49 protein-coding genes, 2 pseudogenes and 1 riboswitch (1 of these 52 running past the window's edge) are annotated in these 57,671 nt (G+C 40.6%); of the genes and pseudogenes, 39 read left to right on the top strand and 12 right to left on the bottom strand.

The features are described 5' to 3' along the window. Together CU633_RS10185 and CU633_RS10180 are read right to left on the bottom strand one after the other, a co-directional pair. On the bottom strand, positions 1-419 hold the 5' portion of the coding sequence (locus CU633_RS10185) for a thioredoxin family protein (RefSeq protein WP_101660054.1). It extends 49 nt beyond the left edge of the window; 419 of the gene's 468 nt are visible here — the first part of the coding sequence; it begins with the start codon at positions 417-419; the stop codon falls past the left edge of the window. Next, positions 416-856, bottom strand: coding sequence for a disulfide oxidoreductase (locus tag CU633_RS10180; RefSeq protein ID WP_101660052.1), 441 nt, complete (start codon positions 854-856; stop codon positions 416-418). The genes CU633_RS10185 and CU633_RS10180 overlap by 4 nt, the downstream gene beginning before the upstream one ends. Positions 857-1,218: 362 nt before the next feature. Between CU633_RS10180 and CU633_RS10175 the strand changes: the two genes are divergently transcribed. After that, entirely contained in the window at positions 1,219-2,757 is a 1,539-nt protein-coding gene (locus tag CU633_RS10175; RefSeq protein ID WP_101660043.1) for a bifunctional GNAT family N-acetyltransferase/carbon-nitrogen hydrolase family protein, read from the top strand. A gap of 163 nt (positions 2,758-2,920) precedes the next feature. Next, the gene (locus CU633_RS10170; protein ID WP_101660042.1) at positions 2,921-4,648 is read left to right on the top strand and encodes a phospho-sugar mutase; all 1,728 of its coding nucleotides are present in this window, start codon (positions 2,921-2,923) and stop codon (positions 4,646-4,648) included. Between the two features lie 243 nt (positions 4,649-4,891). Here CU633_RS10170 and CU633_RS10165 read toward each other — a convergent pair whose 3' ends face one another. Further along, on the bottom strand, positions 4,892-5,146 hold the full coding sequence (locus tag CU633_RS10165; protein ID WP_101660041.1) for a YhdB family protein: 255 nt from the start codon (positions 5,144-5,146) through the stop codon (positions 4,892-4,894). Between the two features lie 205 nt (positions 5,147-5,351). Here CU633_RS10165 and CU633_RS10160 point away from each other — a divergent pair, with 205 nt between their 5' ends. The 5 genes from CU633_RS10160 (at position 5,352) to CU633_RS10140 (ending at position 10,567) form a co-directional block, all read left to right on the top strand. After that, on the top strand, positions 5,352-5,669 hold the full coding sequence (locus CU633_RS10160) for a DUF3889 domain-containing protein (RefSeq protein WP_101660040.1): 318 nt from the start codon (positions 5,352-5,354) through the stop codon (positions 5,667-5,669). 129 nt (positions 5,670-5,798) lie between these two features. Beyond that, entirely contained in the window at positions 5,799-7,211 is a 1,413-nt protein-coding gene (locus tag CU633_RS10155; RefSeq protein WP_101660063.1) for a SpoVR family protein, read from the top strand. 147 nt (positions 7,212-7,358) lie between these two features. Continuing rightward, the gene (locus CU633_RS10150) at positions 7,359-8,216 is read left to right on the top strand and encodes a YihY/virulence factor BrkB family protein (RefSeq protein ID WP_101660039.1); all 858 of its coding nucleotides are present in this window, start codon (positions 7,359-7,361) and stop codon (positions 8,214-8,216) included. A 253-nt stretch (positions 8,217-8,469) separates the two neighbouring features. Further along, on the top strand, positions 8,470-9,171 hold the full coding sequence (locus CU633_RS10145) for a response regulator transcription factor (RefSeq protein WP_101660038.1): 702 nt from the start codon (positions 8,470-8,472) through the stop codon (positions 9,169-9,171). Further along, positions 9,161-10,567, top strand: coding sequence for a sensor histidine kinase (locus CU633_RS10140; RefSeq protein ID WP_101660037.1), 1,407 nt, complete (start codon positions 9,161-9,163; stop codon positions 10,565-10,567). The genes CU633_RS10145 and CU633_RS10140 overlap by 11 nt, the downstream gene beginning before the upstream one ends. A 64-nt stretch (positions 10,568-10,631) precedes the next feature. Here the strand turns inward: CU633_RS10140 and CU633_RS10135 are convergent, their stop codons facing one another. The 4 genes from CU633_RS10135 to CU633_RS10120 all read right to left on the bottom strand — a co-directional run bounded on the left by CU633_RS10135 (position 10,632) and on the right by CU633_RS10120 (position 14,664). Further along, the gene (locus CU633_RS10135; RefSeq protein ID WP_101660036.1) at positions 10,632-11,999 is read right to left on the bottom strand and encodes a hemolysin family protein; all 1,368 of its coding nucleotides are present in this window, start codon (positions 11,997-11,999) and stop codon (positions 10,632-10,634) included. Between the two features lie 61 nt (positions 12,000-12,060). After that, positions 12,061-12,471 carry a MerR family transcriptional regulator gene (locus CU633_RS10130; protein ID WP_101660035.1) on the bottom strand — a complete coding sequence of 137 codons (411 nt, stop codon included), beginning with the start codon at positions 12,469-12,471 and terminating at the stop codon, positions 12,061-12,063. 344 nt (positions 12,472-12,815) lie between these two features. Continuing rightward, entirely contained in the window at positions 12,816-13,364 is a 549-nt protein-coding gene (locus CU633_RS10125) for a GNAT family N-acetyltransferase (RefSeq protein WP_101660033.1), read from the bottom strand. A gap of 181 nt (positions 13,365-13,545) precedes the next feature. After that, positions 13,546-14,664: a histidine kinase N-terminal domain-containing protein gene (locus CU633_RS10120; RefSeq protein WP_101660031.1), complete on the bottom strand. Its 1,119-nt coding sequence runs from the start codon at positions 14,662-14,664 to the stop codon at positions 13,546-13,548. A gap of 218 nt (positions 14,665-14,882) precedes the next feature. After that, a riboswitch (TPP riboswitch) is annotated at positions 14,883-14,988 on the top strand. 110 nt (positions 14,989-15,098) lie between these two features. Between CU633_RS10120 and thiT the strand changes: the two genes are divergently transcribed. From thiT to CU633_RS10100, 4 genes are all read left to right on the top strand, one after another. Further along, the gene (thiT, locus tag CU633_RS10115) at positions 15,099-15,674 is read left to right on the top strand and encodes an energy-coupled thiamine transporter ThiT (RefSeq protein WP_101660029.1); all 576 of its coding nucleotides are present in this window, start codon (positions 15,099-15,101) and stop codon (positions 15,672-15,674) included. Between the two features lie 149 nt (positions 15,675-15,823). Then, entirely contained in the window at positions 15,824-16,285 is a 462-nt protein-coding gene (locus CU633_RS10110; RefSeq protein WP_101660027.1) for a helix-turn-helix transcriptional regulator, read from the top strand. 26 nt (positions 16,286-16,311) lie between these two features. Further along, positions 16,312-16,680 carry a hypothetical protein gene (locus CU633_RS10105; protein WP_101660025.1) on the top strand — a complete coding sequence of 123 codons (369 nt, stop codon included), beginning with the start codon at positions 16,312-16,314 and terminating at the stop codon, positions 16,678-16,680. Between the two features lie 170 nt (positions 16,681-16,850). After that, positions 16,851-18,905, top strand: coding sequence for a transglycosylase domain-containing protein (locus CU633_RS10100; RefSeq protein WP_101660023.1), 2,055 nt, complete (start codon positions 16,851-16,853; stop codon positions 18,903-18,905). A 176-nt stretch (positions 18,906-19,081) separates the two neighbouring features. On the opposite strand, the gene CU633_RS10095 is transcribed toward CU633_RS10100, so the two are convergent. Continuing rightward, positions 19,082-19,405, bottom strand: coding sequence for an HPr family phosphocarrier protein (locus CU633_RS10095; RefSeq protein WP_101660021.1), 324 nt, complete (start codon positions 19,403-19,405; stop codon positions 19,082-19,084). Positions 19,406-19,669: 264 nt separating this feature from the next. Between CU633_RS10095 and iadA the strand changes: the two genes are divergently transcribed. The 7 genes and pseudogenes from iadA to CU633_RS10065 all read left to right on the top strand — a co-directional run bounded on the left by iadA (position 19,670) and on the right by CU633_RS10065 (position 27,983). Further along, positions 19,670-20,854, top strand: coding sequence for a beta-aspartyl-peptidase (iadA, locus tag CU633_RS10090; RefSeq protein ID WP_101660009.1), 1,185 nt, complete (start codon positions 19,670-19,672; stop codon positions 20,852-20,854). Between the two features lie 221 nt (positions 20,855-21,075). Next, positions 21,076-21,180 (top strand): transposase, encoded by a 105-nt coding sequence (locus CU633_RS23625; protein WP_374703361.1) that lies wholly within the window; start codon positions 21,076-21,078, stop codon positions 21,178-21,180. Between the two features lie 62 nt (positions 21,181-21,242). Next, positions 21,243-21,497: pseudogene (tnpA, locus tag CU633_RS23620) on the top strand (IS200/IS605 family transposase). After that, a complete protein-coding gene (locus CU633_RS10080) occupies positions 21,494-22,582 on the top strand; it encodes an RNA-guided endonuclease InsQ/TnpB family protein (RefSeq protein ID WP_101660007.1) in 1,089 nt (362 codons plus the stop codon). The pseudogene tnpA and the gene CU633_RS10080 overlap by 4 nt, the downstream one beginning before the upstream one ends. A 137-nt stretch (positions 22,583-22,719) precedes the next feature. Beyond that, positions 22,720-23,757: an HD-GYP domain-containing protein gene (locus CU633_RS10075; RefSeq protein ID WP_101660061.1), complete on the top strand. Its 1,038-nt coding sequence runs from the start codon at positions 22,720-22,722 to the stop codon at positions 23,755-23,757. Positions 23,758-24,213: 456 nt separating this feature from the next. Next, positions 24,214-25,971 (top strand): ABC transporter ATP-binding protein, encoded by a 1,758-nt coding sequence (locus CU633_RS10070; protein ID WP_101660004.1) that lies wholly within the window; start codon positions 24,214-24,216, stop codon positions 25,969-25,971. Beyond that, complete coding sequence (locus CU633_RS10065; protein ID WP_101660002.1) at positions 25,968-27,983, top strand: ABC transporter ATP-binding protein; 2,016 nt, start codon at positions 25,968-25,970, stop codon at positions 27,981-27,983. The genes CU633_RS10070 and CU633_RS10065 overlap by 4 nt, the downstream gene beginning before the upstream one ends. 729 nt (positions 27,984-28,712) lie before the next feature. Here CU633_RS10065 and CU633_RS23615 read toward each other — a convergent pair. Continuing rightward, positions 28,713-29,120: a hypothetical protein gene (locus CU633_RS23615; RefSeq protein ID WP_101659998.1), complete on the bottom strand. Its 408-nt coding sequence runs from the start codon at positions 29,118-29,120 to the stop codon at positions 28,713-28,715. After that, a complete protein-coding gene (locus CU633_RS10050; protein WP_101659997.1) occupies positions 29,117-29,602 on the bottom strand; it encodes a helix-turn-helix domain-containing protein in 486 nt (161 codons plus the stop codon). The genes CU633_RS23615 and CU633_RS10050 overlap by 4 nt, the downstream gene beginning before the upstream one ends. A gap of 571 nt (positions 29,603-30,173) precedes the next feature. Here CU633_RS10050 and CU633_RS10045 point away from each other — a divergent pair. The 5 genes from CU633_RS10045 to fumC all read left to right on the top strand — a co-directional run bounded on the left by CU633_RS10045 (position 30,174) and on the right by fumC (position 34,826). Further along, positions 30,174-30,371, top strand: a complete 198-nt coding sequence (locus CU633_RS10045) for an SDR family oxidoreductase (protein ID WP_101659996.1) — start codon at positions 30,174-30,176, stop codon at positions 30,369-30,371. A gap of 16 nt (positions 30,372-30,387) precedes the next feature. Next, positions 30,388-31,809 carry an ATP-grasp domain-containing protein gene (locus tag CU633_RS10040; RefSeq protein ID WP_101659994.1) on the top strand — a complete coding sequence of 474 codons (1,422 nt, stop codon included), beginning with the start codon at positions 30,388-30,390 and terminating at the stop codon, positions 31,807-31,809. Continuing rightward, positions 31,806-32,981 (top strand): MFS transporter, encoded by a 1,176-nt coding sequence (locus tag CU633_RS10035; protein WP_101659992.1) that lies wholly within the window; start codon positions 31,806-31,808, stop codon positions 32,979-32,981. Before CU633_RS10040 ends, CU633_RS10035 begins: the two co-directional genes overlap by 4 nt. A 24-nt stretch (positions 32,982-33,005) precedes the next feature. Beyond that, positions 33,006-33,287, top strand: a complete 282-nt coding sequence (locus CU633_RS10030) for an aminotransferase class I/II-fold pyridoxal phosphate-dependent enzyme (RefSeq protein ID WP_101659990.1) — start codon at positions 33,006-33,008, stop codon at positions 33,285-33,287. A 165-nt stretch (positions 33,288-33,452) separates the two neighbouring features. Continuing rightward, a complete protein-coding gene (gene fumC, locus CU633_RS10025; protein WP_101659988.1) occupies positions 33,453-34,826 on the top strand; it encodes a class II fumarate hydratase in 1,374 nt (457 codons plus the stop codon). Positions 34,827-34,881: 55 nt separating this feature from the next. Here fumC and CU633_RS10020 read toward each other — a convergent pair whose 3' ends face one another. Beyond that, the gene (locus CU633_RS10020) at positions 34,882-35,088 is read right to left on the bottom strand and encodes an alpha/beta-type small acid-soluble spore protein (RefSeq protein ID WP_101659986.1); all 207 of its coding nucleotides are present in this window, start codon (positions 35,086-35,088) and stop codon (positions 34,882-34,884) included. Between the two features lie 247 nt (positions 35,089-35,335). Here CU633_RS10020 and CU633_RS10015 point away from each other — a divergent pair, with 247 nt between their 5' ends. The 11 genes and pseudogenes from CU633_RS10015 to CU633_RS09960 all read left to right on the top strand — a co-directional run bounded on the left by CU633_RS10015 (position 35,336) and on the right by CU633_RS09960 (position 52,695). Beyond that, positions 35,336-35,578, top strand: a complete 243-nt coding sequence (locus CU633_RS10015; protein WP_101659984.1) for a hypothetical protein — start codon at positions 35,336-35,338, stop codon at positions 35,576-35,578. A gap of 257 nt (positions 35,579-35,835) precedes the next feature. Continuing rightward, positions 35,836-43,932 carry a DNRLRE domain-containing protein gene (locus CU633_RS10010; protein ID WP_101659982.1) on the top strand — a complete coding sequence of 2,699 codons (8,097 nt, stop codon included), beginning with the start codon at positions 35,836-35,838 and terminating at the stop codon, positions 43,930-43,932. A 25-nt stretch (positions 43,933-43,957) separates the two neighbouring features. Beyond that, on the top strand, positions 43,958-44,197 hold the full coding sequence (locus tag CU633_RS10005) for a 3'-5' exonuclease (protein ID WP_101659980.1): 240 nt from the start codon (positions 43,958-43,960) through the stop codon (positions 44,195-44,197). A 564-nt stretch (positions 44,198-44,761) separates the two neighbouring features. Then, complete coding sequence (locus tag CU633_RS10000) at positions 44,762-45,538, top strand: recombinase family protein (RefSeq protein WP_101659979.1); 777 nt, start codon at positions 44,762-44,764, stop codon at positions 45,536-45,538. A 147-nt stretch (positions 45,539-45,685) separates the two neighbouring features. Beyond that, positions 45,686-46,921 (top strand): annotated as a pseudogene (locus tag CU633_RS09995) (IS110 family transposase). Between the two features lie 341 nt (positions 46,922-47,262). After that, positions 47,263-47,880 (top strand): hypothetical protein, encoded by a 618-nt coding sequence (locus CU633_RS09985; protein WP_101659975.1) that lies wholly within the window; start codon positions 47,263-47,265, stop codon positions 47,878-47,880. 552 nt (positions 47,881-48,432) lie between these two features. Next, positions 48,433-48,720: an immunity 53 family protein gene (locus tag CU633_RS09980; RefSeq protein WP_101659973.1), complete on the top strand. Its 288-nt coding sequence runs from the start codon at positions 48,433-48,435 to the stop codon at positions 48,718-48,720. A 739-nt stretch (positions 48,721-49,459) separates the two neighbouring features. Beyond that, positions 49,460-49,792, top strand: a complete 333-nt coding sequence (locus CU633_RS09975; protein WP_101659970.1) for a DUF7668 domain-containing protein — start codon at positions 49,460-49,462, stop codon at positions 49,790-49,792. A gap of 346 nt (positions 49,793-50,138) precedes the next feature. After that, positions 50,139-50,645, top strand: a complete 507-nt coding sequence (locus CU633_RS09970; protein ID WP_101659968.1) for a HEAT repeat domain-containing protein — start codon at positions 50,139-50,141, stop codon at positions 50,643-50,645. A gap of 869 nt (positions 50,646-51,514) precedes the next feature. Continuing rightward, on the top strand, positions 51,515-51,970 hold the full coding sequence (locus CU633_RS09965; RefSeq protein ID WP_101659967.1) for a hypothetical protein: 456 nt from the start codon (positions 51,515-51,517) through the stop codon (positions 51,968-51,970). Positions 51,971-52,137: 167 nt separating this feature from the next. Beyond that, positions 52,138-52,695, top strand: coding sequence for a hypothetical protein (locus CU633_RS09960; RefSeq protein ID WP_101659965.1), 558 nt, complete (start codon positions 52,138-52,140; stop codon positions 52,693-52,695). Positions 52,696-52,712: 17 nt separating this feature from the next. Here CU633_RS09960 and CU633_RS09955 read toward each other — a convergent pair. Next, positions 52,713-53,778, bottom strand: a protein-coding gene (locus tag CU633_RS09955) for an IS630 family transposase (RefSeq protein WP_101659963.1) whose coding sequence is annotated in 2 segments (ribosomal slippage) — positions 52,713-53,264 and positions 53,266-53,778 — 1,065 coding nt in all. Because the reading frame shifts where the segments join, the coding sequence is not laid out codon by codon here. A 1,205-nt stretch (positions 53,779-54,983) separates the two neighbouring features. On the opposite strand from CU633_RS09955, the gene CU633_RS09940 reads away from it, so the two are divergent. The 5 genes from CU633_RS09940 to CU633_RS09920 are packed head-to-tail and all read left to right on the top strand — an operon-like array spanning position 54,984 to position 57,613. Further along, complete coding sequence (locus CU633_RS09940; RefSeq protein ID WP_101659957.1) at positions 54,984-55,358, top strand: hypothetical protein; 375 nt, start codon at positions 54,984-54,986, stop codon at positions 55,356-55,358. Then, positions 55,316-55,702, top strand: coding sequence for a hypothetical protein (locus CU633_RS09935; protein ID WP_101659955.1), 387 nt, complete (start codon positions 55,316-55,318; stop codon positions 55,700-55,702). Before CU633_RS09940 ends, CU633_RS09935 begins: the two co-directional genes overlap by 43 nt. Positions 55,703-55,740: 38 nt before the next feature. Beyond that, the gene (locus CU633_RS09930) at positions 55,741-56,301 is read left to right on the top strand and encodes a hypothetical protein (RefSeq protein WP_101659953.1); all 561 of its coding nucleotides are present in this window, start codon (positions 55,741-55,743) and stop codon (positions 56,299-56,301) included. A gap of 57 nt (positions 56,302-56,358) precedes the next feature. Continuing rightward, on the top strand, positions 56,359-57,360 hold the full coding sequence (locus CU633_RS09925; protein ID WP_180954920.1) for an RHS repeat-associated core domain-containing protein: 1,002 nt from the start codon (positions 56,359-56,361) through the stop codon (positions 57,358-57,360). A 4-nt stretch (positions 57,361-57,364) separates the two neighbouring features. Further along, positions 57,365-57,613 (top strand): DNA-binding protein, encoded by a 249-nt coding sequence (locus CU633_RS09920; protein WP_101659949.1) that lies wholly within the window; start codon positions 57,365-57,367, stop codon positions 57,611-57,613. Positions 57,614-57,671: the final 58 nt, after the last annotated feature.

Below are 57,671 nucleotides of genomic sequence, written 5' to 3'. Positions count from 1 at the left end.
AAACCGGTGATTCTGGCCGTTTCTTCCCCGTCCTTGTATTGGACGATTGTAGGTGTCTCAGTAATATTATAATCGTTCCAGCCATCCTCAAATTCAAGCAGATTATACTGGACTAAGTCGATGCCCATTTCTTCTGCTAAAGGTGTAACAATCGGAGTTGTTCTTTTGCAGTGGGGGCACGTCGGGCTGTAGAAATAGACAGTGACATCTTCTTTGTTTGCAAGCTTGTCCTCAAGCTCTTCCGGCAATATTACATTCTGGTAATTAGGATCATCAAGCTGGCTGACCGTCTCCGGATGCAGCGAGCTTTTTCCATACGGATTGTCTTCGGCTTTCTCATTTTGCTGCATATAAGTTAAAAACCCAATCGCTCCGAAAAGCGCAATGATTATCACTAAAAATATAACTACTTTTTTCACTTATGCTGCCTCCTGTTCTGCTTCCAAATCAATAAGCTTAACACAAAAATAATCGTGAACGCGGTTAAAGCCAAAAAAGGAATCGTAATGAATCCAAGCCAATTTATATACTGTCCGGTACAAGGTATCCGGCCGCATGAGACAGCACTGTCTGTCATAAACGGAATTTTTTGGATTGAATAGTGGTAGAGCGAAATACAGGCACCCACACCTGACATAACCATGGAATATAGAGCGATTTTATAATCTTTTTTTACAACGGCAATGCCTAAAATAATCGTGAGCGGGTACATAAGAATTCTTTGGTACCAGCATAAAACGCATGGTTCATACTGACGAATCTCTGAAAAATAAAGGCTCCCGAACATCGCAATCACCGAAGCGGCCCAGGAAATAAATAAATATGTTTCTCGGTAATCCTGTTTATTTTCCTCCATATGATCTCCCCAATAAAGAATGTCATAAAAAATTATAAGTTTTCCTAAAATCATTGTAAAACAGTTTCGCTCGAAACGGTGCGTTTAAATTTTACATTTTTGAAAAAATGAGGCTTATCATGTATGAGTATTAAAATTGGATGTCTGCCAAATGGGAAAGCTAACAACAAAAATCCTCAACAAACTTACCGGAATATAATCAATGGTTTCCAAATCTTAAAAAAGGGTAAAAATCTTTTTTAGTTAAAATACACTTAATGCTGCAAACGTTTATCCGCGAAACTGGAACATATATCCGTGAAATGGTCCTAAAGTGTTAACGGGGTGCCTTCGCTTGCTAAAATAAAGGAGTTGTTCAATGGATGTCCAAGCTTGATTTATCTAAATTCGAAAAGAAGATGGTCATAAGAAATACGCAGCATAAAGATATTGAAGAAATAATCGCGTTGCAGGCTGTTTGTTTTCCTGGCATGGAGCCGTGGAAGAAGGAGCATTTGGAAAGTCATTTGGAGATTTTTCCTGAAGGCCAATTTGTTGCTGAGTATGACGGGGAAATCATCGGCTCTTGTTCAAGTTTAATTATCAATTTTGATGAATATGACCGCCGGCACACATGGGATAATGTGACCGACAACGGTTACATTACGAACCATAACCCGGACGGCTATAATCTTTATGGGATTGAGGTGATGGTTCATCCAGGCTATCGGCGGATGAAGATAGGACAGCGCTTGTATGAAGCGCGCAAGGAGCTGGCAAGGCAGCTCAACTTGAAAAGCATTATTATTGGCGGGCGGATTCCCAACTATCACAAATATGCGGAGGAAATGTCGCCGCGCGAATATGTGAAGGAAGTATCGCTTCATAAAATATACGATCCCGTATTATCGTTTCAGCTTTTAAATGGTTTTACCTTAATGCGGATCAACCCCAACTACTTAAACGATGATGTTCAATCAAATAAATATGCGACATTAATGGAGTGGAATAATGTCGATTACCGGCCGACAACGAAGCGCTTTTATAAAACAAGCTATCCGGTCAGGATTTGTGTCGTTCAATATATGATGAGGCAGATTAAATCTTTTGACGATTTTGCAAACCAGGTCGAGTATTTTACTGCTGTTGCTTCTGATGCGGGCTCCGATTTTGCCGTATTTCCGGAACTATTCACCACCCAGCTGATGTCCTTTCTCGACGAAAAGTCTCCAAGCATGGCGGTGAGGCGCTTAACAGAATTTACGGAACAGTATATCGAACTGTTTACCGATCTAGCTGTCCGCTATAATATCAATATTATCGGCGGCTCGCATTTTGTGAAGGAGGACGACGAACAAATTTATAATATTGCGTATTTGTTCCGGCGTGATGGAACGATTGAAAAACAATACAAGCTCCATATTACTCCGAATGAACTAAAATGGTGGGGAATCAGCGCCGGGGATGAGGTGAAGGTTTTTGAGACCGACTGCGGCAGAATTGCGATTCAAATATGCTACGATATTGAGTTCCCTGAGCTCGCACGCATTGCCACCGAAAAAGGAGCTAAAATTATCTTTACGCCGTTCTGCACGGACGACCGGCAAGGTTATTTAAGAGTTCGTTACTGTGCACAAGCGCGTGCCGTTGAAAATCAAATTTACACTGTGATTTCAGGGACAGTCGGAAATTTACCGCAAACGGCGAATATGGATATCCAATATGCACAATCGGGAATTTTCGCGCCATCCGATTTTGAATTTGCCAGAGACGGGATTGTTGGTGAAACAAATCCGAATATAGAAATGGTGCTTATCGGCGATGTCGACCTGGAAATTTTGCGAAGGCAGCGACAGGATGGAACGGTTCACCAATTAAAAGACAGGCGCCATGATATTTACAAAATCCAATATAAAAAATAAACTATAATAGGGAGAGAGTTCGGGCCGTCCGAAATGGTACGGCGTGAACTTTTCCTTTTCGGCTAATCGGAAAGAGAATTGTCATAATTAGGCGTTTGTTTTTTGCAGGATTCCCTGCGTAAACAGCGAACAATTAAAGAGGCATATGAAGAGGAGGACCTATATGAACTGGAAACAAAAAGCAGCACGATGGCTTGATTTTGCCGGGCTGGACAGCAGTTTAAGTGAACAACTGGACAATATGGATGAAAAAGATCTTGAGGATGCTTTTTATAAGGATCTTGAGTTTGGTACAGGCGGTATGCGCGGTGAACTTGGAGCCGGAACAAACCGGATGAACATTTATACAGTCAGAAAGGCTTCAGCCGGGCTGGCGGCTTACATAGAAACAAAGGGACTTGAAGCGAAAAGACGCGGGGTGGCGATTGCCTATGATTCGCGCCACAAATCACGCGAGTTTGCAATGGAGTCGGCTAAAACGCTTGCGTCACGTGGGATTCAGACTTATGTATTTAATGAACTGAGACCAACACCGGAGCTATCGTTTGCGGTCCGCTTTTTGAACGCATTCTCAGGAATTGTCATAACGGCAAGCCATAACCCGCCTGAATATAACGGCTATAAAGTGTATGGTCCCGACGGCGGCCAGCTGCCCCCGGAAAGTGCGGATGAAGTGATCGCGAAAGTAAATGAAATTGAGGATGAGCTGCGGATCGAGGTTGACAGTGAGCAAACCTTGCTCGAAAGCGGCCTTATTAAAATGATTGGCGACGAAGTGGACCAGGCATATTTAAACAACCTGATCACCATTTCAGAAAACCGGAACATCGCAACGGAAATTGATGTAAGCGTTGTATTTACACCGCTGCACGGTACAGCGAATAAACCGGTCCGGGCTGCCTTAAAGGCATTGGATTATAAATTGGTTCATGTGGTAGAAGAACAGGAATTGCCCGATCCGGAATTTTCGACCGTCAAAAGTCCAAATCCGGAAGAGCATGCCGCGTTTGAACTTGCGATCAGGGACGGACATAAAGTTAACGCTGATTTGCTGATTGCAACAGACCCCGACGCAGATCGCCTCGGAATCGCAGTGAAGGATGAACAGGGTGAGTATATCGGTTTAACGGGCAACCAGACTGGTGCGCTGCTGCTTGACTATATCCTCTCGCAGAAAAAAGCGAAGGGGACGCTTCCGGAAAATGGAGTGGTCCTGAAGACGATCGTTACATCGGAGCTTGGCCGGAAAATTGCCGCTTCATTCGGCCTTGATACGATCGATGTACTGACAGGCTTTAAATTTATCGCTGAAAAAATTAAAGAGTATGAAAACAGCTGTGAATACAAATTTTTATTTGGTTATGAGGAAAGCTACGGTTATTTAATTGGCGATTTCGCCCGCGACAAGGATGCGGTCCAGGCGGCGGTTATGGCAGCCGAGGTTTGCGCCTTTTACAAAAAGCAAGGTATGTCCGTTTATGAGGCGCTAAACGCTTTATATGAAAAATACGGTTTTTATCGGGAAGGGCTGCGCTCTTTAACGTTAAAGGGTAAAGACGGTGCCGAAAAAATCAATCAAACTTTAGCTTCTTTCCGCGCCAATCCGCCTGAACGATTCGGTCATGTCAAGGTGGCTGCGATGGAAGATTATTTAACAGGAGTTCGCAAAGAGGCAGGCTCCGAAGAAAAGATTGATTTGCCAAGCTCGAATGTTCTGAAGTACTTGCTTGAGGATGGTTCCTGGGTGTGCCTGCGCCCATCCGGAACGGAGCCGAAGATTAAATTTTATTTTGGGGTGAACGGGAGTAGCCTCGCTGAAAGCAAAGAAAAGCTCGCTGTGCTCGAAAAAGATTTTATGCAGCGGGTTGAACAAATTATGGATTCACTTTAATTCATTAGAGTGAATTTCATAAAGCAATTCTTTAATTGAAAAACGAACAGTGTTTAAAATTAAGATAGTATTACTCGTTTCCTGCAGAATATTCCTATTTTTATTTAGACAATTTCATTCGTTTTTCGGTCTAGCTTATTACATTGTGAAATTTACTCCATTAGATTAAAAAATAAAATTTTAGGGAATGATAACACGGCCGCAGGTAACGGCCGTGTTGTTTTATTGGTGGATATTCTCCTGTTACGATAGGTTGTACATCGGTGTTTTGCTGACGTCTTTTTCGGCTGTCCCATTGGCATGGTCGATGTAACGAAGTAATGCATAGAGCGTGTTCTCAATGACCGTATAATCCCGCTCGAAATTGTAGGCATGCAGGAAGTGTTCAATTTTTTTTGACAAAAAATGATCCTCTGTCCGGACCATTAATATTAACAAGTTATCCCATTCGGATCGGTGTGTGTAATACAACGCTCTGTCATAGTCGACTTTATTCATTTTAAGCTCCTCCTCTTTTCAGGAGTTGAAATTAGTTTGCGGAGAAAGCAGGTTTTTTTTCGCTGTAAATGTTGGAGTGCCTTCTATGGCTGGCTGACTTTATTTGGGTGAATAATGGCGCTGACATTGCGGCAAAAAAAGATGTGTATAACTACATAAAAATTCTGCAGCGTGAAATGATAAGAAAAAAACAGTGGAGGTACAAATGAAAAAGTCTCTGTTAATTGCGATGTTTACATGTCTGCTGTATGCTGCAGTCCCATTTCATACAGCTGCGCAGCAACAACCCGATTATGAAAAATATGGGAGAATTGCCACTGCTGTGGTCAAAGAAGATTATCCGGGTGCAGAACTAAAGGATTACCAATATCTTGGCCGCAAGCGGATTTCAGCTTCTGATGTCTCAGATTCGTTTCGTTTTCAAGTAACCGAGCAAGGGAAGCCAAAAAATGTTGTGGTAAATGTCTCCCATAATCTTCAAAATAAAAAATTGTTAAATTTAAGCGTTCAAGAAGAAAGATAATTTTTCGGGCCCGTAAGATAAAGGGCCCTATTTTTATCCGCCTCTACTATAAATTCTTGCTTTACACTACATCATTCCCTTCGCCCCTTCATACATTGTGGTAAGGACGAAAAGGGGGAGTGACCGATGATGAAAGCAGATGATCAAAAGGCACTCGAGTATGCGATTGACGAAATAACGGAGATTGCAAAAGGGTTTGGCCTTGATTTTTATCCGATGCGTTATGAAATTTGCCCTTCAGAAATTATTTATACATTTGGCGCCTACGGAATGCCGACGCGATTTTCCCATTGGAGCTTCGGCAAGCAATTTTATAAAATGAAGGTTCACTATGATCTCGGCTTGTCAAAAATTTATGAGCTTGTCATCAATTCGAACCCATGCTATGCATTTCTGCTTGATTCCAATTCGTTGATCCAGAACAAATTGATTGTCGCCCATGTTCTCGCACACTGTGATTTTTTCAAAAATAATTTGCGCTTCCAGAATACGAAACGGGATATGGTCGAAAGCATGGCGGCGACCGCGGAGCGGATTCGACGATACGAAATTGCACATGGAAAGCAGGAAGTGGAAAAGTTTCTTGATGCGGTTCTCGCGATCGAAGAGCATATTGACCCATCACTAATGCGGCCGAAGCTTAACTGGACGATCGAAGAGGAGGAGGAGGAAGAAGAGAAGGCAGCCGCATCCCCATACGATGATCTGTGGAACCTTGATGAAAAAAACAAGCTGAAGCCCGAGAAAAAGAAGCAAAAAAAGAAAATACCGCCCCGGCCGGAAAAGGATATGCTGTTGTTTATCGAATCATACAGCCGCGAGCTTGCTGATTGGCAGCGCGATATTTTAACGATGATGCGTGAAGAAATGCTTTATTTCTGGCCGCAGCTTGAGACGAAAATCATGAACGAAGGCTGGGCTTCATACTGGCACCAGCGAATCCTGCGCGAAATGGATTTGACAAGCGGAGAGTCGATCGAGTTTGCGAAGCTGAACGCAGGTGTCGTCCAGCCATCAAGAACGAGCATCAATCCTTATTACCTCGGCTTAAAAATTTTTGAGGATATTGAGGAGCGATACAACAATCCGACAGACGAGATGAAGGAACGCGGAGTAAAACCTGGATCAGGCCGGGAAAAAATGTTTGAGGTCCGCGAGATTGAATCGGACATTTCATTCCTGAGGAATTATTTAACGAAGGATCTCGTGATGCGGGAGGATATGTATTTGTTCCAAAAGCAGGGGAAGGATTACAAAATTGTTGATAAATCATGGGAACAAGTGCGCGACCAGCTTGTCAATATGCGGGTCAATGGCGGATTTCCGTATCTGACAGTCAATGATGGCGATTATTTAAAAAATGGCGAGCTTTACGTAAAACACTGGTATGAGGGAATTGAGCTTGACGTTAAATATCTCGAAAAAGTTCTCCCGTACGTTTATCAGCTCTGGGGGAGAAGCGTACACCTTGAAACGGTCGTCGAGGGAAAATCGATGCTGTTTACTTATGACGGGAAAGCGATTCACCGGAAATATTTATAAAAAGGCCAGGCCGCTTGAGCGGCCTTTTCTTTTTGTCAGGGGGCGCTATTTTAACAGGAAACAGATTTTTCATGCGATACGGTTAATCTCCTTGCTGAGCGGGAAAAGAGAGAGAAACGGTCTAATTTGCTGTCAGGAGTGGTGCACATGAAGGATAAATTTATGGCGTTTGTTAAAATACTTGGAAAAGAAATAAAAGATGACCGGGTTACCGGTTTGGCGGCGGAACAGGCATATTATTACATGCTGTCCATTTTTCCGATGATCATCTTGCTGTTGTCGATCCTTCCTTATTTGTCTATCGATCCTGAGGAGGCGATCGGCTTTATGCAGACTGTAATGCCAGGGGAAACAGCGAATGTTTTCCAGGAAAATATTATCGAAATCATTAGCAAACCAAACGGGGGTTTATTAACATTTGGGATCATCGGGACCATTTGGTCGGCCTCCAATGGGATGCGCGCGTTTATTCGCGCCATGAATACTGCCTTCGATGTGGAAGAGACGAGATCGTTCATTAAAGCCAGGCTTGTGTCGATCGGGTTAACATTCGGCCTGATCATTACTTTGGTTGTTGCATTAATGCTGCCTGTATTTGGCGATGTCATTATCGATTTTTTAAAATCATATTTGAGCATCCCTGAGCAAATGGAAATATTATTTAGGATTTTAAGATGGGTGATCGCCATTTCGGTTATGATCGTTACCCTTGCCGTTTTATACAAGGTTGCACCAAATAAGCATTACCCGTTCAAGCATGTCTTGCCAGGCGCCATTTTTGCCACGGTTGTTTGGCAGCTGATTTCACTCGGTTTTTCATTTTACCTTGACCACTTCGCTAACTACTCAGCAACCTATGGAAGCCTTGGCGGTGTGATTATTTTGATGCTCTGGCTTTTCCTGACGGGCCTCGCCCTCGTGCTCGGCGGCGAAATCAATGCGATCTATCATCGTTCACATTTATCATCAGTGAACAAAAAAGAAGATGAAGCCCTTACCATATAATGATATGACACCACCCACATCTGAAGCAGGGGGCTTTCTTCGACCCCATCCATAATGATGTAAAATCAATTTAAACTGGAGTTAACGGCTGGACGATTTTTGGTACAGCCGTTTTTCTGTTATAGCTGCAAATTTGACCGCTCATATACGTGATATATAATTGAATCGTATAGGTTATCCGTTTTGTTTCATAACAGATCGTAACTCTTAAGCACACAAATATAGATATATCAAGGGACCAGGGGGATGGAGCATGAATATTCTTGTTGTTGAAGATAATGAAAGTGTTTGTTCCATGCTTGAAATGTTTTTTATGAAAGAAGGCTATAAAGGGACATTTGTTCACAATGGGCATGAAGGATTCGATGTGTTTAATAAAGGGAGCTGGGATTTAATTATCGTCGATTGGATGTTACCGGGCATGGATGGTGTGACGCTATGCAGAAAAATAAGGGAGCTTAGCTCTGTTCCGATCATCATGCTTACAGCAAAGGACAGTGAATCGGACCAGGTGCTCGGGCTTGAAATGGGCGCAGATGATTATGTGACAAAGCCGTTTAGCCCACTTACTTTGATGGCAAGGATTAAGGCTGTGACGCGCCGTTTCCAAACTGAAACTGCGAAAATTCCTGATCATCACTTTGTCACCTCACAGTTTTTCAAGATCAGCAAAGAGTCCAGGGAAGCGTATTACAATGGGGAGCCATTGACGAACTTAACCCCGAAGGAATTTGATCTGCTTTATTATTTTGTGAAAAATCCGCGCCAGGTTTTTTCACGGGAGCAGCTTTTAGACCGGGTCTGGGGTTATGAATTTTACGGAGACGAGCGGACGGTTGATGTTCACATAAAACGGCTCAGAAAGAAAATCGGCAAACCGTCACAGCCATTCATCCATACCGTATGGGGGATTGGCTACAAGTTTGATGAATCGGTGACAGCTGATGAAAATTAAGTACTTTTACCAGCTTCTGATCAGCCATATCGGCATTCTTATTCTTGCCTTTTTAATATTGAGCCTGCTGTTTTCGCAGTTCGTTGAAAACTATATTTTTGAAAATAAAGTAGAGGAATTAAATGCTTACGGCGAACAAGTACTGAGTGATGTATCTTCAAGGCTCGATGGTGATGAAAGATATTTGCTTCATTACAGCCAAATGCTTAATGCGAGAAACATCCGCTTTTTCCTTTTTGACAGCGAAGGCAGGGTGCTGTTTCCGGAAATTCAGCACCAGCCGTTGATTCAACTGACGGATCAGGAATGGGCGCAAATTAAAAAAGGAAACAAAGTCTCGGTAAGGCATGATTTAAAGAGATTTGAGCAAGAGGTTACACTTGTTGCGCTTCCGCATATTATCGGCGGGGAGCTGGCGGGAGGCATCATGCTGCTTGCCCCGATCAGCGGCGCCGTTGAAACGATCAGCCAATTAAACGAGTATTTGTTTTACACGATTTTCATTTCGTTGGCGGCGACGATTTTGTTAAGCTGGATTTTATCGAAAAATTTAATCAAGAGAATAACGCAGTTGCGGAACGCGACTTCGATGATTTCGTCTGGAAATTATAATGTGAATATCCCAAACATAAACCTGGATGAGATCGATGATTTGGCGGCGGACTTTAATCGGATGGCTTCGCGTTTAAAGGAATCCAATGATGAGATAGACAGGCTTGAGAACAGGCGGCGAAAATTTATTGCAGATGTCTCGCATGAGCTGAAAACCCCTTTAACGACGATCAGCGGCCTGGTTGAAGGCTTTAAGAACGACTTGATTCCCGGGAATGAGAAAGACAGGGGCCTGGATTTGATCGATAGGGAAGCGAAACGGCTTATCAGGCTTGTAAACGAAAACCTTGATTATGAAAAAATCCGCTCCAACCAAATTAGGCTGAACAAAGTATCGATCAATCTGTATGATATTTTTGAGTTAATTGAAGAACAGCTTTCCGTGCTTGCAAGGGAAAAGGGAAATAGGATTATCATTGATGCCAATGAACACGACACTGTTTACGCCGATTATGACCGCTTTACGCAAATCCTGATTAATATTGTGAAAAACAGCATCCAATTTACGACTGATGGAAGCATTACCTTAAGGGCAAGGAACACGGGTAAAGAAACGGTCATCGAAATCGAAGATACCGGAATCGGCATTGATACAAATGAAATTGAATCAATCTGGGACCGTTTTTATAAAGCCGATTTATCGAGGACAAGCAGCATGTTCGGAGAATTCGGGCTCGGCCTGTCGATCGTCAAGCAGCTTGTCCAGCTTCATGACGGGAGCATTAACGTCGTGAGCGAAAAGGAGAAAGGGACCAAGTTCACGATGGTATTTCCGAATGAATAACCCGCGATCCGAATATAAACTTTTGTATTGAAAAACCCCCGGCAAAATTTTGCCGGGGGCTTCATTAATTTCCATAAACCTTTGATAGTACTTCCTCTGATTGTGGCAGCGGGATCGGCTCGACTGTCTGGTCAGCCTTTTGTACTTTTGTCACTTCGAGATACTTAAGCTGGTGCTCTTCCATTTCAACTATTCTGAAATTATAGGAATGGAGGGAAATGATATCTCCCTCTTTTGCTTCATAATTTTCCGTTAACACCCAGCCGCCAATCGTATCGATATCTTCATCATCGATTTCAAGTCCAAGCAGATCGTTTACTTCGCTGACAAGTACCTTTGCGTCAATAATATAATGATCTTCCTTTACTTTTCGAATCATCGCGATTTCGTCGGTATCGAATTCATCGCGAATTTCCCCAACAATTTCTTCGAGGATATCTTCAACTGTTACAAGCCCGGAAGTTCCCCCGTATTCGTCCATTAAAACCGCCATGTGAATTCGCTCTTTTTGCATTTTAAGGAGCAGATTATGGATCGGGGTCGTGTCAATTACCCTGATGATCGGGCGGACATATTCTTCAAGGGTTTTCGTGATGAGCTGTTCGTTTCCAATCAATTCGGTCATAACTTCTTTTATATTTACGAGTCCAATAATATGATCCTTATCTCCGTCAATAATGGGATAACGGGTAAACTGTTCTTCCTGGACAACCTGAATAAACGTTTCCAGCGTATCTGTTTTTGAAAGTGACACCATTTCGGTTCTCGGTACCATGATTTCTTTGGCAATCCGGTTATCGAACTCAAAAATTTTGTTTACATACTTAAACTCTGACTGGTTAATTTCACCACTTTCATAGCTTTCGGAAAGAATCATGCGAAGTTCTTCTTCTGAATGGGCCAGCTCATGCTCTGAAGCAGGCTTAAGGCCAAGCATTTTTGTAATCATCTGGGCGGAACCATTAAGGACCCAAATAAACGGGTACATGACTTTATAAAAGCCGATCAGGGGCCTTGCCATGGTTAAGGTTACAAATTCTGCTTTTTGTATAGCTACTGTTTTCGGAGCCAGTTCGCCTACAACAACATGGAGGAAAGTAATAAATGCAAAAGCGATACCAAATGAGAGAATCTGTGACAATGAGCCTGGAATCTCAAACCGTTCAAAGAGCGGGTGAAGCATCCTTTCAATCGTCGGTTCGCCGAGCCAGCCCAAACCTAACGCGGTAATCGTAATGCCAAGCTGGCACGCCGATAAATATTCATCAAGATTGGTTGTCACTCTTTTGGCGGCAATCGCATTTTTGCTGCCTTCCTCAATCAACTGGTCAATCCGGGAACTTCTAATTCTAATGATCGCAAATTCCGATGCGACAAAAAATGCCGTTAAAGCAATTAAAATGGCTATTAAAACCAAGTTTAATATGTCCAAATAGTTTCCCTTAGCTCGCCATACACACGAGTAAGGAGTCACCTCCCAATAATCCTAAAGATCAACTCGTTAAAATCAAAAGGGATTGCATCAAAGCCGTACTTTCCGTAGAAAGCTTGTTGGACAGCTTTTTTTTCTGCTGGCCCTCCAGTTTTTCAATAAGAGGCAGGATCGTTGATAATTCATTATGAAGCTGCTTCATCTGGCTTGTTACATCGTCTATATGCTTCTCAACTTCTGATTCACGAATGTCTTTTGATTTTTTGATTTCTAGTTTTCTTTTAATTTCTTCAAGAGGAAGATGCATTTTCTTGCATTCTTCAATAAATTTTAAATCATTTAAAGCTTCCTCTGTATAAATTCTGTAGTTGCAATCGGACCGCTGGGCCTGAAGCAGGCCGAGACCGGTATAGTAATCTATCGTTCTTTTAGAAACGTTTGATCTTCTTGCTAATTCACCAATTCGGTACAATGCCCCATCGAATCACCTCATTCGTTTGTAGTACGTGCCAAAGCTGCAATCCCGCAGGAAATGATGGGGGGCCCTGGAAAGCTGCCTATCCTGCCCGGAATAAATGATTATATTACTGCACAATTAGCACGAGCCTATTGTCGATAACAATTACCAATAATTATAAATAATTATAAAGATTTTCAACCGTACAGTCAAACGTTCCAGTTTTGCTAATTTGTTATATTGATACTTTATGGCCATGAAAGCATAGTTATGAATTGGTTCGGGAATATATTTATCTTGTTAACACCTTGACTATTGTCGACTTTGGTCACCTTTAAACTTCATATGCAAATGCAAAATCATGATCGGTTGCGCCATTCCCTTGCCAACAAGCCATACACAATTAAATCATGGAAAAAACCATTCAATTTTTCACCATCGCGGATCAATCCTTCTTCAGTAAAGCCGAGCCTTACAGGAATAGACCGGCTTGCTAAATTTCCCACCCCGCAGCGAATTTCAATGCGATTCAAACGAAGGTCAAAGAAAGCATAATTAAGTAGAGCCTGAACGGATCTTGTCATAATTCCGCGGCCCTGGGCCTGCTCCGCGAGGTAGTAGCCAATGCTTGTTTGCTCGTTATGCCAGTCAATTTGGTGAAAGCCTATCGATCCAACCAGCATTTTATTGCAGCGTATTCCCAGGTTAAACCCATTGTTATCAGCAAATTGCTTTAACCACATCGGAATAATGGAATGATATTGAAGGGGAGAATTCATACTGTCTACCCAGGGAAGCCACTGCCTGAGATGACGGCGGTTTGAATCAACAAGCTGGTAAAGCTCTACAGCATCCTTCAGCTGGAACAATTGCAGTTCAATGTCTTGATCAACCTTCAAAGAGAACATAAATTTTCCTCCTCGGGCGAATATTGCTTTAATACTATAAGGAGTTTTTTCGTTTGTATACACTTTTTCCCTTACAATATTCCATTACTATTATAAGTCCATTATTCATTAAGCTTTTATGTTTTAAAAAAATTCACTCCCAGATTTAAATGCCTGGAGTGGATTTTGGTTTGCAATGCCCTCAGGTGCGGGGGAGAGTCATGCTGAATACCGTTTTTTCTGCAGAAGATTGGCACGTCAATGCTCCTTTATGCTTCTCAATAATTTCACGGCAAACAAATAATCCGAGCCCTGTTCCAAGCTTCTTTGTCGTGACAAATGGCTCAAAAATCGTATGAAGGAGGTTTTCCGGAATCATCGGACCGTTATTCGCTACATCCAGCTTAATGAATTTTTTATTTGGCAAGCTGCATTTTATTTCGAGGACCGGATCACTCCGGTACTGGCTTAAGACATCAATTGCATTAAAAATAATATTGATCAGAACTTGGCGTATTTCATCGTTATACCCCATTATTTTGATATCTTCTTCCATTTCTTTCACGACTTTAACCTTACCGTCGAGGATGCTTGGGTAAAGAAAAATCAACACTTCATCAACCAGTTCATTCAAGGAAAATATACTTTTCTCTTTGCCGATTAATTCTTTTTTGGACAGAAGCAGAAATTGGGAAATTTTAAAATTGAGCTGCTCCAGCTCGTTTCCGATGATATCGAGATATTTCATGTCAGGATAATCTGCTCTTAAAAGCTGGATAAATCCCTGAACCGATGTGAGGGGATTGCGAAATTCATGGATAAAACTTGAGGTCATTTGTCCCAGCAAAGTGAGCCTGTCTTTGTGAGTGTTATCAATAAAATTTGATTTTTCCTCTATGATTTTGTTTTTGGCATCAGAATAGTACGTAACAGCATAATATAAAAACTTGTCAAAACAGTAATTGATCCTGTCTATCGATTTTTGCAGCTGCGGCCACTCCAAATCCAGCTTGTTTAAATTTTTATATATGATCGATCTCCCGATATTGACATTGTAAACAAACTCACCAATATTTATATTGGCTCTGACCCGTTCCTCACCGATAATATAAGCAAGTTTGTGGATATGGTTTTCAACATCTTCCTCATTTTCAGAAAAAATATTTAGAATAATTTCGTATATCGCTTCGCCATTTTGCTTAATCTTATTTTTAAATGGATCATCTTCCGAAATTAAAAATACCTTTTCCCACTCGTCCAGCAGTACCTGTTTTTCCTTCACAAGGAAGTCGACTAATTTCCTTTTCGTAATCGGTAACATGGTTTATCCCCCAATAATATTCGATTCCTGTATCGCATTTTATCAATGTATTCGCTGACAGTCAGCAAAATCCTTTGTCATTTTTTTGTTAATCATAACAATTTCCTGTGAAAAATTAACTGGAGGAGCCAGCCGATTTTTAAAAATAAAGATAATATCTTCCTTGCCAATCGCGCTGAAACATAGTATATTCGGAGATGAATTAATTTATAGTTGAATAGTTCCACAAGGGGGGCTGCGTGCTGCAGCTGAGAGTGAGCTTCGAGTTCTGACCCTATGAACCTGTTAGTTAATGCTAGCGTAGGGATGTGGTTTGATGGATAGAAAGCAATATTGGGCCATCAGATTCCCGCCCTGGATTGCTTTTTTTTGCATTTTAGCGGTTTGTAGCGGTAAATCTCGGACCCCTTGATATCTTTACAGGGGGAAAGAACATGAAACAAAACAAAACATTATTTTTAGTAGAGGTTTCCATATTCACAGCACTTGCTTATTTGCTGGACCTTGTTTCTGCATTTGTGTTTGCGCGGATCTGGCCGCAGGGCGGATCAGTGTCGATTGCGGCTGTGCCAGTGTTCTTAATGGCCTTTCGCTGGGGGCTTAAGGGCGGACTCCTGACGGGATTTTTACTCGGGCTGCTCCAGTTTATACTTGGCTATGCCCAAATTTACACGCCGGTTCAAGGGATCATTGATTACTTGATTGCGTTCGGGACGCTGGGATTTGCCGGGTTGTTTGCTGCGCAGCTTCAGACCGGACTGAGGCAGAATGATAGAAAGAAATGGATTGCTTATTTAATAGCAGGGACATTTATCGGCAGCGTTCTGCGCTACCTGTGCCATGTGATAGCCGGAATCGTTTTTTTCGGGGAATTTGCACCGAAGGACCAGCCGGTAGCACTGTATTCGCTCGTTTATAATGGAACTTATATGCTGCCAAGCTTTGTTTTAAGTGCGATAATCGTCGCACTCATTATCTCCGCGGCACCGAAAAAAGTGATCAACCTATAAGGTTTGGCAGATTATCATGATGATGGACCAATTCGCTTAGCGTTTTGGTCTGTTTTTTTAATAATATTAGGGATTTTTCAAAAAAAGATTTTAAAATCCAGAAGATTCGTGTAAAATTACACCAAAAGCTATAGAAGGACTGACCTGCAATGACTAGAGAAGAAATTGTGATGAAGGTTTCTGACAAGATGAGATTAATTCGAACTGAAGCGGGGTATACGCAAGATAAAATGGCCGAAGTGATCGGCGTTTCCAAGAAAACCCTCGTCCAGATTGAAAAGGGCAGAGCTTTTGCAGGATGGTCAACCGTTGTGGCCGTTTGTGCTCTTTTTCGTGAAACAGAAACAGTAAAGTTCTTATTTGGAAATGAACCGCTCGAAGTTCTTGAGACCGTTGCCCGTGAAGGCATTGACTTCCGCAAAGAAAAGACACTTGGCGGGAAAATGTGGTGGCGGGAATTGGCGAAAGAAAACGGGTATATTCTCCAGCAAAATATTATTAGCCAGCATTTTCGCATTCTTGATGAAGATCATTACCGAATATACAGCAGCTTCGACGAGGTAGCTGCAAGGGAACGCTTTATGGAACTTCAGAAAGACGATCCCAGCTGAAAATATTTGGATTGGGGGAGGGGAGCATGGCTCCGGAAAGAGCGGTTTTTATTATTTTTCCGTTCATCGTAATCGTGTGGACAATCATTGCAAAAATGGTGTTTTGTAAATCGAAAAAGGTCAATCACTTTGTATTATTTTCTGTTTACATATGTTCTAATGCAGCTTTATACATCCTTGTCGAAGGGGCGTACACAGGAAGGGAACTGCTCGGGGTAAATGATATGCTGGAAATGTTCGCAGACCTTACTTTTCGTGAATGGATATGGATCCTCTGCATACCTAGCATTTTTACATTTATGTATTTAATCATCAGCTTTAAATTGCTGTTATTATTCGATAAGATGCCTGATTTAAAGTCTAAATTAATGCTAAAGCGGCGGAAAACCGCTTGAAAAAGGAGCTGAATCGCAAAGTAATGCGTATTTCAGCTCCTTTTATTATACTTTTTTCATGTGGTCTCGCGGTTAATTGTGGAATTGTTTCCTGATTTTGCGGGTAAAACAAATTAACAAAATTGTTTAAAGTAAAAGAATTGGAGAGAAGAATAAAGGTTGTGAACATAATGGAAAGACGAAGCTCAAAAATTTCACGGTTGCGAAAGCTTTGGAAGCAAAAACATGTGACGCAAATTACCATTCTTGCGATGGCAGTTACTCTTTTGGGAATTTTAATTTTTTTCTATGTGTTTTCAAGCGGGGCCGATATCAGCACTTTAGAAGCCGGTCTGGCACAATCAACGGTCATTTATGACCAAAACGGCGAAGTAGCAAGTAAAATATCGGCTAATAAAAATGAAGGTGTCCCGATTACGAAAATTCCCGATCACTTGAAAAATGCGGTGATTGCGATTGAAGACCAGCGCTTTTACAGTCATAACGGAATTGATCTCATCGGAATTGCGCGAGCGTTTTTCCGCAATATAACAGCAGGCGGAATTGTTGAAGGCGGCAGTACGATCACCCAGCAGCTGACGAAAAACGCGCTGCTCTCACCGGAAAAAACATACAAGAGAAAAATAGAAGAATTATTTTTAGCGAGAAAAATCGAAGAAGAGTATTCCAAAGATGAAATACTGGAAATGTATTTTAATCAAATCTATTTTGGTGAAGGTGCCTGGGGAATCAAGAGTGCTGCCGCCAAATATTTCGGCAAAGAACCGGAGGCATTAACCGCAAGTGAGTCGGCAATGCTCGCGGGTATTATTAAAGCGCCGTCTGCCTGGAATCCTTATCAGGATTTTGAAAAAGCGGTTGAAAGGCGGAACACGGTTCTTGCGCTAATGAAGGAAAACAAGTTTATTACGAACGAACAATATGAAACGGCGCTCAGTGAAGAGGTTGAGCTCAATGATAAAGGCGGAGACCCTTTTCATGGCCAATTCCCGTACTATGTGGACCATGTTTTTGCTGAGGCAATTGAAGAATACGGCTTAACCCAGGATGAATTATTAACCGGGGGCTACGAAATCTATACCGAGCTTGATCCCGGCATGCAAACAGCGATGGAAACAGCGTATCAAAATGACAGTTTATTTCCTGAAGGAAAAGAAGACCAGATCGTCCAAAGCGGCGCGGTATTGCTCGATCCGGCAACGGGTGGAATCCGTGCACTTGTCGGCGGCAGGGGAGACCACGTTTTTCGTGCCTATAACCGGGCAACCGAATTAAAGGCCCAGCCTGGTTCAACGATGAAACCACTGTCCGTCTATGTTCCCGCGCTTGAGAATGGCTGGAGTCCTGAAGATATGCTGAAGGATGAAAAAATGAAGTTTGGCAATTACGAACCGCGCAATTATTCGGATCATTATCGCGGCGAAGTGCCGATGTATGAAGCAGTGCAGGAGTCCTTAAATGTCCCGGCTGTCTGGCTTTTAAACGAACTGGGAATTGACTCTGGGTTCGATGCGGCAGAACGTTTCGGAATTCCTCTTAAGAAGGAGGACAGAAATCTTGGATTGGCACTTGGCGGACTTCAGGAAGGTGTTTCACCTTTGATGATGGCTGAGGCATATTCCGTGTTTGCCAATAACGGTGAAAAGGCAGAGGCCCATGCGATTACAAAAATTGTTGATGCGGAGGGCAACACAATCGGCGAATGGAAGGAAACGAGCACAAAGGTCACAACAAAAGCAGTTTCCGATAAAATGACGACGATGCTGTTGGGAGTAGTTGAAGACGGAACAGGGACAGGCGCGCAAATCGACGGCCGCGACCTGGCCGGAAAAACCGGTTCGACCGAAGTTCCGATTGAAGGAATTAACGGTGTAAAGGACCAGTGGTTTGTCGGTTACACACCGCAGCTTGCAGGCGCGGTTTGGGTTGGATACGATCATACCGACGAAAGCCACTATTTAACAACAACGAGCAGCGAAGGCGCAGCGCTCATTTTCAGAAACATCATTGAGAATGCGTTACAAGGTACAGAACCTGCATTCTTCAATGTCCCGCGTATTTCGGACTATGAAGAAAAAAGCAGGCGGCAAAAGTTCGAAAAAGAGCTGGAAGAGTTCGAAGAAGCCATTAAAAAGGAAAAAGGAAAATGGAAGGATAAACTTAAGAAAGAGGCAGAGAAATGGGAGAGAAAGTGGAAAAACCAGGGCGATGAAGATGATGATTGATCCAGCAAGAGGGCATGGAGTACTGCCTATTGGCAACTAAAAGCAAGATATGAAAATCCCGGGCATTATGTCCCGGGATTTTTTTTAGAACAGCCAGCTGGCCAGGGCGCCGATTACAACGATAGCGCCAATGATCATTAATATGGTCCGAATCATGGTTATGCCGCTTCCTCTCCTTATAATTGAAATGAATCAGAATTAGCGGCTAAGCGCTTCTCTGTTATGCGAACTACTGAAATATCCTGATTGAATAATTTCTGTAATAATGCGATTTGCTTGTCAACCTCTGTTCCTTCAACAATGATCTTTAGTGTCGTTTGTGGTTTGACGGTTAAAAAGAAGGATACGAGTTTGGATAAATTTGCGGCATCGACTGCTTTATGCTTACTATATAAATAGGTTGTTCCGTTAAATTGTCGGGATGCCTGGTAAATTTCAAGCATTTTTCTGATTGTTACTTTATTTTGAACAAGTACGTTTGAAGACATGATCTCTTTCATTATCCTATCTCCTTTTTCTATGTTGATTTAATGAGTATTTACCCGCGTCTGCAAAGGTTAAACATGGACGGGACTTGAAGACTGGCCCATATTCCGGAAATGGTTGCAAGGCCGCAAGAACGACAGGCACCCGGCTATGAATAGAAAAGGAGCATTTTGTTCAGATTAGAAGAGGTTGTCTGACAAACCAGTGCACTTTTTTCGATGTACATAATTTGGAAATGCGGTATACGACGCACACCTGCAAATGAAAGGAGATTTTCCGTGTTAACGCTGATTAAAAATGGGGAAGTTTATACCCCTGATTATTTAGGGAAGAAAGATATTTTGCTTGCGGATAAAAAGATTGGCTTTATTCAAGATACGATCGAAGTTCCGGAAAATTTTGTCGAAATAAAGGTCATAGACGCAGAAGGAAAGATCGTTGTTCCTGGTTTTATTGACTCACATGTTCACATTATTGGCGGAGGCGGGGAAGGAAGCTATAAAACGAGAACACCGGAAATTCAACTGACCGATGCGACTCTTGCCGGTGTCACTACATTGATCGGGGTCATCGGCACTGATGGAACGACGAGAACGATGGCAAGTTTAATTGCGAAAGCGCGCGGACTTGAAGAAGAAGGAATCACCTGCTATGTACAGACGGGTTCATACCAGGTGCCTGTGAAAACACTAACAGGGAAAATCGAAGATGATATTATTCTTGTTGATAAAATAATTGGTGCCGGTGAAATAGCGATTGCCGATCACAGGTCTTCCCAGCCGACGGTGGAAGAAATGGCGAAAATCGCTTCAGCTGCCCGGATTGGCGGGCTTTTATCGGGAAAAGCCGGCATTGTCAATGTTCATGTCGGTGACAGCTTTGATCATTTGAACGTCATTGAAGAAGTTGTTGAAAAAACAGAAATTCCGATCCGGCAGTTTTACCCAACCCATATAAACCGAAACCCGCATCTTTTTACAGAAGGGATCAAGTACGCCAAAAAAGGTGGCTATGTTGATTTTACAACAAGCTCGATTCCGAAATTTCTTGAAGAAGGCGAAGTGAAATGCAGCAAAGGCCTGAAAAGAATGCTTGATGCCGGTGTCGATATTTCGCAAATTACCTTTACTTCAGACGGACAGGCAAGCCTTCCTGAGTTTAACGCAAACGGTGAATTTGCACGCCTGAAAATCGGCAAGGTTTCAACCTTATTTAAGGAAGTGCGGGATGCAGTTCTCGACGAAGGTATTTCATTGGATCAAGCCATTCGTGTCATCACCGAAAACCCGTCCAATATTTTAAAATTGAAAGAAAAAGGGACGATTCAAGAAGGCAAGGATGCCGATTTGGTGCTATTAACCAAGGAAGATTACCGGATCGATACAGTAATCGCGCTCGGAAAGGTCATGGTTGAAACAGGCGAGCCGATTGTGAAAGGAACATTTGAAGAGGAGCTGCAATAAATAGGTGTTATATAAGGCAAGGGGGTTCCTTGTCTTTTTTTAGGACCGAGACCGGGAATCCTCCTCCATTTTAACGGGGAGATGAAAGACCGCTTCACCCGCTGAATTCCCCTGGAAGGAAATTCAGCGGGTGAAAATGTTTGTTTATTTTTCTATCATGTGTTGATAGAAAAAACTCATTATATATAGGTGTTTTTTGAAATATATGCTAAATTATATGTATGAATAAATCTAACTTAAAACACGCTCGTACTTGTGTCTACAATGTCAATTATCACATTGTTTGGTCGGTTAAATACCGCAAAAAATTACTTACATCTGAATAGAAGGCTTTCTAAAAGAACTCTTCCGGGAAATAGCGAAAGAAAAGGATTTTGAATTGGTCATGATGGAAGTGGGCGAGCAGGATCATGTTCACATATTCGCATCCTCCCATCCAAAGATTGCCCCCTCCTACATCGTAAAGATGCTGAGAAGGGATTTCGGTACGTAAGCTTTTTATCAAATTTCCGGAACTCAAAAAGGTACTTTGGGACGCCATCTTTGGAATAGTAGTTTTTACATCGAAACAGTTGGATCCATTTCCGAAGAGACCATAAAAAAATATATTGAAAACCAAACGAAAGGAGGAAATTCCCCATGATACGTACTTTTAAATTCCGGATCGAACCGACAGAAAAGCAACGGCAAAAAATTGGTGAAACACTGATGTACTGCCGAAGGCTTTACAATGCCTGTTTGGAGGAGCGGATTGCGGCGTACAAAAAATATGGTGTCTCGCTTACCTTTTATTCACAAAAGAAAGAACTGCCTGAACTGAAACAAGAGTGCCCCGAATACAAATCGGTTCATTCGCAGGTATTACAAAATGTAGTGGAGCGTCTGGATAACGCGTATCAGTCTTTTTTTCAACGCCTCGAAAAAGGGGAGAATGCAGGATTTCCCCGCTTTAAAGGGGCGAATCGCTATCGGAGTTTCACCTATCCGCAAAGCGGGTTTTCACTGGAAGGAAAATATATCAACCTATCCAAAATTGGGAAGGTGCGGATCAAGTTGCATCGACAGGTAAAAGGAAACATCAAAACCTGCACCGTGATAGAAAAGAACGGCAAATATTTTGTTTCTCTTTCATGTGAAATGAATAAGCAAGCAAACCTTTCAACCAATAAGAAAGTCGGTGTCGATCTGGGTGTCAGACATTTGGCGGTCACCTCAGATGGTCAATTCTTTGACTCCCCCAAATACCTCCTGAAATCAGAACGGCAGCTGAAACGGTTACAACGTATGGTATTCAAACGAAAGAAAGGGTCACAGCGCCGGAAAAAGGCCGTCGCCTTACTGGCAAAGAAACACGAGTATATTGCCAATCAGCGAAGAAACAATGCCCACCAGGTAAGCAGAATCCTGGTGAATCAATATGACTTGATTGCGTTTGAGAATTTGAACATTACAAACATGGTAAAAAATCATCGTCTGGCCAAAAGGATTTCGGATGCTGGATGGAATCAGCTGATAACATTCACCACTTACAAGGCTGAAAGCGCCGGTAAGTGTGTGGTATTGGTTGATCCACGAAACACCAGTCAACAATGCTCCAACTGTAATGAAATGGTGAAGAAAACACTTGCAGACCGGGTTCATCATTGTCCTTCATGTGGCTTGGAATGCGACAGGGATGTAAACGCCAGTATCAATATCCTTCATCGTGCGATAGAAGCAGTATCGTAACGTACAACATAGGGCTAGGAACTAGCCTTCGTGGAGAGAACGGCAATAGCCGGCTCAATGAAGCGAGAAGCTCTCCAAATTATTGGAGAGAGGTTCACTTCACTTAAATTAACAACATGTGGAATCGAGGAAATGCGATGAAATACATGCCCATTGATCAAGTCGTCCAGGGTGAATATTTGGCAAAACCTATCTTTGCAAGTGACGGCAGGGCCCTGCTTGAAGAAAATGTCCTGTTAACATTTGGCCTATTATCAAGACTAAGGCAAATGGGGATTACTGCGTTGTATATCAAGGACAGCAGTAATCCGGAAATAATGATAGATGAAGAGGATGTGATTAGTCAGGAAACAAAACGGGAAGCAGCCTCCTTACTGTCAACTCTATATCAATATGTCCAGTCCGGTGAGAAGGATTTTAAGTTAAAAGCTGTGAGCAAGGTAGCAAGCTCGATTATTGATGAGATTACCTTAAGAAAAGAGGTACTGGCCCATTTAAATGATATTCGCACGAAAGATAATGCGCTTTTTTTGCATTCGTTTAATGTGTGTGTGTTATCTGTTTTAGTAGGATTAAAGATGGGGCTGGACCGGTCAAAGCTGCGGGACCTTTCAGTAGGCGCGCTCCTGCACGATATCGGAAAGACCACTCCGGATCAGCCAGGTTACAGCAGTAAGGAAAATGACCATACGTGGAAAGGCTTTAACCTGCTGCGAAAAAACCCGGAAGTGAGCAAGCTGTCAGCCGTTGTAGCGCTGCAGCACCACGAACATCCTGATGGATCAGGATATCCGCGCAGCCTCACAGAAGGGGATATTCATCTATTTTCAAAGATTGTAGCTGTGACAAATGACTATGACAATATGATTTATGGCGCAACAGGCGATAAGCCGCTTTTTCCTTATGAAGCATGTGAGAAAATAATGGCCTTAACAAATTTGCATTATGACCATGAAACCGTCTGGAATTTTTTACGGTCTGTCGCTTTTTATCCGAACGGAAGCCATGTAAAGCTGACCACAGGTGAAACTGGTGTGGTAGTTTCGCAAAACCGCGGATTGCCGCAGCGCCCGATCGTTAAAGTGTTTAAATCGTCATTTCATATTGACGACAGTGAAGTGAAAGAAGTCAATCTTGCCAAAGAAACGACTGTTTTTATCGACAAAATGATCTGATCAATCCCGAAAAAATCAGATAAATAGCGATTGACTTTCCTTGAATCCAGTGATAACCTAACAAAGGAAGAAAAAATTTACAACAAAAAGGAGGGTTACCGATGATCTTAATTCAATTAGTGAATGAAACAATTTCATACAAACAGATCGTAACCTGCCCTTTTTATCGTTTTGCCTGAAATTTACTTAAGTGGAATATGGCACAGGTTACGTTATACGTGACGTGTGCCTTTTTGTCTGCCTTTATTTCTTTTACCAGACATATCGCATGCTGCGGTATGTCTTTTTTTGTCCACAAATCCCCTTGAAAACCGGGTAAATCCCGTTTTCTATAAAAACAATTCAGGAGGAGGAATAAAAATGTTAAGAATTCAAACAGAAAGGATTGGCATTTCCGCTGGGGAGCTCGAAGGCGGTTAGTCGTGACAACTTTGCTAAAGGAGAGGAAAAACACAGATGTTTTCGGTATTCAAGAAGTTAAGCTGGTTTTTTAAAGAAAATTGGAAAAGGTACACGGTTGCGATCGTGCTGCTTATTCTTGTCGGAATTCTTGATGTGATGCCGCCAAAATTAGTCGGGATGGCCATCGATGAAATTCACATCGGCTCAATGACCATTGAAAAGGTTTTTCAATATCTGGGTTATTTAGCCGTGATTACGGTTGTTTCCTATGGAATCACTTATATATGGATGTACCAATTATTTGGCGGCGCCTTTTTGGTGGAACGGAAGCTTCGCTCGCAATTTATGGGCCATTTACTAAAAATGACGCCGACATTTTTTGAAAAGAACCGGACCGGAGATTTGATGGCCCGGGCCACCAACGATTTAAAGGCAATCTCGGTGACGGCAGGTTTCGGGATATTAACGCTTGTTGATTCGACTATTTTTATGCTGACGATTCTTTTTACGATGGGATTTTTAATCAGCTGGAAGCTGACACTGGCTGCGATCCTCCCGCTTCCGATCATGGCCTTGTTAATGAACATTTACGGGAAGCGAATTCATTCACGGTTCATGAGCGCCCAGGATGCGTTCGGCGAATTGAATGACCGGGTGCTTGAATCGGTTTCGGGTGTCCGGGTCATTCGGGCATACGTGCAGGAAAAAGCGGATCAAGAGAAGTTCCACCGGTTAACTGAGGATGTATACAATAAAAATATTGAAGTAGCGAAAATTGACTCTCTCTTTGATCCAACCATCAAAGTGATTGTCGGGCTAAGCTATTTAATCGGACTCGGTTATGGCGCACATATGGTTTTTCAACAGACCATCACCCTTGGAGATCTTGTCGCTTTTAATGTGTATCTTGGGATGCTGATTTGGCCGATGTTTGCGATTGGCGAATTAATCAATGTGATGCAGAGGGGAAATGCTTCCCTTGACAGGGTTCAGGAAACACTCGCATACGAAGAGGATGTCAAGGATCCGCTGCAGCCGGTCAGCGTCGACCAACCAGAAACCATCACTTTTGACAAGCTTTCTTTCCGCTATCCATCGTCAAATGGTGATAACCTGCGAAACATTAATGTAAAGCTGGAAAAAGGGGGAACACTCGGAGTCGTCGGCAAAACCGGCAGCGGGAAAACGACCTTTATCAAGCAGCTGTTAAGGGAGTATCCGGCCGGAACGGGAGAATTGGCTGTATCCGAAGTGCCTATCCATGAACAGGCCCTTGAAAGAACGCGAGGCTGGATTGGCTATGTGCCGCAGGACCATGTTCTTTTTTCAAGAACGGTGAAGGAAAATATTCTGTTTGGTTCGGCGGATGCCGGCGAAGCTGATTTGCAAAAGGCGATTGACCTTGCTGCATTCCGCAAAGATCTTGAGATGCTTCCAGACGGGCTTGAGACTCTTGTCGGCGAAAAAGGTGTGGCCCTGTCAGGCGGCCAGAAACAGCGGATTTCGATTGCCCGGGCCTTGATCAAGGATCCGGAAATCCTCATCCTTGACGACTCATTATCAGCGGTCGACTCGAAAACAGAAAAGAAGATTATTGATAACATTCGCAGCGAACGGAGCGGAAAAACAACAATCATTACTACGCACCGAATGTCTGCTGTCCAGCACGCTGAGCATATTATCGTTTTTGATAACGGTAAAGTGATTGAAGAAGGAACGCATGAAGAATTAATGAGCAGCAACGGCTGGTATAAAGAGCAGTACATCAGGCAGCAGGCAGAAGCTGCTGCAGAAGAGGAGGTGCTGTCATGAGAACAGGGAAACGATTGTTTCAATATGCGTTAAGCTATAAAAGTATGATCATCGCCGCACTGGCGATGCTGACCATTGCGGTAACAGCTGATCTGGCCGGGCCGTTTATTGCCAAACGGGTGATTGACCAGCATATTATGGGCATTGAATCTGTCTGGTACCAAACAGAAGAAAGTGAAGACGCGGTTTCCTATAAAGGGAACTTCTATAAACGTGATTATTACCTTGCTGAAGACGAAGTTAAACTGGCCGAAGTCCGGATTCTTCAGGCCGGAAGGGACTTTGTGTTTGTCGAGGAGCCGGTCGAACTGGATGGAAAAAGAAGCTTCAGTGACGGCAAGTTAACGATTAAGCAAGGCAAGCAGGAAGAGAGTTTTAATGCGGAGCTTTTAAAAGGTAACGAACTGATTAAGTTTTATGGTCCGGAAATTCCGAAGATCATCGGACTGCTTGGCGTTTATTTTGGGCTGATTGTCATCGCTGCCTTTTTCCAGTATGGACAGCGCTATTATCTGCAAAAGTCGGCAAACCGGATTATCCAAAAGATGCGCGAGGATGTGTTCGGGCAAATTCAGCGTCTGCCGATTCGTTATTTTGATAATCTTCCTGCCGGAAAGGTCGTCGCCCGGATCACCAATGATACCGAAGCGATCAGGGAATTATACGTGACGGTGCTGTCAACCTTCTTCACGAGTGCTATTTATATAGCCGGTATTTACGTGGCGTTATTTATTTTAAATGTGAAGCTGGCGGCGATCTGTTTGCTGCTCCTGCCGATTTTATATGTATGGATGAAGGTGTACCGAAAATTCGCCTCTAAATATAATCATGTCATCCGCGCAAGAGTGAGCGATATTAATGGGATGATCAACGAGTCGATCCAGGGAATGAACATCATCCAGGCCTTCAGCAGGGAGAAGGAAACGCAGAAGGAGTTTGAAGCTCTTAACAATGAGCATTTTGTATTTCAAAATAAACTGTTGAGCCTCAATTCGCTTACCTCCCATAACCTGGTCGGGGTACTCCGGAATATCGTATTTGTTGCTTTTATCTGGTATTTTGGGGCTGAATCGCTAACGCCTTCCGCGGTCATTTCGCTCGGGATGCTCTATGCGTTTGTCGATTATATCAACCGTCTTTTCCACCCGGTCCAGGGAATCGTCAATCAGCTGGCAAATCTCGAACAGGCTCTTGTTGCCGGTGAACGGGTATTCAAGCTGATGGATGAAGAAGGAATTGACGTAAGCGAGGAAAAAGTTCCGCGCTACAAAGGGAATGTTGTCTTTGAAAATGTGTCGTTTGGATACAAGGAAGGCGAATATGTCCTGAAAAACATTGACTTCGAAGCCAAGCACGGGGAAACCGTTGCACTCGTCGGCCATACCGGGTCTGGAAAGAGTTCAATTATGAATTTGCTGTTCCGTTTTTATGATAGCCAGAAAGGCCGGATTGTTATTGACGGAAAGGATATAACAGAAATGCCCCGGCAAACTTTGCGTCGCCATATGGGGATTGTGTTGCAGGACCCGTTCTTGTTCACCGGGACGATTGCTTCCAATGTAAGCCTTGATGATCCTTCGATCAGCCGGGCCAAGGTTGAAAAAGCGCTGTCTGATGTCGGGGCGGACCGGATTTTTAGCAACCTCGAAAATGGCTATGATGAGCCGGTGATTGAAAAAGGCAGTACGCTTTCAAGCGGACAAAGGCAGTTAATTTCATTTGCGCGCGCTCTTGCTTTTGATCCGGCCATTTTGATTTTGGATGAAGCCACTTCGAGTATTGATACAGAAACGGAAGCTGTCATCCAGGAGGCAATGGAAGTATTGAAAAAAGGCCGGACGACCTTTATCATAGCCCACCGGCTCTCAACGATTCGAAATGCCGACCAGATTCTGGTTTTAGACCGCGGCTCCATCGTTGAAAAAGGCAACCATGAAGAGCTGATGGAATTGAAGGGTAAATATTATCAAATGTATCAGCTGCAGCAGGGAAGCAACACGCTTGCAGGCTGAGATTAGGAGAGGTACCTGTTGGTTGCCTCTCTTTTTCTTTTTTTGAAGCGATTCGTTCATAAAACTGTCACGCACCTGTCACCAATTGGTGATAAATATCACAATTGCTGGCCGAGTTTTCATGATATGTTAAAAATAATCAGCGACTTCAATAAAAGGAGGATTTTTTATATGGAGTTATTTTCAGTGACGCTTACAATTGCAAGTATCATGGTGCTTGGCTATTTTATCGGCTATTCAATTATTAAGGCCTCTTAAACTGTCCGAAATTACGGGCAGTTTTTTTAGGTTATGGGCAGCTGCAAATAAGCGTCGTATACCCACTTTTCTTATCATTTCAGACATGCCATTTGCTATGAAACGACTGATAAGGGATAGAACTACACTCACTACTTGACAACATGATCTGCTTTAAATAGAACATTCTGTTTGATAAGGGGGCTGTCCCAAAAGTGGTATTTCAGCCGAAGTCTTAAAAAAGTAAAACCCAAGAATGCTGTTAAATCAACATTCTTGGGTTTTTAATTTGAGTGCATTTTACTCTAAAATGGACTTTTTAGACCGCCCCTATTTTGTTATTAGAAAAACGGAAAAATGGTAGTAATCAGAGGCCTTTAGGGAAAATTTCTAAGAATAACAAGAAAACAAATTTTCAAAGGAGACAGGCTTGATTTAAGCACATTAGCCTTCCTTATGACATAACTGTGGTTCATTTTCGTAATACTACAGTTAGTTCATAAGATATTTCCCTTTTTGAGTCTTCACCATTGTTATGTAATTTTCTCTTTTAAGTAATTGAAAAATATTATAAGAATGCTTATAGCTTCTTATTATAACATCCACTGGTTTATTTAATACTTCAAGACATTGTCCTTGTTGAAAAAACAGTTGCCCCAAGACAGACATATCCTCCATTCTCAATGACAGAGAAATTCCTTCTTTGGCATGAAGCAAAGAGCATTCGAATTCCTTAATTAGGAAATAAAGTTTAGATACATTATAGTGGATCTTTAAAAGAAACTTTGGCTCTTCAAATAAAAATTTCTTATGAGAGAGTATTTTACTATACTCCGCCAAGCTTTCGCTGTATCTATTATTTTCCGCGTAAATGATTGCAATACTATTTATTATTTTCAATCTTGAAATTTATGACCGGTTAGTAAATGAGAGTCGTCAAGTAAATTGTTCAATTCTTCTATACATTTTTTCCACTTGATTATTCCCAGGTAATAGCTAGAAACAGAGTGGCACCATTTAATGAATTGAGTGAATGTGAAGTTCATATTTCTGTGCTTAAGTTGTTGCAATTCAAACTTACATAATTCATAAATCTCTTGATAATCCTTATTCTTCAGAAGTTCATCAATGTGTTCCTTTGTATCTTCTATATATGTTGAAGAATCATTTAAGAGTATTTTTAAGAAATAATCCATTGATACACGTAAGCGTATGGAAAGCAGGTAGAGAATATCTATACTGGGATATACTTTTCCGCTTTCAATTCCACTTATTGCAGGCTGGGTACAGATCCCAGAAGCTAATTCCTTTTGTGACATTTTATGAATTTTTCTTAAACGTTTTATTTCTGCTCCTAATTGATTTGCGTTCATATCAAACATAGACCTTATCCCCTTATTTAATAAAAATAAATGTGAGATCAATACTTTCGTTGATATAATTGTCAACGGAAGTTCAGTTATTTTTAGCAAAATAGTAATATCTACCTAATTTTATAACATTTTACTTTTATTTTATTGACATGTTGGTGAAAGTTTTCTATTATTTTTGTAAATATAAGGGATCTCTATAAAAATTTTCATACAGCTATATGGGAGATTGTGTATTAATAATTTTGTGAAAAATAAATGAAAATGTGGTGATTAAATTGTTAGTTTTAACTGATTCAGTTAATGAGAACGCAAATACTGATCTTAACATTGTGAACCTCGGTACTTTAGGACCTACAGGGACAAGTAGTGAATATGCTACTAATTTATTCGCAAGAAATTATTTATCTACCCAGGGCTTAGCAGCAAATTATTCTTATTTAACACATTTGAGGAAAGTATATACAGTCTTTTACAGGGTTCATTAAATTATGTTATCGTTCCACATGCTTACGAGGGGATTAAGGATTTTTACATAAGGCCAGACATTGATTTAATTCAATTATTTAGGTGTGATACGCCTATGTATGGAATAGCTTTTACAATAAATAATGTTGGTACATTTGAGGAGATTAGAAAACAGAAAGCGCAACTAAGTCCAGCCGGTCGTTTAGGTACGGTAGAGGATGTAGCAAATACAATGGTCTTCCTCGCTTCAGATATGTCAAGTTATATTACAGGTGCTGCTATATGTGTTGATGGTGGATACACAGCAAAATAGAAGAGGAGTGTATATTATGGAAAGAAAGAATGTACTAGTAATTGCTGACCTTGGAGGTTGTCCTCCACATATGTTTTATAAAAGTGTGGCAGAAAAATATAATATAGTTAGTTATATTCCAAGACCTTTTGCTATCACAAAAAGTCATGCTAACTTTATTGAAACTTATTCGATAGCAGTAGTAAAGGATTCAGACTATTTTAAAGATATATCTGATTTTGAGCATCCTGATTCAGTTTATTGGGCTCAAAAGGAGTATGATAAACCGGAAGAATTAGTAGTGGAAGACATTGTTAAGGTAGCAAAAATGTTTAATGTTAAGGCAATAACTACAAATAACGAGTTGTTTATAGCGCCTATGGCTAAAGCCTGTGAAAAGCTTGGGTTAAGAGGGGCAGGTGTAGAAGCAGCTCAAAAAGCTAGGGATAAAAACTTAATGAGAGAGTCTTTTAATTCTTCCGGAGTAAAATCCGTAAAAAGTAAAAGGGTGACAACACTAGAAGATTTTCGTAACGCATTAGAACATGTTGGTGTTCCCTTAGTTTTAAAACCAACATATTTAGCTAGTTCCATTGGTGTGACATTCATTCACGAAAAAGAAACTGCTGAAGATCTTTTTTTTAAAGCAAAAGCATATTTAGAAAGTATAGATGTTCCAAAAGCTGTTACATTTAAGGCACCATTTATAGTTGAGGAGTTTTTAGAAGGAGAATATGAAGATTGGTACACAGAAAAGGGTTACTCAGACTATGTTAGCGTTGAAGGTATGATGGTTAATGGAAAATACTATCCGCTAGTAATTCATGATAAAACTCCTCAAATAGGTTTTACTGAAACTGCTCATATAACATCTACAGTATTAGATGATGATGCGAAAAAAAGAATTATCACTGCAGTTGCTAAGGCTAATGAGGGGCTTGGATTACAGTATTGTTCAACTCATACAGAAGTGAAATTAATGAAAAACAGGGAAGTAGGTATCATTGAGACAGCCGCAAGATTTGCAGGTTGGAATATGATTCCAAATATTAAGAAGGCATATAACGTTGATGCTGCTCAAATCTTAGTAGATATTTTATGTAATGGCTATTCATCAGATTTACCAGGTGAATTATTAGATAATCCATTAGAGTATATTGCGGACTTCCATCTATATCCTTATAACTTTAAACAAAATGGACAATTACCCATTGACTTAGAAACTGTGATTTTTGAAGATATAAAATTGCCAGAAAATGCTTTGGTTGGTGATACAAAGATTACAGCGTTTAATACAATAGCTAAAGGTTCTGAAGTAGATTTAACACTATTTGAGGCATTTAATGGTCTTGCTTATATGGAATTAAAAGGTAATAACTCTCACAATATAGTAAAATCAATTCAAAATATACAAAAAAATGCTGAATTGATTAAAAAAGGAGTTTCCTTAACAACATGAGTAATCTTAGTAAAAACTCCAAATTATTATTATATGGGCAAGCATTATCTTTCATGGGAGACTATTGTGTTTTGCCCGCTCTTCTAATCTTATCGACTTATTATCATGATTATTGGGTAACTTCCGGGGTAATCATAGTGAGAAGTATCCCTATGATATTACAACCCTTTTTAGGTGTATTAATTGATAGATTTAGTAGAGTGAAAATAATGTTGTGGACAGACATTATAAGAGGATTTATATTCCTGGGCGTTACATTATTACCTAAAGGAGAATACCCTTTATTATTTTTATTACTGTTACTACTTTCATATGGAAGTGGAGTATTTTTTAATCCAGCTCGGTTAGCAGTAATGTCTTCATTAGGAGATGATATAAAAAAAATAAATACACTATTTGCTAAGGCTACTACATTATGTATTATTTTAGGTGCACTTGTCGGTGCAGGTTTCTTAGCTCTAGGATCGGTAGAGTTAGCAGTAGCTTTTAACGCATTAACCTATTTTATTTCAGCTATCTTTGTTGGCAAAATGAATATTGAGTCTGAAGTAACCTTAAAGCAAAATTATAAAATTATCGGGGTTTCATTTAAGTTGGGAATTAAAGAGATAAGAAATAACCCATTTGTATTAAATGCTGTTTATACAATGATGACAATGGCCTTGTTATGGGGAGTAGTATACAGTTACTTTCCAATAGTAAGTAAATATATGGGCAAAGGTGAAATTGGCAACTTTGTACTTACTATATGTATAGGGTTGGGAGGTTTTATCGGTGCTCAATTAGTCAACAAATGGGGGTTTAATAGTAACAGAGGATTGACTTATTTTGTTGTCCTTAGTCTCACTTCTCTATCTATATTCATGTTTTCACGTAGCTTCACAATCGCTTTTTTGGCAGTTATTGGATTTTTTATAGCTATGGAATACGGTGAGGTTCTTGCTAAGGTAAAAGTGCAGGAGAATTCAGTCAATCAAATCCAAGGAAGGATTTTTGCTGTTTCAGAAGCGCTTATTGGTCTTTTTATATCTATTGGGTCTACACTGATAAACTTTGCTAATACCCAAACCATTATAGGGTTAATTTCACTTATTATGGTATGTCTGTTTATACATACCAAATTGGTAAACAAACTATACCTTGAAAGATCTACAAATAATATGGGTGTGTAAAGAGTATAGGAGAGATAATTAATTATGATCACAATTTCACCATCGGAGACAGTAACAGCACTTCTTGATCAAGAGTTTTCAAAAATTATAAATAATGTAAAAAGGCTTACAAGTATGGGGGTTGATGTAATAAATCTAAGTCAAGGTAATCCTGATTTACCTACACCTCCTCACATTGTTGAATCTCTTAAAGAAGCAGCTGAGAATCCAACATTCCATAAATATTCTCCTTTTAGGGGATTTAAATTCTTGAAAGAAGCAATTAGGAATGCAGAGGTTATCCTCTGGGAGTTTAACTCTGCCTGAAGTTAGCATTAGCCAGGTAAATCGATGCTGGTCTCTCTCTAATGCCAACTTTTCACAGGATCATTTTAACTTCCATATGGAAAAAAATTTAAAAGGACTTTTATAATTTTTAAAGCTGCAGAATTGGGGAAAAGAATATATATTGTAAGGGAAGGAGGCAGGCAAATGTCAGATTATCGGATTGAGCGGGATACATTGGGTGAAGTGAAGGTTCCGGCCGATAAATATTGGGGAGCGCAGACGCAGCGAAGCAAGGAAAACTTTAAAATTGGTATTGAAAAAATGCCGATCGAACTCATCTATGCATTTGCCCATATCAAGAAAGCGGCAGCGATCGTTAACGAGCGGCTTGGCAAGCTTTCCAGTGAAAAAAAACAGGCCATAGTGCAGGCAAGTGAAGAAATTTTAAGCGGTAAATACGACGATCACTTTCCGTTAGTCGTCTGGCAAACCGGGAGCGGCACGCAGTCAAATATGAACGTGAATGAAGTGATCGCTAAACGGGCAAACGAATTATTGGAGGATAACAATCTTCAGGTACATCCAAACGATGATGTCAACATGTCGCAAAGCTCCAATGATACCTTTCCGACAGCGATGCACATTGCTGCATATATCGCTGTAAAAGAACGGCTCTTGCCGGCTGTCCGCAGCTTAGCGGAAACATTTAAGGAAAAAGGGAACGCCTTTTCAGATATCATTAAAATCGGCAGAACCCATCTGCAGGATGCCACTCCACTCACTTTAGGACAGGAAATCAGCGGCTGGCGGAGCATGCTTGAAAAAGATGAAAAAATGATTGGTGAAGCAGCTGATTATTTGTTGGATCTGGCGATCGGCGGCACTGCCGTTGGGACAGGAATTAATGCTGACCCCAAATTTGGAGTGGAAGCGGCAAAGGAAATCACCAAACAAACAGGACACGATTTTCGTTCAGCAGCGAACAAGTTTCATGCGCTGACGAGCCATGACGAAATCGTTTATGTCCATGGAGCTTTAAAAGCGCTGGCAGCTGATTTAATGAAAATTGCCAACGATGTCCGCTGGCTTGCGAGCGGTCCAAGGAGCGGAATCGGGGAAATATCGATTCCAGCCAATGAGCCGGGGAGCTCGATCATGCCGGGAAAAGTCAATCCAACCCAGAGTGAAGCAGTGACGATGGTTGCATGCCAGGTATTCGGGAACGATGCGGTGATCGGCTTTGCTGCCAGCCAGGGAAACTTTGAGTTGAATGTTTTTAAACCGGTTATCATTTACAATTGCCTGCAAAGCATTCGGCTCCTTTCAGAGTCAAGCGCTTCCTTTAATGAAAATTGCGCAGTTGGAATTGAAGCGAACCTGGAAACGATATCAGCCCATGTTGAAAATTCGCTCATGCTCGTAACGGCGCTTAACCCTCACATTGGCTATGAAAAAGCAGCGGAAATAGCAAAGCTGGCGTTCAATGAGAATATTACACTGAAGGAAGCGGCACTCCGCTCAGGCTATGTGAACGAAGAGCAATATGATCTCTGGGTTAAGCCGGAAAAGATGGTGTAACAAGGATGCCCCCTTCAACTTGCAAAGGGGGCAAAATCTCAATAAGAAATTCAAATTAACGCTGCTGTCCGCTAAGCTGTTGTTGGGCCAGTGCAATCATGCGTTTTGTCATCTCACCGCCGACAGAGCCGTTGGCGCGGGCAGTCTGGTCAGCGCCTAATTGCACGCCGAACTCCTGGGCAATTTCGTTTTTCAGCTGATCAAGAGCCGGACCAGCTTGTGGAACAAGCAGTTTGTTGGAGGATCCACTTCTGTTGGACATTAGTAATCATCTCCTCATTTGAATTCTTTTGGCTGGGTTAGCCGGATTCGCACCGGCCGCAGGCGTGGCCTGCTACCTGGGCTTGGTTTAACCCAACATCATGAAGGAAATGCTAATGCACTATTAGTATGCGTTTATTTTGATGGATTATCAGACGAATCAACAGCAATAATTTCCTGAAGCTGGCCAAATAAAAAATCATCCTACAACATACACTAAAAATACTTCAGAGGAAGGAGCAACCATGATGTCAGCCTGCCCGATTTGCAACGGTTTTAGGAAAGTGGAAGTCGAATGCCCTGTTTGTGGAAAACAATTGGCGGAGCAAGGAAGAATCATGGATTACTACGATGATTACAGCCCATACATGCCAATTGACCTGATGAAATTGGAAGACGGCTATCCAACTACATATTCAAACCAGCAATGCCCGCATCTTTTTACATGCAGCGAATGTGGATTTGAAAAAGTTTTGCTTGTGAAAGAATAGGGCAGGTACCCCGAATTTACTTTATTTTTCCTCATGCTCATTACTCTAATCAAACTTCTGAATTACGATTTATTCAATTTTTCCCAATTTTAGGTCTAAAGTCTATCTAATAAATAGTATTTTAGGCTTTCTATTTTCCTTAAAATGTATAACAGAATAATCCAAAATATGTATATGAAATTATTGGATGATCAGTTAAAATCAGTCTAAGCCTTTTCCTTACAGTGGAGCCATAAAAAATATGAGGAGGAAAGAAAATGCAAAAGACTGTTATGAAAAGATTGAAAATTTTGACTATTGTTCTAGCCCTGTTTTTATCTTTATTTCCCGTTAAGAACGAATCGACAGTCAATGCCCATGGCGGACACGAACACACAACCACTGCTGTAGAAAAAAAGCCTAAAAAGATCAGCAATGAGGAAGCCTTTTTACACAATGTTGAAAAAGTTGAGGAGTTAAAAGAAAAAAGAAAGATTAATGCAAAAACATTCCGGAACGGCGATTTTTCCAAAACTTCTGAGGTATATACCGGACCTGTTCACTACAAAGATCTCGATGGAACATTAAAACCTATTAAAAATAAAATTCTCGAAAACAATGAACCTGACAAGCATGATTTTAAATTCAAATCGACTGAAAATCAATTTTCCGTTAAATTCGCGCACAAAGCTAATAAAAAAGACATTGTCTCACTGTCATTCGGTAAGGAAAAATTGAGTTTTGGCCTGGAAAAAGCGAAAGACACTCAGGTTTCCCGGAACAAAGAGAATGTATACTACAAAGGAATTTCTGCTGATACGGACATACAGTATACGATTCTGAGAAGTGGCCTTAAAGAAGATATTATTTTGCACAGTAAAAATGCACAAACCTCTTTCTTATTTACGATTGGAGGTTCATTAACGGCGAGACAAGCTGAACGAAATATCGAATTCATCAATAAAAACGGCGACGTTGTATGGATCATGTCACCTCCGTTCATGGAAGATGCAGAAGGAGCCTATTCAGAAGATATCCAGTATACTCTTGTTGAAGAGGGCGGCAAACAAGCAATTAAGCTGGACATCAGCAAAGACTTCGTAACAGACCCTGATCGGAAATTTCCCATTATTGTAGACCCGTCAGTAAATGTTGGCGGTGCGGTTACCAATACGGGTGATTCTTATGTATTACAAAATTATCCGGGCAATAATTATTATTTAACTCCTGAATTGCGGACGGGATATACCAGTTCTACAGGCATTACCCGATCCTATTTAAAATTTACTGACGGTTTACCGGACTTAAATGGCGGTTTGTTAATCAGTGCTCAATTAAATGCGTACAAACATAGCAATTTAGGGTCGATCATTAGTACCAATGCGTACATTCAGAAAGTAACCTCCGGCTGGTATTCAAATACAATTACCTGGAATACTCAACCGGGTATCGACACGAGCAGAAATTTTGGAAGTGTTTCCGCCGATGGCGGTGCCGGCTGGCTCTCCTGGGATGTTTCAGACCTTGTCGACCAATGGTATGACGGAACAGCGAACTATGGGGTGGTCATTCGCTCTACCAATGAAGGCACTGCCGGAACATATCGGAAATTTAATGCCGTAGAAGCATCGTCAGGGCAGCCATATCTTTCAGTCACCTATGCAGACCGGCCTTCAGCACCTGGAGGGACACCATATGGAAATGGTGCCAATACTGGAACAGGCTATGTCGACCTAAATTGGTCAGCGGTGCCCGGAGCATCAGGCTATAAGGTTCTTATCTTTAACGGACTGTATTATGAAGAGATAGATGTCGGTAATGTAACTTCCTGGACGACAAAAGGAAAAAAACTGTGGCCGACTGCAGCTCAAGTTCAGAGCGGTCAATACACATTGCGTTTGGACGGTTCCGGTCAGGAATTGGCCGATGATCCGCGGCCAGTTTATGAAAAATCGGGTGGAATTTATGCGAATTCAAAAAATTATTGGTTCCGAATCAAGGCTTACAATAAGTATGGAACGACAAGTGAGTCTGACCCATTTACGCCGACCATTCCAGATCAAACTGCACCATCAAAGCCGGGGAAACCAGTTTTAACAAATGCGTTAAACAGCCAGTTTACCTTTTCATGGCCGGCTTCCACAGATTCAAATTCGGGAGTCCAGAAATATAAAGTGTTCGTTGGAAAGGCTTCCGGTCATGCAGACGTGGTAAACGGACGCGAAGTAACCAGTACAACCTTTACCTACCCGCAGGCCGGTGATCCAAACCTTGATCCACGGGTTCCCTACTATTTTTATGTACAGGCTGTCGATCAAGCCGGCAATGGCTCATTCAATTCAGATGTAGGATCCGGTGTAGCGCGGTTAGCGAGAGACGCCCGCTTGGTCTCCTCTGCCATTCCAAACACAATGGAGGCAAATGGTCCAGGCATACCGGTATCGATTACTCTCGTAAATGAAGGGATCGAAACATGGACCGCAGCAAATAATTTCATGTTAGGGTCCATTAATTCGCCGGATTATTTTTCGAAAAAAGATACAATTCCATTGGATGCTGCTGATTCGATTTCAACAGGACAATCGAAAACCTTTCAGATGACGTTTAACAGCGGAAGGGATTTAGGTTCATTTAATACAAGCTGGCGTATGTTGAAAATCGGGACAGGCTGGTTTGGGGATTCATTATCGAAAAATGTTTCGGTAGTCGATACAAAGCCCCCAACTGGAACGATAGCCATTAACGGCGGACAGACGATTACTAATAATCAAAATGTCACTTTAACACTGAATGCTGAAGATAATGCGAACGGGCAATTGATGCAAAAATTCCAAAATGAAGATTTACCGTTCAGCCCGTATGAGCCTTATTCACAGACAAAATCATGGCTGCTATCAGACGGTAACGGAGATAAAAAAGTTACGGCTGTTTTTAAGGACGCCACGGGACATGAATCATTGCCTGCAAGTGCGACGATAAAACTCGATACAAGTTATCCTGCAGCGGCACTGAGTTCCCCGGCTGATTCCGAGTATATTAACGGAATCGTTGATATCAAAGGGACAGCTGCAGATGCAGATTTAAGCAGCTATACTTTGGAATACGGGTCAGGAGATTCTCCAACAAGCTGGACAACGGTCAAAACCGATACAGCAGGAAAAACGGATGCCATACTTGCGCAATGGGATACAAAAAATGTTCCTTCGGGCAAGTACACTTTACGATTGGCGGTAACGGACAAAGCAACGAATACTTCGTATGCAACTAAAACGGTCTGGGTTGACCAGCCAAATCAATTTTATGGATTTGAATCATTCTGGGGAATGCAATCAATCGTATCCGGTTTTGGCAAGGGGCAGGTAAACCTTTCAAACGGGAATCTTGTCTTAAATTATCTTGATGCATCATTGGACGGCCGGCAACTGGATCCGTCGATTTCACGGGTTTATAATAGCCAGGATGCGCGACAGGGAATGCTTGGCCCAGGATGGAGGCTGAGTGTAGAGGCCGAAGTAAAGGAATTGCCTGACGGAAATGTCCAGTACACAGATGAAGACGGTTCGATTCACTTATTTGTAAAAAACGGCGACGGATCCTACACAGCACCAAAAGGCATTTTTAAAAGACTGGTAAAAGAAGCTGGCGGAAATTTTACGGTTATGGAATTGAGTCCGGCCAGCATTTCCTATTCGTTTAATAGTGATGGATCGCTCAGCTCGATCTCTGATAAAAATCTTAATAAGATCACCTTCCAATATACAAGCGGTTCATTAACGTCGATGACCGATGATGTCGGCAGGAAAATTAATTTCAAATATAATACAAACCAGCTAGTCGAAGAAATTGCGTTATATAACGGAAATAAAATTGCTTATGGTTATGATCCAGCCAAGTTGCTCACAACGGTTAAGTATTTTGATTCGGCTGGCACCATATACCGGGAGCTACAGTACAGCTACGATAATAATCGGTTAATTAAAAGTGTTGATCCAAATGGAAACGAAGTCATTTATGGTTATAATGGCTGGCGGGTGAAAACGGTAAAAAGCACCCATACGGCAAGGAATGCCAAAACTGGCGCCCTCGCGGATCCGGTTCCTGTGACCGACAGCTTTATTTATGACTTAACCAATCGGAAGATTTCTTTAGAAACAAGTGCCGGTATGTTATCGCAAAAGACAAATTTTCAGCTTAACGAAAATGGAAACCTGGTCGAAACGGTGACAGATCCATTCGGATTGAATATAAAAGAATTTTCCGTTTATCAGGATAATGTTTTAAAGGAAAGTATTAACGGCAAAGGTTTTAAAACTTTGTTCGAATATGACGCACTTGGCAATTTACTAAAAAAGACAGAGCCAACTGCCATTGATGTCGAGGGGGGAAGCAATACTCCTGTCTCTATCTATGAATATAAGCCGGGAACAAATCTCGTTACGAAAGAAATCGATCCATTAGGCAGAGTTTCTACGTATGAGTATGATGCAAAAGGAAACCGCACAAAAATGGTCGATAGCGAAGGATTTTCCACAACTTGGGAGTATGATTCGTTCGGAAACACCTTGAAGCAAATCAAGGAACGCGGCGCATTTTACGGATATTTGCCGAATTTCAGTTTTGAAAAAGGCGAGAATTCCTCTGTTCCATCATGGAATGTAACGGGTACGGGAATTGCTTTTGATACAGCAATCAAAAAAGGCGGAGCCCGAAGCCTGATGCTGACAGGAAATACTGGATTAGAAAGTGATTATGTGCCAGTTAAGAAAGGAAAGCTTCCTGTGAGAGGCCTATTATGGGTAAAAACAGAAGGCTTAACGGGAACAGGCTTAACGGCCAGTTTGGCATTTTACGACAGCAACAAAACGCTGCTGAATACGAAAAATCTTGCACCGATTACTGGAACGGCAGATTGGAAACTGGTTCACGTTTCGTCCGATCTCCCTGCATCCGCAGCTTTTGTTACAATAAAAGTTAATCAGCAAGCAACTGCAGGAACAAGCTGGATTGATGATGTTTGGATGGAAGATGCCGGTGTAACAGAAACCTTTAAATACAGTACCGATGGTTTGTACCTGACAAGTAAAGTAGATCCGTACGGAAAGGAAACGGTGTTTACTTATGACCAGGCGGGTAATAAGATTTCTGAAACGAACTCGCTTAATCAAACGGCCCGCTTCGTTTATGACGCCGACCGGAAAGTAACTGAATCGATCGACCGTTTGGGCAAGAAAACGGCTTATCAATATGATAAAAACGGAAATCTGATTAAAGAGACGAATCCTGCCCAGCAAGTGGTCGAGTATGCGTATGACGAAAATAACAGGCAGACTCTTATCAGGCATCCAAAGGTGACGAAAGTAGCATATGTAGGACAAACACCGCAAGAGCCGGAAGTTGTCAGCATTACGGAAGTCGATGTTTATAATGCGCTGGGGCATAAAGTTGCCGAAAAAGACGGGAATGGCAACGTTTCAACCTATGAATATGATGCAGCGGACCGTTTAATAAAAACGACAGACCCAATCGGAAACCAGCGTGTGACTCACTACGACGCCAATGACAACAAAATTAAAGAAGAAGATATAGCAATCGATAATTCAACAGGCAAAACTTATTTAAAGGGTACAACCTTCTACAATTATGATGAACTGGATCGAATGATTTCCTTTACTGATGCCTCCGGGAACCCGAATACGATCGTAGAAAAAACCAAATATGACGGTGTCGATAACGCCATCAAAAAGATCAGCGGTACAGGGGTTACAACAGAAATTCAGTATGACAGAAACAATCAAAGTATTTATTCAAAAGAATCTTCGACACCGATTGTAGAAACGTGGGCACTTTATGATGGCCTTGGCAACCTGGCGATTTCCTATGACAAACAAGGGGCAACCCATAATGTTTATGACTTAAACGGAAATCTTCTCGAAGTAGTCACTTCTGAAGGCAAGAAAACGTCATATTCGTATAATTCGGTCGGGGACAAGTTGAAACAAATCGATTCAACCGGTACGGAAACGGACTGGGAGTATGATGCTGAAGGACAGCTTATTAAAGAATCGGTAAAAATGGTACAGCCGGGAACAAACACTGTAAAACATAATGTCATCGAGTATCAATATGATGAGCTTGGCCAGTTAGTAAAGAAACTGGTGAAGGAACAGAAGGACGCCTCCACCACAACGACAAAAGAGGTAACGTTAACTTATGATGAATTAGGACGGGTCAGGAAGGAGACCGGGGTTACCGACGGAAAAATAACGGAGACGAGGAGATATTACGATAATAATGGCAACCTGACTCATACGTGGCTGTATGACCAGACTGTTGCGGTGCCGCTGCCATATGATGCAGACGGCGATGGAATCTACAACAATGAAACGGTCAGTACGTATGATGCCAACAACCGGTTAATGAAAGAATCCATTTCCCACACCGGTACGGTTACGGAAACCAAATTTAGCGATAAAGATGATATCGAATCATTTACGAACGCTTTAGGGACAACAACCGTCAAATATGATGCCAATGATCGAAAACAACAAATTCAAACGCCGAATTTGGACACATTCTCCTATGAATATTTAGTCGATGATTCAGTATCAAAAATCAAGGCACCGGGCATGACAACGGCATTTACGTACAATGGCGGCACCAAGGTTGCGACGATTAAAGGGACAAACCAGAGCAATGCCATCGTCACCGATCTTGCCTATGCCTACACAGATACGGAGCAAATTGCCCAGATCACGGATAAAGGACAGGTCAAAAAGAAGTATACGTATACAGCAAACGGCTTCCTGGAAACCGTAGAAGCGAATGGTGTCAAGCTCCAATATTCGTATGACGGGAACGGAAACGTCCTCCAGGTGATGAACCTGACGACTGGAAAATTAAAGGCGGCTTATCAGTACGGGTCGGCGAACCAGATCAGCGAAAAGAAAGAATACGATGATGCCACCGGAGTTTTATTGCGGACGACCGTCTACACTTTTAATCCAAACGGCGTTCTTTCGAAAGCTGTTACGACAGAAGGCACGAAAGTAACCGAACAAGTATACAATTACAACAGCCAGAATCAGCTCGTTTCCATTCAAAAAATAGTGGATGGCAAGGAACAGCCACAGATTATTTATGAGTACGACCAGGACGGAAACCGGCTCTCAAAAACAGTCGGGCAAACCCATTATCATTACCATCGCGATACAAAGGGTGAAATTTTCACCATCACAAAAGAAACAGGCGGCGTTCCGGAAACCCAGTCAAGCTTTTACAAGGATGAAGACGGGAACCTGTTAAGCTTTCGCTATCAGGATGCCCTCTATTACTATCAGTTTAATGCCCGCGGTGACGTGATTGCCTTAACCGATTCAGCCGGAAATGTCATCGCTTCCTACGATTACGATGAGTGGGGCAATGTTACAAGCATGACCGGAAACCTCGAAGTGGCGGAAAACAATCCGTACCGGTTTGTCGGAAAATACGGTGTCATGTATGATAAAGACAGCGGTATGTACCTGATGGGCTGGAGGGATTATGATCCGCAAACTGGGCGATTCATTGTTGTGGATGAGTATGAAGGGCAAGAAGACGAACCAACTTCCCTAAACCGCTACTTATATGCCGATGGGGATCCGGTTAATAACATCGATCCGGACGGTCATGCACCAAAATGGCTGCAAAAGGGCATGAAAGCAACGAAAAAGGCAGCGAAAAAAGCGTATAATTTTGCCATCGGAGACGATATCAAAACCCTAAAGAGCCCGAAATCGAAATGGTATCAAAAAGCCGGTGCTGCGGTCAGTATTGCCAGTAATTTCATCCCTGGCGCAAAAGCGGTGGCATTGGGAGCGAAAGCAGCCATCAAAGTGGGAACGAAGTCACCGAAGCTTGCCAAATTGGCTGCGAATTCCATTAAGATCACCCGAAATAACAAATTAAAAACAGGTGCTGCTCCAGTAAAATATGCGGGTAAACTGCCATCAAATGTATCGTCTAGGAGTATAACTAAGGGTACGGATAATGTTCAGTTAGGAAAACTCACATATAATAACAACGGAACGTGGACATCATCTGGTGGATTAGTTTATGGAACTGATAAAAAATTTGGAAACCGTGTTAAACATGTTCTAGCACATACAGCGCCTAATCCGAACAAGGTAAATCATACTGTATTTAATGTTGATAAAACTAAAGTGCTCAAAGTTGTAGATGAGGCTTGGAGCAAAAAAGGCGCACCTCTAGCGAGTGATCCTGGAGCGTATGTTGTTCCAATGGGAAAGGTTGTTGGAACTAATGGTGAAACTGCTGTGAGGTTAGTTGTAAAGCCTGGAACAAATGAGATAATAACTGCTTATCCAGTTGTACCATAAGAATAACAGTTTAGGGGGAAGAAGCATGCAGATGTTTAACGGAAATGTTGTATGCCCACGATGTGATGGGAATGGTTTAATCTATAAAGCTAAAATAGTAGATTTAAAATTAATAGTTTACATTTGCGATGAATGTGAGGCCACTTGGGTGAGTGAGGATATTCGAAAAGATAATTTCCAGGACCTAACCACTTTTCTTGAAAATAATGGTTTAACTTATAGTAATACTCAAATACTAGATGTAGGTTATGGATGGAAAAAATAAAGGAAAACCTTGATTGGCATATTGCCTTTCAAGGTTTTTATTTCTATTACAGTTTTAAATAGTAAGCAGACTTATGAGATTGGTAACAGTGACTAAGATAGAAAAAGACTACTTTTACTACTCAATTTATATTTTCACATGATAATGACAAAGCCCGTAATGCTAAAGGTGGTAACAAACATGCACATAAGGAAAGTGAATAAACAGATACATGTGGAATTTTAATGAGATAAAATGAAAATGATTTGTTTGAAAATCGAGAGCTCATGATGGTAGTACCATCATGGAGTTTGGTTTTAATACTAGGATAGAGTGACAAGTACGATAATTAGGCGAGATGACATTTTTCATGGCAGGGGTAGTTATGACATGGAATGGCTAAAAAACTAACGAGAATGACAAAGCTCGTGGCGATAAACAATGGCTAACGTAAAAAGGTGTTCTTACTCTGCGTTGGCTTTTAAATTTTAGGTTGTATTTTTACAAGAGATGATCGTATAATATTCGCTATTCGTTTAAAAAGCGTTACATAAATTGTAATTTTCGTAACGGGAGGGTAAAAAGTTGAACGTTGTTGGGTATATACGAGTTTCGACTCAAGGGCAGGCCAAAGATGGATACAGCTTGAAATATCAAGAAGATGAAATCCAAGCATACTGTGAAGAACAAGGCTGGAACTTGATACACATTTTTAGAGATGAAGGAATAAGTGGTGCCAAACTAAATGAAGAAGCATTGGAAATAGACAGGGTGGGCTTACAGGAAATGTTGGCTCACCTTTCGTCTGTCCAAATTGATTATGTGATAGTGCTTAATACAAGCCGATTATGGCGGTCGGATATTGTCAAGGTGCTCATACAACGAGAGTTAAAGAAATATGGTTGTGAGATTAAAAGCATTGAACAGCCTTCGTACAGTATCCACAAAAAAGACCCAAACGACTTTTTGGTAAACGGCTTGATGGAATTATTAGACCAATACCAACGGCTTGAAATTGCTTTAAAGCTATCAAAAGGGAGAAATAAAAAGGCGAAGGAAGGAGGATATGCAGGAGGAAGGGCAACATTTGGTTATACGAAACAAAAGGGTGAAAAGGAACTAAAGATACATAACGGGCATGCAGAAGTTGTTAAACGGTTGTTTGAGCTTAAACAGCTACATAGGAAATGGTCACTGTCTAGGTTGGCAGAAGCATTAAATGATGAAGGTTACAGAACAACGCAAGGTAAAGCATTTACAAAAGTACAAGTGAAACGCATTTTAGACCGAGAAAGCTTTTATCAAGGGATTTATACATACGGACATATACAAGCAAATGGCAAACATGAAGCAATAATTTAAAAGTTTACTTAAAAAAAGGGCTCATTTTCTTATAAGTTCTTTTGAAACGGTGAAAATGGATAGGCTTTCGTACCAATGCGCACTGTAAGGTGAACGCTCGAACTAAGGTTGCCGGCATTTTCATTTAATTGAATAGGGGATGAGAAAATGCATGAAAAACAGAAACATTTGTATGTTGGAGTGGATTTGCATAAACAACACCATGTGGCAGTGATAATTAATTGTTGGCAAGAGAAGCTAGAGGAAATAGATTTTGAAAATAAACCGTCTGCCTTCTCAACTTTTTTATTGGACATTGATAAACTTATAGATAATGGATTGACGCCTGTATTTGGCTTAGAAGATGTTGGAGGCTATGGACGAGCGTTAGCGAAGTATTTAGCAGATCACGGGCAAATTGTAAAAGAAGTAAACCCAGCTCTTTCATACGCTGAACGAAAAAGCCATATGACCACACAAAAAAGTGACAGCTGGGATGCGGAATGTGTTGCACGCATTTTGTTGAACAAACTGAACCATTTGCCTGACGCGAAACCGCATGATTTATTTTGGTCGATACAACAATTGGTCACTAGAAGAAATGCATTAGTAAAGGCCCAAGGTGCTTTGAAGAACCAACTGCACATTCAATTGAGCCACCATTATCCAAGCTATAAAAAGTTTTTTTCAGAGGTGGATGGAAAAACAGCACTAGCATTTTGGGAAAGGTACCCTTCACCATCTTGCTTAGAAGGTGTGAGTATAAAACAATTGACCACCTTCTTATTAGAAGTGAGCAACAATACTTGTTCGGTGAAAAAAGCGAATGAAATATTGAAGCTAGTGAGAGAGGATGGGAATACAACAAAAGAACATCAAGAAACACGAAACTTTTTAGTAGAAAGCATTGTGCGCCAAGTTTTATTCGGAAAGCAGGAAATAGGCAATGTGGAAAGAGAATTAAAAGAGTTAATGAGCTTACTAGACTTTCAGCTAGACTCTATGCCAGGAATTGACCTTGTGACAGCTTCCGCATTAATTTCGGAGATAGGTGATGTTACACGTTTTCCTAATGCCAACAAATTAGCACGATTTGCGGGGATTGCGCCTGTTTACTTTGGGCCTGGTGGGAAGGGTAAGGAACAAAAAAGCAAATAGGGAAATCGGGCGCTGCACGCTTTATTTTACAACTTGGCAGTGCAACAAGTGCAAGTAGCAAAAGGGAGTAAACTTCCAAGAAACCCAGTGTTCTATGCTTACTACCAACGAAAACTTAAAGAAGGCAAAACAAAGGGGCAAGCATTGGTTTGCATTATGAGAAGGCTTGTTAACATTGTTTATGGCATGATGAAGCATAAAACAGCCTATAAATTGCCGATAGTGCAAGAGAAAGAAGTAGTTTAATAGTGTGGTAAAATGGCTGATTTTTTATTTTTAGCTTTTAAGATTACAACATAGGGTACAGGTAAAGCTTCTAAATACGAAGATGTAACTAAATCTAATAGCCGTTATGCAAATAGAGCAACAGATGTAACAAAAGGAGATTTCGAAAAAAATCTTCTTAAAGATGGTTGGAAAAAAACAATTTCAAAAGATGGAAAAACAACCATACTAACAAAAGATGGGGCTAAATATGTTCTTCGTGACGATGCTAAATCAACAGGTGGTCCAACTGCTGATTTTTATCCGAAAGGAAGCAAAGGACTTACTTTAAAAATTAGGCTTAAGTAAGGGATAGTGGGATTATGAACTTTGAAAATTTTTTTGTAAGAGAAAAGAAAGAATTTGATGAATTAAAAGTGATGGTAAATGCTAATTTTAATTTAGAATGTAAATTACCTGAACAAGTATTCTGTCAACAATTTAGATATTTTAAGTTTGAAGAATTTGACTGGACAATGAGTGGGGACTTCTGGAATACACTAGAAAAATTAGCTATTGAAACAAAAGATAATTTTGTCCTTACTGCAGTGTTAGAACCTAATCCAGAAGAATATTTCCACAAAGAGTTTAATTATTACAATTGGGTTAAATTACCTGTTGGCTTGTCTGCTGATGATTACTTTGAAATACTAGAATTTGGACCAGAAGAAAGTCCAGCAGACGCAGTATTATATAATTCAAATACTGTTATTTGGTTAGCTCCATCAATGAAGTGGGCAATTTGGGGAGAAAGGGATTATGGGGTTTGTGTCATTGGAATTAATGATATAAGTTATCGAAACAAGTTATTACCTTATTTAAAATCCTGGCGTTCACTCGATGAAACAGTATTATCGTGGATTGAAATCAATTTTATGAGTCAACAACTCCAACAAGATTTTGTCGAGACTCTTTACTTAAACTATTCTCAAGAAAAGTAAATTTTATTTATCTACTTTAAAACCTTGATTGGCTAATAATGCCTTTCAAGGTTTTTTTAGGGGGAGTGCTGAATAAACCGCTCTTCCTTTAAAGTATATTGGTATCCGATGAGAGTCCTATGTGATGTTTTATCAAATTTTATTGTACTTACATTCATTTTAAAACGCATGACCTATTCAGTGTAAATACCACTAAAAAAGCCCATTAACATTATAAGAGACATAGACTTTAACGAAAAACCCGAAGCTGCGGAACACAATCCTTACCGGTTTGTCGGGAAATATGGTATCAATTCCGTCAAATCGGAACGATTCGGGAAACTGAAAAATGCTGCTAAGAATATGTCGGGTATTCTTAAAAGAAGATGGGTATATAATTATACCTAGTGGTAGAGTTAAAAAAAAGATGATGTTGGTCGAGGCAGGGGGTATTTGAACAAAGGGGCAGGTAAAAGGATTTCTGAACCGCACGTACATGATCCAAAAACTAAAGGTGGAGTAAGACCGCCGAGAAAATCGGGAAAAGAGACCCCTAAGAGAAGGTGAACAGAATTGGATATTTTAAATTGGTTAGAACATTGGTTCCACAATAATTGTAATGGAGATTGGGAACACTGTCATGGTATAAGAATAGGGACTCTTGATAATCCAGGTTGGTGCGTAGAGATCAGTTTATTTGAAACTTATCTAGAAGATTCTCCTTTTAGAAATGTAAAAATTGAACGTTCTAATGATGATTGGATTCATTGTACTGCAGAGGATAACGTTTTTAAAGGCTATGGCGGCGTAAAAAACCTAGAAGAAATACTGAATATATTTAGAAAATGGGCAAGTGGGTGAATTTATTGACCTTGGTAGGATAAATACCTTTCAAGGTTTCTTTCTGTATGATACTTAGATTTCCCGGTTATACATGTCTAAAATTTGCGAAAAAGACAGCAGGAGATAATGTTGGAAGATGTTAAGAAGCAAGGTTAAAACAAGTGTTACACATAAGCAACTAACAGCTAAGAAGGTTAAAGATTCATGTAAACGGGCACATTATTTCGGCACAAAACACCTATTTTTTATCAAATTAGAACGGTTTTTTTCACAATCTTTTTTGTATATTCTCAGCTATTTATGAATATTTACAACGAAAATGGCTTGACACGGAGCCTCTGTAGGCATGCTCTCCAGCGAAAGACGAAACAGTAATCCATGTTTCGTAAGGCAAACAGCCTACCATGCCCACCTCTCCATGTAAAGCCGTGCTTCTAAGTTTATAAGATACTGGATGCTGAATTAATTTGAAATTCACAATCTGAAATAACGTAGAAATTTACAAGATTCACACCACTCCAAGGTCCGAATAAAAAAGGGACTGAACATTATATTGCTGGGCAAGTTCAAAAACAGTCGGGTGGTGGAACCTACGCGGCTGAAAGAAGAATGGGATACAAAGCTATGGGAAGAGCTGGAGTTTCAGAGGAACAGGCATCAGCAGAAATTAAAAGGGCGGATGTGTACTTTTCAAGTATAAATGTTACTCCAAGTACGGTAACTCGACGACCTAGTAACAGAAGGAGGTAGTTACAAATTGCAAAAAAGTACGATTATTGCCCTGCTTAAACCATTGGTGAATAGTTTAGTAAAAGGCGAATATGAATTTATTCAGCAAAGTGGCAGGAGTGGCCTGTATACAGCCGGAGAACTAAAAGACTTGATAGATGACTATGGCGGTAAGCTAACTATTCCTCCGGAAGAGGATTATGAAAATATTAATATCATAGCAATTGACAATGAACCGGAATACGTCGTTGAGTATGAACTATGGGTAAACGGTGAAAAATCTGATTTAACATTAAGCTGCACTATTCATATTAAGGAGGATGAAAAAAATATAGTTATTGAAAATATTCATGTTCTTTAATAGTCCAACCTTGATTGGCAAAAAGCCTCTCAAGGTTTTCTTTTATGTAGCTCTCAAGGGTAGAAAAAAGTACTAAATCAAAATTCAAGAACAGCTTGTCTCGATACAAAAAACAATAAATGGCACACCGGAACTGTAGATCCTTTACGAGTACGCCCAAGATGGAAACAGGTACCAATAACAGTCGGGCATACCTATTATCATTGCCATCGCGATACAAAAGATGAAATCTTTACAATCGTGAAAGAGACTGTTACGAAATATATAATAGGGGAAAGGTGAACACGACATAAATTAAAGAACTCATTTGTCAAAATAAAGCAAATGGAGGTTTTGATAAATAATTATGAACTTTAAAGAAGCGATAAGATTTTTGAAAGCACATCAACCTATGCCTGATGATAAAGCATTATCTGATGAAGATATTAAGCAATATGATCAGGTAAGAAAATATTTTTTAAACCATCCAGACCCAGCATGTATACCCTTGTTTTTAAACTCATTTGGTAATGGCAGTGGCTACGGGATATATCAACTAATAGAGGATACGCTCTTAATGTATTCAGATAACGAAGTAGTTCCTCATTTAATAGCTGCACTGCAGAGTCAACACAAAGGAGTAAGGTATTGGAGTTCACAAATAGCAGCGTCGTTCGCGGATAAAAAACTAATCGAACCTCTCTCAACTCTTTTATTTGAACAAGACCCGGATATTAGATATTCTGCGATCACTGCATTGTCACAAATTGATGATCGAAAAATTTATGGGATATTAAAAAGTGCACTTAAACGAGAGGACGATACCGAGGTTATTGAACTCATTGAAGACGTTTTGAGCGAAAAAGAATCATAATATTTTATATCTGATATGAGTTTATCCCCGATTTAAGTTTTTTAGAAAATCCTGAATTGGGGATATTTTTTTCTTAAACTTTGTTTTATTAAACCGCTACTTATATGCCGATGGGGATCCGGTTAATAACATCGATCCGGACGGACACGCGCCAAAATGGCTGCAAAAGGGCATGAAAGCAACCAAAAAGGCAGCGAAAAAAAGCGTATAATTTTGCCATCGGAGACGATATCAAAACCCTAAAGAACCCGAAATCGAAATGGTATCAAAAAGCCGGTGCTGCGGTCAGTATTGCCAGTAATTTTATCCCTGGAGCAAAAGGGGTGACATTGGGAGCAAAAGCAGCCATCAAAGTGGGAACGAAGTCACCGAAGCTCGCTAAAGTGGTTGCGAACTCACTTAAGATAACACGAAATAACAAATTGAAGACTAATCCATCATATTTAAAATTAGATCTACAGTTTTTTGCTTAGAAAAAAGTTGATAAAGGATTAGCCAGCAGAGGGTATAGACCAAAGCCTGGAGAAAGAATTTTCGATGGCTATGTAAAACAAAACGTATCTTTAAATAAAGAAACCACTCTTCATACTAAATCAAAAAGGTTTAATAATAATTCTAGAGGTTCTAATAGTGATGGGCAATTTAAACGATTTGGAGCTAGTTCACACGCTAACATTTCACCACATGTACATCAGCCTACACGGAATGTTACTAAAACTGGAGAAATATTTGGAGGGCAAGGAACAAAAACGCAAAACGGTGGAGTAACGAGACCTGGTGAAAGAGATGTTAAACAATTATATCAATATTTGAATAACGGAAAATATAGGAAATGAATAATCGATTGCAGAATAAAGGGAGTGGAATGAATGGCTTATGTGATTTTCGATTGTACCCAGTTCTTGACATTTAATATGAAGGGAAAAGTGGACATCGAAAATATTCTTCAGATATTTAACAAGCTAGATTTTAGTTTTCAAATTGGAGACATTGAATATAAAAAAAGACAGTATTTAAAAAAGTGGATAAAATCTACTCTTGTAGAATTAAAAAATGATGAGTTTATTGGAGAATTTGAAGAATGGAAGGAAAAGGATAATATCCCTGTTCCAATTATAGAATTTGCAAATTGTATTCAAGGGATAGCAGAAGATGAAAGAGTAGATAATTTGACTTTAATATTAGTTCATTATGTATATGAACAAGAGGAAAATAATAAGTTATTTGAAATAACTATAAACCCATCGAAAATTATTGAGGGTCTTTACCACGCGTCAGTTTTTGGAAATTCAGGTAATATTGTAATACTAAATATAGAAAATTAGTTTTAGGCCTTGGAAGGCATTAGCCTTTCAAGGTTTTATTGTGAAACGAATACCACTGGCTAGGCCAGTGGTTCAAAAAAGCTTAAAGCTTTGAACAAAAAAATAAACCTCCTTTGTTATAATTTGAATGGGTCTGCCAACCTAATCCAATTAACAAAGAAGGAAGTATGAAAGCAACGAAAAATGCAGCGAAAAAAGCGTATAATTTTGCCATCGGAGACGATATCAAAACGCTAAAGAACCCGAAATCGAAATGGTATCAAAAAGCCGGTGCTGTGGTCAGCATTGCCAGTAATTTCATCCCTGGAGCAAAAGGGGTGACATTGGGGGCAAAGGCAGCCATCAAAGTAGGAACGAAGTCACCGAAGCTCGCCAAATTGGCTGCGAATTCCATTAAGATCACCCGAAATAACAAATTAAAAAATGGTGGTACCCCGACTAAATATCGTACGATTCCGAAACTTACTCAGCCGGTAGCAGGAGATAATGTTGGTAGCATGTTAAGGGGGCCGAAAAAGGGAGGTAGATTCAAAGATGTTGACGCAGTCAAAGGTCCCGATCAAGTCGCTCATCATCTTGCCCAAAATACTTATAACAAAAGAATTGGAATTAGTAGAGATAATGGATCTGCCGTGTTAATGAGTAAACAAGACCATGCGAAAACAAGGACATTTTTGCTGGGAGAGGAAAGGCCGCTATTAGAGAAGATGATGAACTGGGCTTAAATGCTATATAAGTTGAATTAAAGATTTTCCTGAATTGCATTTGACTCCATCCTTACACAAAGGCGGTCAATGACTTTCATAGGATTTATATTTTCCATAAAGGTATGGACGTTTTTCCGAATTTCAGCAGCCGTATAGTAGAAAACATTGTTGATGACGTCGGATTTCAGCCATTTCCAAAGCCCCTCCACAATATTCAGTTGAGGGCTGTAGGGTGGCAAAAATACAAGTTTCAGTCTTCCTTCCATTTCCTTGAGGAAGGGTTCAAGCATTTTTGCATGGTGAATCCTCGCATTGTCCAGGATCATGACAATGTTCCCGGTCGGATAGGCTTCTGTTACTTTGTTAAGGAAGGCAAGGAATTCTTCTGCCGTGTATTGCTCTTCCTCCTGCCATACGATTTCACCAGTGACGTAATCAACGGTTGCCAATAGTTTTACGCCACGATGTTTGCCGGTAGTTTTAATGATTCTTTGCTTTCCTTTCTCAAACCATGTGTACTGTAGCGCCTGGTAATCACGGATCATGCTTTCATCTTCGAACAAAATGTGATCAATTTCGCCATTATCGTATTTTTTTTACCTCAGGGAAGGTGGTTTCGACAAATTCTTTTTGCTTTTCTTCGTCAGCTGCAGCTAGGGTGTAGGTGGGCTTTGTGTAACTCATACCCATTCGCGCCATCAATTTCGACACACCCCGGATGGAGTATTCATGTCCGAACTCACGGAGAATGTACGACCTGATGATATCTAGCGTCCAGTTAAACTTGGCAGGAAAACCGCACTCATGAGGGAGTCGGGCAACAATGGTCTGTCTCAATTGTTCCTGCTGCTCAACCGTTAACCGTGGCGGCTTTCCACTTGAAAACTTCATAGAAAGACCTTCCAATCCGTTTTTTTTATAGGCTCGGATATAGGTTCCAACGGTTCTATCTGTGCGGTTAAGAATGGTTGCAATTTTGTTATTGGTATTTCCCAAAAGATGCAGGCGAATTGCCTGGTAACGTTCATACATGCGACGATCTTTTTCTGATTTCAGTCTCTTCTCAACTTCCTGCAATTCGTCAATAGTGGATGTCATTATACATCACCGCCCATTCATGATAAATCTCTATTCGACGTGTGATGTACAAAAATCCTTCCCAAATCAGGAAGAAAAACTTAAGTTCATTCTATATAGACAACGAATGGCAAAAGATGTATGGGACGTAAAAAGAAATTTTGGAAGAAAATATAACCAGGGATTAAAGGAAGCAGTTAGATATGGACAAAAAGTTTATCGTAAGTAAAAACTAATACTATGAGAAAGGAAGATGTATTATAGAAACACAGAAAGGTTATAGGGTTATACAGGGATCAGATAAACATAAACATACGTTTGGTGGGAGTACTTGGAATACGCCTGTATGTCCAAATTGTAATACAAGATTGCATCAAATTTTTGAATTTGACCTTCGTGACGACAGGCTACTTGAACTTAAAAGTAAGACATTGGGTAAGTTGCCACTTATTTCATGCCTAAATTGCTCATCATATTGGGAACCACAAGAGTTTCGAATAGACCCTATTGATAAGTCTCTATCGATTATTAAACAACTTGACGAGCAGCATTGGATAGCAGAAGAACAAGATCGACTTGAATTTCCCTTACCATTTTCAGAAATGAAGTTAGTTGATCTCAAATCTATTGATTGTCCTAGTGATGAAGACTCAGATGCCGCTTTTGCAGTGTTTGGAACGGAGTATGTATGTCGGATATTAGGCAGTCCACTATATTCTACTCAAACCATCGTAAAGACATGTAGCCACTGTAACAGGAAGATGGAATATATAGCAACCATTTGCTCCGAGGATTACGACTCGCAAGGATTGGTTCATGAGGGGTTTTCATTTAATTTTGGTGAATCTTTTATTTATTTTTATTTATGTAAATCCTGTAATATTTTAGCGACTGAGATGCAAAGTACCTAATCGTTTATTTTTATGAGTTTATAAAGAAATGCCAAACTTGATAGAGTGATTCTTACTCTATCAAGTTTTTTATTACTTTAAAAATTACAGCGGATATTCATCAAAAAAATATTAACGTTTGATGTTTACTGTATAAATACGCTCAAGAAGAAAACATACTACCGAAAGTAGCTGGACACACAAACTGTTATTGCGACGGTAATATGAAAGGTTAAATATTTTCGATTATAAAGGAAAGAAGGGACATCTCGAGAAATATGGGTGTCAGCATTTGATGGGCTGAAGGGATTACGAACTGCAAATAGGATGATCATTGTCGTGGATGAATATGAAGGACAAGAAGACGAACCAACTTCCCTAAACCGCTACTTATATGCCGATGGGGATCCGGTTAATAATATCGATCCGGACGGACACGCGCCAAAATGGCTGCAAAAGGGCATGAAAGCAACCAAAAAGGCAGCGAAAAAAGCGTATAATTTTGCCATCGGAGACGATATCAAAACCCTAAAGAACCCGAAATCGAAATGGTATCAAAAAGCCGGTGCTGCGGTCAGTATTGCCAGTAATTTTATCCCTGGAGCAAAAGGGGTGACATTGGGAGCAAAAGCAGCCATCAAAGTGGAACGAAGTCACCGAAGCTCGCCAAATTGGCTGCGAATTCCATTAAGATCACTCGAAATAACAAATTAAAAAATGGTGGTACCCCGACTAAGTATCGTACGATTCCGAAATTTACTCAGCCGGTAGCAGGAGATAATGTTGGAATAAGTTTAAGGCCTAGTAAGCTTTTAGGTAAAAATCCGCAGTCGCATAAAACAAGAATAAATACTGATATAGACGGTGGCAGAGCCGTAGCAAAAAGCATTTTCAGGCATTACACAAAAAATAAGAAAGTAATACAAACAGAAAAAAATGGGATGGTTAGAAGATCTACTACCGATAATAGTATCTCTATCAGAATGTATAAAAAAGGAAAAACAAATATTGATAACAAATTATTCGGTCAATATGAAGATATACATTTTAGAGACTAGTCAACGAATTTTATATAATGAGGGGATGGTTGTGGTTAATGCAAAAAATCAGGTCTACGTTAAAAAATAAGGAAACAATTTTAAATAAACTTAATGATGGTGCTAAAATTGAAATTTATTTATTAAAACAACCCTTCAGCAGAAGGAATAATGATCATGTTAGTTGTAGTGATATTTTTCTTTTGAAGGATGATAAGGATGTTTTCCATATCAGCGTGGAAGAAGATGAATATGAGAGCCCAATTAACGAGCTTTATCGTCTGTCCATTACAGAGGGAGCTCCAGTCATACAAATTATAAATAAAGATAATATTAAATTTGGTAAAGTTCAGAACAATTTGCCAGAGGGAGTAGAACTCTTTGACACTGTTTTTTTAGAAGGAGTAAAGGAAAAAATAAAGTTCTTTTATGAGAAAGATTATGTTAAAGATACTACTGGGAGAATATTATATTATATAGAGATTGAAAATACGTTGTTGTTAAAAGGTCAGAATAAAACTATATATATTTCTTGTTCAGACGTTGCTTACTGCTTAGTAATTTCTGGAGACGATCAATTCATTGAGAGACAATTAGATGACAAGATAGAGAGTATGTAACTTTAAACCTTTGGAGAGGATTTCTCTCTTAGGGTTTTTTATAGTGAATCTTTTACTTTGATTATCTTCACGATTGTAGTACCACTAAAAAAGCCTATTAACATCATAAGAGAAATAGACTTCAACCGAAAAACCTCGAAGCTGCGGAAAAACAATCCATACCGGTTTGTAGGAAAATATGGTGTCATGTATGATAAAAACAGCGGCATGTACCTGATGGGCTGGAGGGACTACGATCCGCAGACAGGACGATTCATCGTTGTGGATGAATATGAAGGGCAAGAAGACGAACCGACTTCTTTAAACCGCTACTTGTATGCAGATGGGGACCCGGTTAATAATATCGATCCGGACGGTCATGCACCAAAATGGCTGCAAAAAGGCATGAAAGCAACCAAAAAGGCAGCGAAAAAAGCGTATAATTTTGCCATCGGAGACGATATCAAAACCCTAAAGAGCCCGAAATCGAAATGGTATCAAAAAGCCGGTGCTGCGGTCAGTATTGCCAGTAATTTTATCCCTGGCGCAAAAGGGGTGACATTGGGAGCAAAAGCAGCCATAAAAGTGGGTACAAAATCACCGAAGCTTGCCAAATTGGCTGCGAATTCCATTAAGATCACCCGAAATAACAAATTAAAAAATGGTGGTACCCCGACTAAGTATCGTACGATTCCGAAATTTACTCAGCCGGTAGCAGGAGATAATGTGGGGAGCATGTTAAGAGGTCCCGGTAATCAGGCTCATAGCTCTGCCCAGTATAATAAATTAAAAACTCATTATCAACAGGCAGAGAAGTATGGAAAGGGTGGAATTAAAGAATTATCTGATGGCAGGATTCGCTATTATGGCAACATAACTCCCGCAACGAAGCCAGGAGAAATGGCGGGACGAAGAGTTGTGAGGGAATGGAATCCTAAAACGGGAAATAAAAGGACATGGCAAGAGACAGTGGATCACAATGGGAGTATTAGACAAGTTAGACCTGATACAAAATTTACTGAAGGAAAAAAGGTTCATTATCGTTTTGATAATAAGGGTAAATATGTAGGAGCGTGGTAGGAGTATGGAACAACCTACAGTAAAAGATATAATTGAGAAATTAGAGCTAATCTTAAAGGGGAAATTGTCAAGGGAGGAAGTCGCAGATTGGGCATCAGAATATGTAATGGCTGATGACCCGTCTATATCTGACGAAGTGGTTTGGGAATTTTTACAAATAGTATCTGGAGTCGACTTGAAAGATACACCAGATGAATATCTACATTGGGATCCAGATATTATTCAATGGATTAATAAATATCAGAATCTCTAGTACACGATCAAAATTAAAGTTATGAGTTAGACGAGAATGGGTAAATACCTCTTAAAAA

This window comes from Bacillus sp. V3-13 (assembly GCF_002860165.1).
Classification (GTDB): Bacteria; Bacillota; Bacilli; order Bacillales; family Cytobacillaceae; genus Bacillus_BJ.
Note: the sequence above shows the minus strand (reverse complement) of the source record. Positions and strands in the feature narration are given on the sequence as shown.

Bases quoted from the DNA above. Each gene is read 5' to 3' on its own strand.
- CU633_RS10180 (WP_101660052.1), bottom strand. From the start codon at position 856: ATGGAGGAAAATAAACAGGATTACCGAGAAACATATTTATTTATTTCC.
- CU633_RS10070 (WP_101660004.1), top strand. From the start codon at position 24,214: ATGTTTTCGGTATTCAAGAAGTTAAGCTGGTTTTTTAAAGAAAATTGG.
- CU633_RS10045 (WP_101659996.1), top strand. From the start codon at position 30,174: ATGTATGGAATAGCTTTTACAATAAATAATGTTGGTACATTTGAGGAG.
- CU633_RS10105 (WP_101660025.1), top strand. From the start codon at position 16,312: ATGGCTCCGGAAAGAGCGGTTTTTATTATTTTTCCGTTCATCGTAATC.
- CU633_RS10145 (WP_101660038.1), top strand. From the start codon at position 8,470: ATGAATATTCTTGTTGTTGAAGATAATGAAAGTGTTTGTTCCATGCTT.
- CU633_RS10110 (WP_101660027.1), top strand. From the start codon at position 15,824: ATGACTAGAGAAGAAATTGTGATGAAGGTTTCTGACAAGATGAGATTA.
- CU633_RS10140 (WP_101660037.1), top strand. From the start codon at position 9,161: ATGAAAATTAAGTACTTTTACCAGCTTCTGATCAGCCATATCGGCATT.
- CU633_RS10050 (WP_101659997.1), bottom strand. From the start codon at position 29,602: ATGTTTGATATGAACGCAAATCAATTAGGAGCAGAAATAAAACGTTTA.
- CU633_RS10065 (WP_101660002.1), top strand. From the start codon at position 25,968: ATGAGAACAGGGAAACGATTGTTTCAATATGCGTTAAGCTATAAAAGT.
- CU633_RS09920 (WP_101659949.1), top strand. From the start codon at position 57,365: ATGGAACAACCTACAGTAAAAGATATAATTGAGAAATTAGAGCTAATC.
- CU633_RS10120 (WP_101660031.1), bottom strand. From the start codon at position 14,664: ATGTTACCGATTACGAAAAGGAAATTAGTCGACTTCCTTGTGAAGGAA.
- CU633_RS10015 (WP_101659984.1), top strand. From the start codon at position 35,336: ATGTCAGCCTGCCCGATTTGCAACGGTTTTAGGAAAGTGGAAGTCGAA.
- CU633_RS10075 (WP_101660061.1), top strand. From the start codon at position 22,720: ATGAAATACATGCCCATTGATCAAGTCGTCCAGGGTGAATATTTGGCA.
- CU633_RS10175 (WP_101660043.1), top strand. From the start codon at position 1,219: ATGTCCAAGCTTGATTTATCTAAATTCGAAAAGAAGATGGTCATAAGA.
- CU633_RS10020 (WP_101659986.1), bottom strand. From the start codon at position 35,088: ATGTCCAACAGAAGTGGATCCTCCAACAAACTGCTTGTTCCACAAGCT.
- CU633_RS10005 (WP_101659980.1), top strand. From the start codon at position 43,958: ATGCAGATGTTTAACGGAAATGTTGTATGCCCACGATGTGATGGGAAT.
- CU633_RS10125 (WP_101660033.1), bottom strand. From the start codon at position 13,364: ATGTTCTCTTTGAAGGTTGATCAAGACATTGAACTGCAATTGTTCCAG.
- fumC (WP_101659988.1), top strand. From the start codon at position 33,453: ATGTCAGATTATCGGATTGAGCGGGATACATTGGGTGAAGTGAAGGTT.
- CU633_RS10035 (WP_101659992.1), top strand. From the start codon at position 31,806: ATGAGTAATCTTAGTAAAAACTCCAAATTATTATTATATGGGCAAGCA.
- CU633_RS09985 (WP_101659975.1), top strand. From the start codon at position 47,263: ATGAACTTTGAAAATTTTTTTGTAAGAGAAAAGAAAGAATTTGATGAA.
- CU633_RS10040 (WP_101659994.1), top strand. From the start codon at position 30,388: ATGGAAAGAAAGAATGTACTAGTAATTGCTGACCTTGGAGGTTGTCCT.
- CU633_RS09970 (WP_101659968.1), top strand. From the start codon at position 50,139: ATGAACTTTAAAGAAGCGATAAGATTTTTGAAAGCACATCAACCTATG.
- CU633_RS10165 (WP_101660041.1), bottom strand. From the start codon at position 5,146: ATGAATAAAGTCGACTATGACAGAGCGTTGTATTACACACACCGATCC.
- thiT (WP_101660029.1), top strand. From the start codon at position 15,099: ATGAAACAAAACAAAACATTATTTTTAGTAGAGGTTTCCATATTCACA.
- CU633_RS09960 (WP_101659965.1), top strand. From the start codon at position 52,138: ATGAAAGCAACGAAAAATGCAGCGAAAAAAGCGTATAATTTTGCCATC.
- CU633_RS10095 (WP_101660021.1), bottom strand. From the start codon at position 19,405: ATGAAAGAGATCATGTCTTCAAACGTACTTGTTCAAAATAAAGTAACA.
- CU633_RS09930 (WP_101659953.1), top strand. From the start codon at position 55,741: ATGCAAAAAATCAGGTCTACGTTAAAAAATAAGGAAACAATTTTAAAT.
- CU633_RS09965 (WP_101659967.1), top strand. From the start codon at position 51,515: ATGGCTTATGTGATTTTCGATTGTACCCAGTTCTTGACATTTAATATG.
- CU633_RS10160 (WP_101660040.1), top strand. From the start codon at position 5,352: ATGAAAAAGTCTCTGTTAATTGCGATGTTTACATGTCTGCTGTATGCT.
- CU633_RS23625 (WP_374703361.1), top strand. From the start codon at position 21,076: ATGAATAAATCTAACTTAAAACACGCTCGTACTTGTGTCTACAATGTC.
- CU633_RS10170 (WP_101660042.1), top strand. From the start codon at position 2,921: ATGAACTGGAAACAAAAAGCAGCACGATGGCTTGATTTTGCCGGGCTG.
- CU633_RS10100 (WP_101660023.1), top strand. From the start codon at position 16,851: ATGGAAAGACGAAGCTCAAAAATTTCACGGTTGCGAAAGCTTTGGAAG.
- CU633_RS10080 (WP_101660007.1), top strand. From the start codon at position 21,494: ATGATACGTACTTTTAAATTCCGGATCGAACCGACAGAAAAGCAACGG.
- CU633_RS10155 (WP_101660063.1), top strand. From the start codon at position 5,799: ATGAAAGCAGATGATCAAAAGGCACTCGAGTATGCGATTGACGAAATA.
- CU633_RS10150 (WP_101660039.1), top strand. From the start codon at position 7,359: ATGAAGGATAAATTTATGGCGTTTGTTAAAATACTTGGAAAAGAAATA.
- CU633_RS10010 (WP_101659982.1), top strand. From the start codon at position 35,836: ATGCAAAAGACTGTTATGAAAAGATTGAAAATTTTGACTATTGTTCTA.
- CU633_RS10030 (WP_101659990.1), top strand. From the start codon at position 33,006: ATGATCACAATTTCACCATCGGAGACAGTAACAGCACTTCTTGATCAA.